Source organism: Alitabrizicola rongguiensis (assembly GCF_021491355.1).
Classification (GTDB): Bacteria; Pseudomonadota; Alphaproteobacteria; order Rhodobacterales; family Rhodobacteraceae; genus Aliitabrizicola; species Aliitabrizicola rongguiensis.
This window is the reverse complement of record NZ_JAKENF010000002.1, coordinates 954,830-1,012,500: the sequence shown is the minus strand read 5'-3', so window position 1 is coordinate 1,012,500 and position 57,671 is coordinate 954,830. Positions and strand designations below refer to the sequence as shown.

At 64.2% G+C, this 57,671-nt stretch carries 48 protein-coding genes (2 of these 48 running past the window's edge); 32 read left to right on the top strand and 16 right to left on the bottom strand.

What is annotated here, in order from left to right:
• Positions 1-147 carry the end of an ABC transporter permease gene (locus L0V05_RS10805; RefSeq protein ID WP_234870300.1) on the top strand. Its footprint begins 705 nt before the window's first position, so 147 of the gene's 852 nt are visible here — the last part of the coding sequence; the start codon falls outside the window, past its left edge; it ends in the stop codon at positions 145-147.
• A gap of 33 nt (positions 148-180) precedes the next feature.
• Here the strand turns inward: L0V05_RS10805 and L0V05_RS10800 are convergent, their stop codons facing one another.
• From L0V05_RS10800 to L0V05_RS10760, 9 genes are all read right to left on the bottom strand, one after another.
• On the bottom strand, positions 181-2,082 hold the full coding sequence (locus L0V05_RS10800; RefSeq protein WP_234870298.1) for a beta-galactosidase: 1,902 nt from the start codon (positions 2,080-2,082) through the stop codon (positions 181-183).
• Positions 2,079-2,921: an SMP-30/gluconolactonase/LRE family protein gene (locus L0V05_RS10795; RefSeq protein ID WP_234870296.1), complete on the bottom strand. Its 843-nt coding sequence runs from the start codon at positions 2,919-2,921 to the stop codon at positions 2,079-2,081. Before L0V05_RS10795 ends, L0V05_RS10800 begins: the two co-directional genes overlap by 4 nt.
• Positions 2,918-3,523, bottom strand: a complete 606-nt coding sequence (locus tag L0V05_RS10790) for a 2-dehydro-3-deoxy-6-phosphogalactonate aldolase (protein ID WP_234870294.1) — start codon at positions 3,521-3,523, stop codon at positions 2,918-2,920. The genes L0V05_RS10795 and L0V05_RS10790 overlap by 4 nt, the downstream gene beginning before the upstream one ends.
• Complete coding sequence (locus L0V05_RS10785) at positions 3,520-4,419, bottom strand: 2-dehydro-3-deoxygalactonokinase (RefSeq protein ID WP_234870292.1); 900 nt, start codon at positions 4,417-4,419, stop codon at positions 3,520-3,522. The genes L0V05_RS10790 and L0V05_RS10785 overlap by 4 nt, the downstream gene beginning before the upstream one ends.
• Positions 4,416-5,192, bottom strand: a complete 777-nt coding sequence (locus L0V05_RS10780) for an SDR family NAD(P)-dependent oxidoreductase (RefSeq protein WP_234870290.1) — start codon at positions 5,190-5,192, stop codon at positions 4,416-4,418. Before L0V05_RS10780 ends, L0V05_RS10785 begins: the two co-directional genes overlap by 4 nt.
• Position 5,193: 1 nt before the next feature.
• Positions 5,194-6,549, bottom strand: coding sequence for an alpha-glucosidase/alpha-galactosidase (locus L0V05_RS10775; protein ID WP_319937792.1), 1,356 nt, complete (start codon positions 6,547-6,549; stop codon positions 5,194-5,196).
• Complete coding sequence (locus tag L0V05_RS10770) at positions 6,546-7,391, bottom strand: carbohydrate ABC transporter permease (RefSeq protein ID WP_234870288.1); 846 nt, start codon at positions 7,389-7,391, stop codon at positions 6,546-6,548. Before L0V05_RS10770 ends, L0V05_RS10775 begins: the two co-directional genes overlap by 4 nt.
• Before the next feature lies 1 nt (position 7,392).
• Positions 7,393-8,280, bottom strand: coding sequence for a carbohydrate ABC transporter permease (locus L0V05_RS10765; protein ID WP_234870286.1), 888 nt, complete (start codon positions 8,278-8,280; stop codon positions 7,393-7,395).
• Between the two features lie 108 nt (positions 8,281-8,388).
• Positions 8,389-9,633, bottom strand: a complete 1,245-nt coding sequence (locus L0V05_RS10760) for an ABC transporter substrate-binding protein (RefSeq protein ID WP_234870285.1) — start codon at positions 9,631-9,633, stop codon at positions 8,389-8,391.
• A 98-nt stretch (positions 9,634-9,731) separates the two neighbouring features.
• On the opposite strand from L0V05_RS10760, the gene L0V05_RS10755 reads away from it, so the two are divergent.
• The 3 genes from L0V05_RS10755 to L0V05_RS10745 all read left to right on the top strand — a co-directional run bounded on the left by L0V05_RS10755 (position 9,732) and on the right by L0V05_RS10745 (position 14,158).
• Entirely contained in the window at positions 9,732-10,517 is a 786-nt protein-coding gene (locus L0V05_RS10755) for an IclR family transcriptional regulator (RefSeq protein ID WP_234870283.1), read from the top strand.
• Positions 10,518-10,532: 15 nt separating this feature from the next.
• Positions 10,533-11,594, top strand: coding sequence for an ABC transporter ATP-binding protein (locus L0V05_RS10750; protein WP_234870281.1), 1,062 nt, complete (start codon positions 10,533-10,535; stop codon positions 11,592-11,594).
• Positions 11,595-11,689: 95 nt separating this feature from the next.
• A complete protein-coding gene (locus L0V05_RS10745) occupies positions 11,690-14,158 on the top strand; it encodes an FAD-dependent oxidoreductase (protein WP_234870279.1) in 2,469 nt (822 codons plus the stop codon).
• A 256-nt stretch (positions 14,159-14,414) separates the two neighbouring features.
• Here L0V05_RS10745 and L0V05_RS20655 read toward each other — a convergent pair whose 3' ends face one another.
• Complete coding sequence (locus L0V05_RS20655) at positions 14,415-15,080, bottom strand: nuclear transport factor 2 family protein (RefSeq protein WP_319937791.1); 666 nt, start codon at positions 15,078-15,080, stop codon at positions 14,415-14,417.
• Between the two features lie 199 nt (positions 15,081-15,279).
• Here L0V05_RS20655 and L0V05_RS10730 point away from each other — a divergent pair, with 199 nt between their 5' ends.
• The 8 genes from L0V05_RS10730 to L0V05_RS10695 all read left to right on the top strand — a co-directional run bounded on the left by L0V05_RS10730 (position 15,280) and on the right by L0V05_RS10695 (position 24,644).
• Complete coding sequence (locus L0V05_RS10730) at positions 15,280-16,566, top strand: flavin-containing monooxygenase (protein ID WP_234870277.1); 1,287 nt, start codon at positions 15,280-15,282, stop codon at positions 16,564-16,566.
• 65 nt (positions 16,567-16,631) lie between these two features.
• A complete protein-coding gene (locus L0V05_RS10725) occupies positions 16,632-17,045 on the top strand; it encodes a RidA family protein (protein ID WP_234870276.1) in 414 nt (137 codons plus the stop codon).
• A 44-nt stretch (positions 17,046-17,089) separates the two neighbouring features.
• Positions 17,090-17,761 carry a DUF1028 domain-containing protein gene (locus L0V05_RS10720; RefSeq protein ID WP_234870274.1) on the top strand — a complete coding sequence of 224 codons (672 nt, stop codon included), beginning with the start codon at positions 17,090-17,092 and terminating at the stop codon, positions 17,759-17,761.
• A gap of 8 nt (positions 17,762-17,769) precedes the next feature.
• Entirely contained in the window at positions 17,770-19,251 is a 1,482-nt protein-coding gene (locus L0V05_RS10715; RefSeq protein ID WP_234870272.1) for an aldehyde dehydrogenase, read from the top strand.
• A 50-nt stretch (positions 19,252-19,301) separates the two neighbouring features.
• Entirely contained in the window at positions 19,302-20,261 is a 960-nt protein-coding gene (locus L0V05_RS10710) for a LysR family transcriptional regulator (protein WP_234870270.1), read from the top strand.
• 130 nt (positions 20,262-20,391) lie between these two features.
• Positions 20,392-22,473 carry an oxidoreductase gene (locus tag L0V05_RS10705; RefSeq protein ID WP_234870268.1) on the top strand — a complete coding sequence of 694 codons (2,082 nt, stop codon included), beginning with the start codon at positions 20,392-20,394 and terminating at the stop codon, positions 22,471-22,473.
• Positions 22,474-22,476: 3 nt separating this feature from the next.
• On the top strand, positions 22,477-24,126 hold the full coding sequence (locus L0V05_RS10700; protein WP_234870266.1) for an amidohydrolase: 1,650 nt from the start codon (positions 22,477-22,479) through the stop codon (positions 24,124-24,126).
• Positions 24,127-24,200: 74 nt separating this feature from the next.
• The gene (locus L0V05_RS10695) at positions 24,201-24,644 is read left to right on the top strand and encodes a hypothetical protein (protein WP_234870264.1); all 444 of its coding nucleotides are present in this window, start codon (positions 24,201-24,203) and stop codon (positions 24,642-24,644) included.
• On the opposite strand, the gene L0V05_RS10690 is transcribed toward L0V05_RS10695, so the two are convergent.
• From L0V05_RS10690 to L0V05_RS10670, 5 genes are read right to left on the bottom strand one after another with little or no spacing between them, the layout of a single operon-like run.
• Complete coding sequence (locus L0V05_RS10690) at positions 24,645-25,670, bottom strand: polyprenyl synthetase family protein (RefSeq protein ID WP_234870263.1); 1,026 nt, start codon at positions 25,668-25,670, stop codon at positions 24,645-24,647.
• Positions 25,671-25,677: 7 nt separating this feature from the next.
• Complete coding sequence (locus tag L0V05_RS10685) at positions 25,678-27,732, bottom strand: hydroxysqualene dehydroxylase (RefSeq protein ID WP_234870261.1); 2,055 nt, start codon at positions 27,730-27,732, stop codon at positions 25,678-25,680.
• Positions 27,733-27,741: 9 nt separating this feature from the next.
• Complete coding sequence (locus L0V05_RS10680; protein ID WP_234870259.1) at positions 27,742-28,620, bottom strand: DUF3237 domain-containing protein; 879 nt, start codon at positions 28,618-28,620, stop codon at positions 27,742-27,744.
• Between the two features lie 10 nt (positions 28,621-28,630).
• Complete coding sequence (locus L0V05_RS10675) at positions 28,631-29,512, bottom strand: encapsulin (RefSeq protein WP_234870257.1); 882 nt, start codon at positions 29,510-29,512, stop codon at positions 28,631-28,633.
• 36 nt (positions 29,513-29,548) lie between these two features.
• Positions 29,549-32,743, bottom strand: coding sequence for an AAA family ATPase (locus tag L0V05_RS10670; RefSeq protein ID WP_234870255.1), 3,195 nt, complete (start codon positions 32,741-32,743; stop codon positions 29,549-29,551).
• A 578-nt stretch (positions 32,744-33,321) separates the two neighbouring features.
• On the opposite strand from L0V05_RS10670, the gene L0V05_RS10665 reads away from it, so the two are divergent.
• Positions 33,322-34,125: a crotonase/enoyl-CoA hydratase family protein gene (locus tag L0V05_RS10665; RefSeq protein ID WP_234870253.1), complete on the top strand. Its 804-nt coding sequence runs from the start codon at positions 33,322-33,324 to the stop codon at positions 34,123-34,125.
• Positions 34,126-34,131: 6 nt separating this feature from the next.
• On the opposite strand, the gene L0V05_RS10660 is transcribed toward L0V05_RS10665, so the two are convergent.
• Positions 34,132-34,989, bottom strand: coding sequence for an urea carboxylase-associated family protein (locus L0V05_RS10660; RefSeq protein ID WP_234870251.1), 858 nt, complete (start codon positions 34,987-34,989; stop codon positions 34,132-34,134).
• Positions 34,990-35,399: 410 nt separating this feature from the next.
• On the opposite strand from L0V05_RS10660, the gene L0V05_RS10655 reads away from it, so the two are divergent.
• The 19 genes from L0V05_RS10655 to L0V05_RS10565 form a co-directional block, all read left to right on the top strand.
• Positions 35,400-36,401 (top strand): Gfo/Idh/MocA family protein, encoded by a 1,002-nt coding sequence (locus L0V05_RS10655; RefSeq protein ID WP_234870249.1) that lies wholly within the window; start codon positions 35,400-35,402, stop codon positions 36,399-36,401.
• The gene (locus L0V05_RS10650; RefSeq protein ID WP_234870247.1) at positions 36,398-37,969 is read left to right on the top strand and encodes an acyl CoA:acetate/3-ketoacid CoA transferase; all 1,572 of its coding nucleotides are present in this window, start codon (positions 36,398-36,400) and stop codon (positions 37,967-37,969) included. Before L0V05_RS10655 ends, L0V05_RS10650 begins: the two co-directional genes overlap by 4 nt.
• Complete coding sequence (locus L0V05_RS10645) at positions 37,966-38,733, top strand: enoyl-CoA hydratase/isomerase family protein (RefSeq protein ID WP_234870245.1); 768 nt, start codon at positions 37,966-37,968, stop codon at positions 38,731-38,733. Before L0V05_RS10650 ends, L0V05_RS10645 begins: the two co-directional genes overlap by 4 nt.
• Before the next feature lie 2 nt (positions 38,734-38,735).
• A complete protein-coding gene (locus L0V05_RS10640; RefSeq protein WP_234870243.1) occupies positions 38,736-40,259 on the top strand; it encodes an aldehyde dehydrogenase family protein in 1,524 nt (507 codons plus the stop codon).
• A 56-nt stretch (positions 40,260-40,315) separates the two neighbouring features.
• Positions 40,316-41,569 carry an ABC transporter substrate-binding protein gene (locus L0V05_RS10635; protein WP_234870241.1) on the top strand — a complete coding sequence of 418 codons (1,254 nt, stop codon included), beginning with the start codon at positions 40,316-40,318 and terminating at the stop codon, positions 41,567-41,569.
• A gap of 107 nt (positions 41,570-41,676) precedes the next feature.
• The gene (locus L0V05_RS10630) at positions 41,677-42,582 is read left to right on the top strand and encodes a carbohydrate ABC transporter permease (RefSeq protein ID WP_234870240.1); all 906 of its coding nucleotides are present in this window, start codon (positions 41,677-41,679) and stop codon (positions 42,580-42,582) included.
• On the top strand, positions 42,582-43,460 hold the full coding sequence (locus L0V05_RS10625; protein ID WP_234870238.1) for a carbohydrate ABC transporter permease: 879 nt from the start codon (positions 42,582-42,584) through the stop codon (positions 43,458-43,460). The genes L0V05_RS10630 and L0V05_RS10625 overlap by 1 nt, the downstream gene beginning before the upstream one ends.
• A 3-nt stretch (positions 43,461-43,463) precedes the next feature.
• Positions 43,464-44,576 (top strand): ABC transporter ATP-binding protein, encoded by a 1,113-nt coding sequence (locus L0V05_RS10620; protein WP_234870236.1) that lies wholly within the window; start codon positions 43,464-43,466, stop codon positions 44,574-44,576.
• Entirely contained in the window at positions 44,576-46,069 is a 1,494-nt protein-coding gene (locus L0V05_RS10615) for an FAD-dependent oxidoreductase (RefSeq protein ID WP_234870234.1), read from the top strand. Before L0V05_RS10620 ends, L0V05_RS10615 begins: the two co-directional genes overlap by 1 nt.
• Positions 46,066-46,824: a 3-ketoacyl-ACP reductase gene (locus tag L0V05_RS10610; RefSeq protein ID WP_234870232.1), complete on the top strand. Its 759-nt coding sequence runs from the start codon at positions 46,066-46,068 to the stop codon at positions 46,822-46,824. Before L0V05_RS10615 ends, L0V05_RS10610 begins: the two co-directional genes overlap by 4 nt.
• Before the next feature lie 16 nt (positions 46,825-46,840).
• Entirely contained in the window at positions 46,841-48,430 is a 1,590-nt protein-coding gene (locus L0V05_RS10605) for a GMC family oxidoreductase (RefSeq protein WP_234870230.1), read from the top strand.
• Positions 48,431-48,434: 4 nt separating this feature from the next.
• The gene (locus tag L0V05_RS10600) at positions 48,435-48,743 is read left to right on the top strand and encodes a Dabb family protein (RefSeq protein ID WP_234870228.1); all 309 of its coding nucleotides are present in this window, start codon (positions 48,435-48,437) and stop codon (positions 48,741-48,743) included.
• Positions 48,744-48,752: 9 nt separating this feature from the next.
• Positions 48,753-49,916 carry a dihydrodipicolinate synthase family protein gene (locus tag L0V05_RS10595; RefSeq protein WP_234870226.1) on the top strand — a complete coding sequence of 388 codons (1,164 nt, stop codon included), beginning with the start codon at positions 48,753-48,755 and terminating at the stop codon, positions 49,914-49,916.
• Between the two features lie 22 nt (positions 49,917-49,938).
• Positions 49,939-50,955, top strand: a complete 1,017-nt coding sequence (locus tag L0V05_RS10590) for a LacI family DNA-binding transcriptional regulator (protein WP_234870224.1) — start codon at positions 49,939-49,941, stop codon at positions 50,953-50,955.
• Positions 50,952-52,208, top strand: coding sequence for a glycerate kinase type-2 family protein (locus L0V05_RS10585; protein ID WP_234870222.1), 1,257 nt, complete (start codon positions 50,952-50,954; stop codon positions 52,206-52,208). The genes L0V05_RS10590 and L0V05_RS10585 overlap by 4 nt, the downstream gene beginning before the upstream one ends.
• A 195-nt stretch (positions 52,209-52,403) precedes the next feature.
• Entirely contained in the window at positions 52,404-53,480 is a 1,077-nt protein-coding gene (locus tag L0V05_RS10580; RefSeq protein WP_234870220.1) for an ABC transporter ATP-binding protein, read from the top strand.
• 107 nt (positions 53,481-53,587) lie between these two features.
• Positions 53,588-54,613 (top strand): Fe(3+) ABC transporter substrate-binding protein, encoded by a 1,026-nt coding sequence (locus L0V05_RS10575; protein ID WP_234870218.1) that lies wholly within the window; start codon positions 53,588-53,590, stop codon positions 54,611-54,613.
• A gap of 152 nt (positions 54,614-54,765) precedes the next feature.
• On the top strand, positions 54,766-56,355 hold the full coding sequence (locus L0V05_RS10570; protein WP_234870216.1) for an ABC transporter permease: 1,590 nt from the start codon (positions 54,766-54,768) through the stop codon (positions 56,353-56,355).
• A 460-nt stretch (positions 56,356-56,815) separates the two neighbouring features.
• Positions 56,816-57,671: the 5' portion of an NAD(P)/FAD-dependent oxidoreductase gene (locus L0V05_RS10565; RefSeq protein WP_234870214.1), read on the top strand. It continues 428 nt past the right edge of the window; 856 of the gene's 1,284 nt are visible here — the first part of the coding sequence; it begins with the start codon at positions 56,816-56,818; the stop codon falls past the right edge of the window.

Below are 57,671 nucleotides of genomic sequence, written 5' to 3'. Positions count from 1 at the left end.
CAGATGTTCACCGGCCTGCGCGAGCAGATCAGCCCGACAATTCTTGCGGCTGCGACTGTGCTCGTCGCGATCTCGATCGCGCTTCTGATTACACTCGAGGTCCTCAGGCGCCGGTCGGAACGTCTGCGCGGCATGTCGCCCACCTGAAAAGCAGACGCGGGCAGCGGCTGATCCCGCCCGTCAGAGCCTTTCCCAATACACACCGGCTGGCGCAATGCGCCGGCCGTGCCACTCGACCTCATCCGGTCCGTAGTTAAAGACGAACCGGTGCGAGGCCGTATCGCGCATACGCAGGCTATCGGGCAGGCGCATCGTCGGCAGTCCAGCCTCCGCGCAGAGCTTTTCGAGCAGATTGATCATCGTCTTGGCTTCCGCCCACCCCGCAAGGTAGTGGAGTCCGCCCGCCCTGATGAGGGCAGGCCAGCCATCGGCGGTGCTCTCCACGATCTCGGCCGCCGTCTCGATCTTCTCGCGCCAGTGCAGGAACTGCCCGCCTTGGCTCAGCGGGACCGGCACGTCGGGTGGCAGGCTTTCGACCCGCGCAATTGTCGCGGCAAGACCCGGAAGGTTCGGCGGAAGGGGAACAGGCGTCGCGAACTCGGTCGTCTTGGCGTTGGTACGCGGGCCGATCAGCGACAGTCCGCGGTACTGGGCAAGCGCACCGAGGAAGGCATCCGTCAGCGTCGCCACCCCCGGGGCCAGAACCAGTTGGTAGGCCGACAGATCGGTCGCATCGGGCGGCAGGATGTCGATGTTCAGCCCCAATCGCCGAAGCGCGCGATAGCTTTCGAAAACCAGCCGGAAGTAGCTGAAATCCCGCCCCTGCGGCTGAACCTCCCAGGCCCAGGCCGACGCATAGTCGAAGACCAGCGCGACCTTCGCAGCAGCGGTCCCCTGATCAGGCATCGCGGCAAGCTCCCGCGCCACCTGTGCTGCCTCGTCATATGCCGGGGCAGGAACGCTATCGGGGCGCAGCAGGCCCGCATGCATCTGCTCCTGCGCGAAGGGGGCCTGCCGCCATCGGAAGTAGCAGACCGCCTCGGCCCCATGGGCGAAGGCCTCCCACGCCCAGAGGCGGGCCATGCCCGGCAGCGGATCGGGGTTCCACGGCGCCCAGTTCACCGGTCCCGGTTGCTGCTCCATGATCCACCAGCGGCCCCGTCCGACGGCCCGGTAAAGGTCATGGTGGAAGGCCTGGAAATCCGGGTCGCCCTGCCGAACGAACCGGCGCTTGTGTTCCGGACTGGCGGCGAGGCGGTCTGACAGGAAGCCAAGCGGATAGGCATCCCAAGAGGCGATATCGAGGTCCGCGCCCACGGCGAAATGGTCGAAATCGGTGATCTGCCCCATATAGTTGTGTGCAATGGGGTAGGAGGAATGCTTGCGGATGATCTCCGTCTGGATGCGGTTGAATTCCACCACCATGTCCGAGGCAAAGCGACGGAAGGCCATCCAGTGTGCCGGGTTCGCCTCGGTCACGGTCAGGTTCGGCAGGCCGATCTCCTCGAACGAGGCATAGTCCATCGACCAGAACACGTTCCCCCAGGCCCGGTTCAGCGCCTCGGGTGACTGGTAGCGGCGGGCAAGCCAATTGCGGAAGGCGCGAAGGGCCGTCGGGGAGTAGCTCAGCACCGTGTCATGGCAGGCATATTCGTTGTCCGTCTGCCAGGCCCCCACATGCGGATTCCGGCCGTAGCGTTCAGCCAGAAGCGTAGTGATCCGGGCCGACTCCCGCCGATAGCCTTCATGTGAAAAATCGTAGTGTCGGCGCGAGCCGAATCCACGTTCCCGTCCGTCTCGATCCACGGCCAGCATGTCGGGGTGACGGTCGAGCATCCAGCGTGGCGGCGTGGCCGTCGGGGTGCCGAGCACAACCTTCAGCCCTGCACTGCCTAGGGTTTCGATCGCCCGGTCGAGCCAGTCGAATTCCAGCCGCCCGGGGACCGGCTCCAGACGCGACCACGCAAACTCGCCGATCCGCACCCAGGTCAAGCCTAGGGTTGCCATGCGGGCGGCATCTTCGGCCCATTGCGCATCCGGCCAGTGTTCAGGGTAGTAGCAGACGCCAAGCGTGCGTTTCACAGGATCACCTGATGTTCCAGCTGGCCCTGTGCGACGCTCTTGGCGATGAAGGTCTTGCCAGCATGTGGTTTGGCAGAGCGAGCCGCATCGTCCATCCCCTGCAGCGCAGAGGTGCAGTAAAGCGTCGTCCCTCCGAACGCCGGGCAAGAGGTATGGGGGGCATCAAAAGGTACGCTGCGCAGATAGCTACCGTCGGGCGCATAGGCCGCGACCCGCGCGGCACCCCATTCCGCCAACCAGGTTACCCCGTCAACATCCATTACGGCGCCGTCCGGTTCGGGGCCATTCGGAGCCAGTTGCAGGAACACCTGTGGCTCACCCACCGGCCATCCCTGCGCATCGAGAGACACGCGCATCACGCGCCTTGTGGGGGAATCTGCGAACTGTGCGGTGCGACCATCGGGCGTGAAACACATGGAATTCGGGATCGAGATCGAGGGAAACAGCTTTCGCAGCTCACCCCGGAAGTAGCGATAGATCGCGCCAGCGCCGGTCTCTGCCTTCTTGCCCATGGTCCCGATCCAGAAACCGCCCTGCGGATCAGCCCGACCATCGTTCGAGCGGGTCTGTGGGTTGTCGGCTTCGAGGGCGGCGAGGGGTTCGGACGTGCCGCTGGTCAGGTCGAACCGAAAAAGGCCGGTCTCGCCGGCGATCAGAAGCACGTCCCTGCTGATCCATCCGGCGGCCGAGACCATCTGCGGGAACTGCCACTGGCGGGGACCGGTCTCGTCGCGGGACAGAAGACTCCGGCCCAGGATGTCGAACCAGAACAGTTGTTCGCGCAGCGGGTGCCAAAGCGGACCCTCGCCCAATTCGCAGCGGCGGTCGTCGAATATCATCGAGTGGCCTCATCATATGCAGCAACCAACGCGCGTGCACGGGTGCCAACGTCAGCGGCCGACAGGCCGGGGGTGTAAAGCGATGTGCCGATTCCGAACCCGTCCGCTCCGGCCTTGAGCCAGTCCTTCAGGTTGGCTGCTCCGGCACCGCCGACGGCATAGACGCGCGTACCTTGCGGCAAGACGGCGCGAATGGCCTTCAGCCCCTCGGGGCCAAGCAAGTTGCCGGGGAACAGCTTCAGCCCCGTGGCCCCGGCCTTGAGCGCAGCGAAGCACTCGGAGGGCGTCATGACGCCCGGCCAGCTTTCAAGGCCGGCGCGGCGCGTTTCCCCGATCACCTCGGCATCCATGTTGGGCGAAACGATGATCCGCCCGCCGGCGTCGGCCACTTCCCGCACCTGCTTGACGGTCAGAACCGTGCCCGCCCCGATCACCGCATCGTCGCCGAAGGCATGCGCCATTGCTGCGATGGAATGCATCGGATGTGGCGAGTTCAACGGCACTTCGATGGTGGTGATGCCGGCGGCAATCAGCGCCTCGGCCACTGGGACGGCATCGTCGGGAGTGATGCCACGGAGGATGGCGATGATCGGGCGGGTCATTCGGCAGCTCTCGTTAGCGCCCCGGCGGCAAGCGCAAGGCCTGCGATCGTGCAGTCGGTGGCAGACAGGGAACGGGTTGACGCACCCTGCATGGCTAGGGCGCGGGCATAAATGGCGGTAAGACGCGACGATCCGATCAGCAGGATGGGAAGCCCTAGCCACCACGCCTTTGCGGCGGCAAGTTCCGCGCCAATCAGGAGGCCCGAGAGGCGCGCGCGTGCGGCGGGCCCTGACAGCCCGGCAATCAGCCCCTCGGCCCGCAGGCGGAAGAGCTGGGCCATGAGCCGTTCGGGATGTGACAGACCCTCTGCCACCCCCTCGTCAAAATAGGCATCCTCCCAGCCCTCGGAGAGGCCATGGCGCAAGACAGAATGCTCGGCCAGAAGCGCATAGAGTTCTCCGGTCAGGAATGTCTGGAAGCTGACGACTTCGCCGGCGCTGACCTGAGCCCATTTGGAATGGGTTCCGGGCAGGCAGATCGCGCCATCGAAGCCCGGGTCAAGCGCGAGGGCCCCGGCGATCTGCGTCTCCTCGCCGCGCATCACGTCGGCAGGTTTGGTCTGCTTGAGGCCCGGGGCGATCTGCACTGAGATCCGTGGGTCCTTTACCGGCACATGCGCCAGCGTCCCTTGCGTGAGTGGCGCGCAGGGGACGGTGCGGTAGGGTGCCTCGAACCATCCCTGACGGCTGCCGACCATGCCGCAGGCGACAACCGGGGTCACGCCGCCACCCAGCCAGGGGTCGATCAGCCGGATCAGCGCCGCCTCGAAGGCGTCGCGGCTCAGCCGGCCCATTCCGTCGTCAGATTCAGCCGAGGCGCGGATGCCCTCCGCGCCCATCGCCCAGGCCCGCAGGTGGGTCGTGCCCCAGTCAACGGCGATCCAGTCCGGTTTCATCCTGTCACCACCACTCCGCCATCGATCACAAGCGCCTGCCCCGTCATGGCCTTCGACACCGAGGAGGCCAGGAAAAGGCAACCACCGACGATGTCGGCGGGCTCCAGCGGATCCTTGAGGCATTGACGGTCCAGATGCGCAGCCAGACCTTCGGGCGTCACCCACAACTCCTTTTGCCGTTCGGTCAGGACCCAGCCGGGGGACAGCGCGTTGACACGGATGCGATCCGGCCCGAATTCGCGGGCAAGGCTGCGAGTCAGACCATTGATGGCGGAATTGGCGGCTGTGTAGACCGGGTAACCGGCATTCCCCATCATGTAGCTGATCGACGAGAAGTTGATGATCGACCCGCCGCCCGCAGCTTGCATCCCCGGGATCACTGCCTTCGCCGCGAAGAAATAGGCCTTCAGGTTGATCGCGATCGACCAATCGAAGAAGGCCTCATCCGTTTCCAGCGTCTTGTGGCGCTGGTCGTTGGCGGCGTTGTTGACCAGGACCGTGATCGGACCATGCGCCTGTGCCGCCTCGGCCAGCACGGTGTTCAACTGCGCCAGGTCGGTGAGATCGCAAGGCAGGAACAGCGGGCGGTTGCCCGTAGCCTTTTCCATCTCGCCACAGAAGGCCGAGGCATCGCTGCGCTGGCAGAACGCCACCTTCGCGCCTTGTCGAAGGAAACCCTCGGTCAGGGCGGCCCCGATGCCGGAACCGCCGCCGGTGATGAACACGGATGCGCCTATGAGGTCAGGAAATCTGGGCAGGGTATCTTTGCTCATCTCACGCGGCCTTCTTTCCGGTGATCCATGCCGGCATCCAATCGCCATGTGCCTCGATCAGGTCATCCACCAGCGCCCGGATCTGGCGCAGGTCCAGTTCGGCCGCGGTGTGCGGGTCGAGCATGGCGGCATGGTAGATGTGTTCTCGGTTCTCCTCGAGAAGAGCCGCCACGGTCAGTTCCTGGACGTTCACGTTCGTCCGCATCAGCGCGATAAGCTGAGGGGGAATGTCGTTCACAGTCGTTGGTTGCAACCCGTTCGCATCGACCAACGTCGGCACCTCGACCGCTGAACCTTGCGGCAATTGCGGAATGAACCCGCGGTTCGGGACGTTGCCATAGATGACAGAAGGCGTACCCGTGACGACCGAATTCATGATCACCGCCGCGTATTCGTTTGACCGTTTCACTTCGATGCGCTCTGCCCGCGCATAGCCCTCGGCCTGCGCCGCCCAAGCTGCGATCTGCTCTTCGCAGCGAACGGGATATTCGTCGAGCGGGATGCCGAAGGCTTCGATCAGGTCCGGTCGGTCGGACTTGATGAACCACGGCACGTATTCGGCGAAGTGCTCGCTGCTCTCGGTGACGAAATAGCCAAGGTGCATCATCGCTTCGTAGCGCACCTTGTTGGGGCAGCGGGCGTTCCAGTGGCTGGGCTTCGGGATGCGTCCTGCCTGATAGCCCGCCCGCAGGGCCGGGTAGAGGTCGCGCCAAGAGCCGTCCGCCTGCCGCGCCTCGAAGTTCAGGTAGAAGGCCATGTGGTTGATGCCCGCCGCACGATAGCGGATGTCGCCAAGCGGAATCTCGAGATCGCGGGAAAGCTCATAGGCCGTGCCCTGCACCGAGTGACACAGGCCCACCTGCTTCACATCCGGATAGCGCGCACCGATGGCCCAGGTGTTGATGGCCATCGGGTTGACGTATTGCAGCATGATCGCACCGGGGCAGACCGCACGCATGTCCTCGGCCAGCTTCCACAGATGGGGAACCGTGCGTAGGCCGCGCATGATGCCGCCGATCCCAAGGGTGTCGGCGATGGTCTGCCGGAGGCCGTAGCGCTTCGGTATCTCGAAGTCGGTCACCGTGCAGGGCTTGTAGCCCCCGATCTGGAAGGCAACGATGACGAAGTCCGCCCCTTCGATCGCGCTGCGCTGGTGTGTGTGCGTCTCGATGCTTGCCGGCACGCCGAGCGAGGCAACCAGCTTGCGCACCACCAATTCGCTTTCGGCCAGCCGCTTCCGGTCGATATCCATCAGCGAGATTGTGGCATCCGATAGCGCTGGCATCTGCAGCGCGTCACCGATCAGGTTCTTCATGAAGACGGTCGATCCCGCCCCGATGAAGGCAATCTTTGTCACTTTACGGCTCCAAGGGTGAGGCCCGCGATGAAGTGCTTCTGCATCAGGAAGAACATCAGCACGGGCGGAAGGGCGGCAATGATCGATCCGGCGGACACAAGCTGCCATTGGGCGATCCACTGACCGTTCAATGACGACAGGCCCGCCGTGATCGGCTGGGTCTCGGCGCTGGTGGTCAGCACCGTCGCCCAGAAGAAGTCGTTCCAAATGAATGTGAAGACCAGAACGGCAAGGGCGGCAATCGCGGGACGCATCAGCGGCATTACGACGTGCCAGAAGATGCGGATCTCGCTGACCCCCTCGACGCGAGCCGCCTCGATAAGCTCGAAGGGCAGGCTCTTGATGAAGTTGCGCATGAACAACGTGCAGAACCCGGTTTGGAAGGCGATGTGGAACAGCGCCAGCCCATACCAGGTGTTGTACATGCCCAGACTCAGGGTCAGGTCACGAACCGGCACCATCAGGATCTGAAAGGGCACGAAATTGCCCGCGACGAACAGGAAGAACACCAGAAGGTTCGAGCGGAAGCGATAGACGGCCAGGGCGAAGCCAGTCATGCAAGACAGGGCCACGGCGCCGATGACCGTGGGAATCGTGACCCAAAGCGAATTAAGCATGTAGCGTGGGATCGCGCTGTCGAAGGCAAGCTGGCGGTAATTCTCGAAGGCGATGTAGCTCGGCATTCCGAAGTAGTTGCCCTGGGCAAGATCCGAGGCTGGGCGAAGCGAGGTAATGGCCACCCCGATCAGCGGCAAGAGCCAGAGGATCAGCGCCGCGGGCAGGGCGACCTTGTAGAGCGTCTGCGTGGTGGGGGATGTCTGTTCGATGGGGCGAGGAAACATCTCAGCGCTCCGTCTCGTCGCGCCACATCTTCCAGATGAAGCCCGATATGAAGACCATCATGATTGCGAAGAGGACGACCGCGATCGCCGCGCCATAACCCATGCGATAGCCGTATTCCGACAGAGCCTGTTCGTACATGAAGAAGGACAGGACCCGGGACGAGCCGTAGGGGCCGCCATCGGTCATGATCGAGACCAGGTCGAACGAGCGCAGCGCGCCGATGACCGTGACGACCACGGCGATGAAGGTCGCGGGCTTCAGCTGCGGAAGGATGACGTACCAGAGCATCCGCCAGCCGCGTGCACCGTCCAGCCGTGCAGCCTCGACCTGGTCCGGCGCGACGTTGTTCAGCCCCGTGAGGTAAAGGATCATCACATAGGCGATCTGCGGCCACAGACCGGCGGCGATGATGCCGTAGGTCACGAACCGCTCGTCGGCAAGCACGGCGATGCCGGTGCCGGTGGCCCATTCGATCAGTCGGTAGAACAGGCCGAAGTCGGGGGCATAAAACCAGGAGAACATAAGGCCGACGACGACCTGGCTGATGACGAAAGGAAAGAAGAACAGTGACTTGTAGGCCCGGATGCCGCGGACATTCTGATTGAGAAAGATGGCGATCATCAGCCCGACCGGCAGCGCCAGCATGTAGAGCACCAGCCAGATCACGTTGTTCTTGAGCGAGGTGTAGAAGGCATCGTCATCGACGAGTTCCACATAGTTCGCGGTGCCGATCCATGTCGCCTCGCCCATGCCGTCCCAATCATAGAACGAGATCCAGATCGACTGCGCGATCGGGATCAGCACGTAGATCAGGAACATCAGGGCGCCGGGGGCAAGGAATAGCCAGGGCGCAAGGCGTCGCTGGTTCGCTTTCCAGTATGCGGACATCGGGACCTCGGGGGCGCGCAAATGGGGCCTTTGGCGAAATAAAGGGGGCAGCAACGCCCCCCGGGCAGAAGGAAGACCCGGGCAGAAAGTCTGCCCGGGTCTTGTGCCTTACTTGTAGACCTTCTGACGGGTCTTCTCGAGACGCTCGAGGATCGCATCGAGGTTCTCGGGCTTCACAAGGAATTCCTGGAAGCCTTCCATGCCGGCCTTGGCCATCTCGGCGGGCGCGTCACGGTCGAAGAACTGCGCCAGGGCATAGGCGGTCGAGAGCGACTCGAAACCGGCCACGAGGAACGGATCGTTCGGGTCGACGGTCGAGTTCTTGTTGGTCGGCAACTGGCCCACTGCCGCGTTCCACTTGGTCTGCGCTTCGGGCGAAGCGACGAAGGCCAGGAACTTCTTGGCGTCTTCGACGTTCTGGGCGCCGGCCGGGATGTGGATCGTGTCGGTCGGTGCTTCCTCGGCGCGCGGAATGCCGGGGGTGATTTCCGGGAACACCATGAAGCCGAGGGTCTCGTTCGTCATACCGCCTTCCTTGAAGACGCCGACGGCAAAGTTGCCCATAACGTAGTTTGCGGCCTTGCCCTGAACGAGAAGCGCTGCCGCATCTTGCCAGTCGATCGCTGCGTGGTTGGCGGTGGTGTAGGGCTGGATCTTGGCCCACTGGGCGAAGACGTCCTTAACCTTCTGGTCGGTCCACGGAACCTTCCCGGCGGTCAGGTCCATGTGCCACTCGTAGCCGTTTGTGCGCAGCGACAGGTAGTCGAAGATACCCGCAACCGGCCACAGCGCCTTCGAGCCGGTCGTCACGCAGTCGATACCGGCGGCCTTGAACTTTTCGCAGTTGGCAACGAACTGGTCCCAGCTCACGCCATTCTCGCCCGGCAGATCCACGCCCGCTGCCTTGTAGGCGTCGCGGTTATAGTAGATGCCCCACTGGTAGTAGGTGTAGGGAACGCCCCACTGCTTGCCGTCGATGGTCATCGAGGCCTTCGCGGAAGCCAGCGCTTCGCCCAGGCCGTTCGCCTCCCACACGTCGGACACGTCCAGGAACTGTCCCGAGGTGACAAAGGGCGCCATCCGGTTGCCGGCATACCAGTTCGCCAGATCGGGCGAGTCGGCCGTCAGGAAGTTCCGGATCGCGGTCTTGTAGCCCTCGTGGTCGAAGTTCGTCAGCTGAACGTCGATGTCGGGGTTCGCTGCCTCGAAGTCCGCGATCAGCGCCTCCATCGCTGCCAGCGGAATCGGGTCGTAGTCGGCGTTGTATTTCAGGACCCGCTGTTCGGCCATCGCCGAGCCGGTCATGAGGAGCGCTGCCGTGAAGGCAAGCACCCCCGTCTTTGCATGGACCATAGTCTCCCTCCCTGTGGTTCCATTATGTGAAACTTAGTCTTGAATATTGAAAACTATGCGCGGTACGGTTACAGCTGTCAACAGGGAGGAACGGGGCGATGGCTTCGGACACTGGGGCGGATGGGACGGTCGGCAAGGCGCTCGATGTGCTCGACATGGTCGCGGCACGCGGACGACCCGTGCGCTTTTCCGATCTCCAGGTCGGATCTTCATACCCCAAGGCGACGCTCTACCGCCTGCTGCAGACGCTGACGCATCAAGGAATGCTGGCCTACGACGAAGATCGGGGCACCTATACTCTGGGCCTTCGGCTGGTCCGGCTGGCCCATGCTGCATGGTCGACCTCTTCGCTCGCGCCGCTGGCTCGCCCCTATCTTGATGAACTGGCGGCAGAAACCGGAGAGACGATCCACCTCGCGCAGCTCGATCAAGGGCAGGTGCTGTATGTCGACAAGCGCAATGCCACCAAGCCGGTCGAGATGTTCTCGAGCGCGGGAAAAGTCGGCCCAGCCTATTGCACCGGGGTGGGCAAGGCGATGCTGGCCTATCTCGACGATGGCGCACTCGAGGCAGCGATCGCCCGGCAGAGCTTTCACCAATTCACCCCCGAAACACTCGATACCCCGGAAAAGCTCAAGGCCGAGCTCATCGCGATTCGCGATCGCGGCTACGCTTTCGACCGGGAAGAGCACGAGCCGGGAATCATCTGCTGCGCGGTGCCAATCCTGACCCGGACGGGCAGGGCGATTGGGGCGGTCTCGGTGACTTCGACCACCGCCCGGACGGATCTTGCTGCACTCGAGGCGCAGGCGGGGCGGATCAAGGACAGCGCAGCGCGCATCGCGGCCGTGGCCGAAGATTGGCGCTTTCCGGAACAGGGATAAGGGGAGAGGTCGCGGATGGCAGGTGTGACACTGGACGGCGTGATCAAGCGCTACGGCGAGGTTCAGGTGATCCATGGGGTCGACCTGACGATCGAGGAAGGGGAGTTCTGTGTCTTCGTCGGCCCCTCCGGGTGCGGCAAGTCCACCCTTCTGCGGATGATCGCCGGGCTGGAGGAGACAAGCGACGGCACGATCCGCATCGGAACGCGGGACGTGACCCGCATGGATCCGTCGGAACGCGGCGTGGCGATGGTGTTCCAGACCTACGCGCTGTACCCCCACATGACAGTGGCAGAGAACATGGGCTTCGGTCTGAAGATGACCGGCCATCCACGCGCCGAAATCGACCGCAAGGTGGCCGAGGCTGCCCGAATCCTGAAGCTCGACCAGCTCTTGCAGCGCAAGCCCAAGGCGCTGTCGGGCGGGCAGCGTCAGCGCGTCGCCATTGGCCGCGCTATCGTCCGCGGGCCCGAGGTGTTCCTGTTCGACGAACCGCTGTCGAACCTTGATGCTGAGCTGCGGGTGGAAATGCGCGTCGAGATCGCTCGACTGCACCGCGAGATCGGCGCGACGATGGTCTACGTGACCCATGATCAGGTCGAGGCGATGACGCTGGCCGACAAGATCGTCGTGCTGCGCGCCGGCCGGGTCGAGCAGGTGGGCCGTCCGCTCGACCTCTACCGAGATCCCGACAACCGCTTCGTCGCGGGCTTTATCGGCAGTCCCGCCATGAACTTCTGCGCAGCCGAGGTGACCGGGAAGGGCCTGTGCAACGTACCGGGTCTTGCCGGAACTCTGACGACCTCCGTTGCCTTGCCTGCGCCTGGCGCGCGGGTTGTCGTCGGGCTGCGGCCACAGGCGCTGCAACTGGTTCCGGGCGACAGCCACCGCATCGAGATCGTCGAAGCGCTTGGCGGCGTGACTTATGCCCACCTCTCTGCGCCATCTGGCGAAAAGCTCGTGGTGGAAACGGGTGGCACTGCGGATCTGAAGACCGGATCGGCGACGGGGCTGAGCTTCAATCCCGCCGATGCGCTTGTCTTCGAAGCCGGGGAAAAAGGCCACAGGCTTCGCTGACCTCTGCGGCCGTTGGGGCGGCGCAGGTTTCTTGCCTTCCCCCTTTCCCGGGGCGTAGCGTCCGGTCATTGATCGCAGGCCCCTCAGGATTCCCCATGTCCCTCTCGCTACCCACTCATGCCCAGGCCATCGTCATCGGTGGCGGGGTCATCGGCACCTCCACCGCCTACCACCTTGCGGCACAGGGCTGGACGGATGTTCTCGTGCTGGAGCGGGACAAGCTTACCTCGGGCACGACGTGGCACGCTGCCGGCCTGATCGCTTCGGCAGGAATGTTCAGCGAGACGCTGAGCTGGGCTTTCCGGCATTCGCGCGACCTCTATACCCGGCTCGAGGCCGAGACCGGCGTCTCGACCGGCTTCCGCGCCTGCGGCCACCTGCATGTCGCGACCACCCCGACCCGCCGCGAGGTGCAGCGGCGCGAAATCGCCTTCATGCGGCTGATGGGGCATGAGAAGCACGAGGTCTCGCCCGCCGAGGTGAAGGCGATGTTCCCGCTGATCGAGACGGACGGGGTGCTTTCGGCGGTCTGGTCGCCCACCGATGGACGCGCCAACCCGGTCGACGTGACCATGGCCCTTGTGGCGGGCGCGCGGAAGCGCGGCGTGCAGATCGTCGAGGGTTGCCCGGTGACCGACATTCTCGTCGAGCGCGGGCGGGTGCGCGGCGTTGTCACGCCTCAGGGCACCATGCGTTCCGATGTGGTGGTTCTGGCCGCCGGCATGTGGTCGCGTCAGATCGGGGCGAGGATCGGCGTCTCGGTGCCGTTGCAGGCGATGGAGCATTACTACCTGCTGACCGAGCCGATGGACGGCGTCCACCGCGACCTGCCTGTGGTCGAGGATCCGGAAAGCTATGCCTATGTGCGCGAGGAAGGCGGCGGCCTGCTGTTCGGCCTGTTCGAGCCGGACGCAGCACCCTGGATGCCGAAGGCCATCCCGGACGATGCGAGCTTTTCGACCCTTCAGCCCGACTGGGAGCGGATGGCCCCGCATCTTGAGCACGCCTTCCGCCGCTTCCCGGCGATGGAGAGGGCGGGGATCAAGACCTTTTTCTGCGGCCCTGAAAGCTTCACGCCCGACGGCAAGTTCCTTGTTGGCGAGACGCCCGAGGTACAGGGGCTCTACTTGGCTACCGGCCTGAACTCGCTTGGCATCCTCATGGGGGGCGGGGTGGGCGCGCTTCTGGCGGAAGAGATCGTTCATGGAAATGCCGGCCAGGACATCACCGCGCTTCTGCCGTCGCGGATGGCCGCGCACGAAGGTGTCCGGCACTACCTCCTCGACCGCTTGTCCGATGCCTTGTCCTACGGCTTCACCACCTCCACCCTGCCGAACTTCAAGCACAAGCGGGCGCGCGGGGCTCGGCGTCTGCCATTGCACGACCGATACGCCGCCAAGGGAGCCTACTTCGTCTCGCTGTCGGGTTGGGAAATGCCTTACTGGTTCGCCCCTGCAGTCGCGGACGGCGCGCCGATGCCGAAAGTGGCCTACGAGTTCGGCCGGCAGGACTGGTTCCACCTCTCCGCCGCCGAGCATCGCGCAACGCGCGAGAGCCTCGGGCTGTTCGACAAGACCTTCATGGGCAAGTTCATCGTGCAGGGCCGCGATGCCGAGACGGTGTTGAACCGGGTCAGTGCCAACAACGTGTCGGTTCCGGTCGGGACGAACGTCTATACTCAATGGCTGAACCCGCAGGGCGGAATCCTGTCGGACCTCACCATCACCCGGACGGGCGAAGAGGAGTTCCTGCTTGTCACCGGCGATGTGCTGCAGCGCATCACCCCGTCCTGGTTGGGCCGACATACCCGCCCAGATGAGTTCTGTGCGGTCACGGACGTCACCTCGGCCTATACGATCCTGTCGCTTCAGGGACCGCGGTCGCGCGAGGTTTTGGCGGCGATCACAGGCGCGAATCTGTCGACCGAGGCACTGCCTTTCCGCGGCTCGACAATGGTCGAGATCGGCTATGCCCGGCTGCGGATCGTCCGTGTGACCTATATGGGCGAGCTGGGCTACGAGCTTTACATCCCGACCGAGCAGAGCCTGAACGTCTACGACGCGCTGGTCGCGGGGATCGAGGCGCAGGGCGTGGACTGCGTCCATTGCGGGCTGATGGCGCTGGACAGCCTGCGGCTGGAGAAGGGCTATCGCGACTACGGTGTGGATATCGACAACACCGACACGCCGCTCGAGATGGGGTTGGGCTTCGTCGTCGATCTGTCGAAGGAATTCATCGGACGTGAGCGTCTGGCCGCGCAGAAGGCGGCAGGCGCGCTTACCAAGCGTCTTGTCGCGGTGAAACTTCACGATCCCGAGCCGCTGCTGCGGGGCCTGGAGCCGCTATTCGCAGATGGTCGACCTGTCGGTTATGTCCGCGCCGGCGCTTACGGCCACACGCTCGGCGCTTCGGTCGGTCTTGCCGTCGTCGAGCGGGATGAAGGTGTGACGGCCGACTATCTAGGATCCGCGGCTTTCGAGGTCGAGATCGGGGACCGACGTTTCGCCGCCACCGTATCACTGTCACCCTTCTACGATCCGGGAAGCGAAAGGGTGCGTGCCTGACGGGCTGAGCGGTCAGTGCAAGCCGCTCTGGTTTCCTTGGCCTTGTCCAAACGTCAGTCTCGCGCGGGTTTTTCGGGCAGCAAACAGGCAGGCTTCCTGAACATCGAGGCCAATGTCGGCAAGCCGGTCGTCGTCGACGAGTATACGATCTCCAACCCTATCCCTGTTGTTGACCCAACCGAGTTTCGGGCTGACCAAGCGATCCGGCCGTCCCGTATCTTTGGGCGCGGCTAGATCTTCTAGCAAAGCAGGCCGCTCAGACGCGCGCCTTGCGGTAGCTGTCCTTCAGTGCGATGAGATCTCCGTCGAAGTGGAAGATGTCGCAGCCGCGAACATCGACCGTGTGGCCTTCGCGTGTCTTTCCTACAAACCGCCAGTTCGATAGCCCTGTCTCGCCGGCGACCACGTTCTTGCCCTCGGACCAGGCGGCTTCCACGAAAGTTTCGAAGATGGCGATGTAAGCGGCGCGTACCGCGGCGCGGCCCCGGTGGATTGCGCCCTCCACCTCTTTTCCGGCCGAGGCGTGAAAGGCGCAGTCTTCGGCCATGCAGGTCATGAGCCCGTCCACATCCCGTGAATTGAAGGCATTCATCAGCCGCTCCATCGTGGCGAGGCGACGGTGCGCGACTTCGTCATCCACGACCTCGACCTCGAGGAAAGCGAGCGGCGCAGTGGTCGAAGCGTTGATGACGTTGTGCTCGACCCCTTCGCGACGCGAGTAGGGGACGCCCTGAGTGAGGCTGGCCTGCGCTTTCTGCCCCTCCGGAAGGTCGAGCGCCAAGGAGCCATCGGTCAGCGGCACGATCACATAGTCATGGCCATGCCGGTGCCACCCTGTCTCGGCCCCGGGGGCAAAGCGCCATTCCGTGACGCGGAAACGGTCGTCGTCGATATGAACATGTGGCTCGGCCTGTGCGCGCATCTCTGGTCAACCCTTTTTTGCTGTCTGACATTCTCAGACAAACTGGCATGGGGCAACGCGGGTGTGCGCCTGTCCGCTTCCGAATGAGTAGGCGCAGACTAATCATCAATGAGCGAAACGCTGCTTTATGGCTGCGGACCCTGCTGCCAGACAGGTCGCTACCCAAGGCAGGACTGAGATCCGGAGGAAGGACCCCGACATGCCGGTTGAGACGCCCTTTGAAGTGATAGACACGCTTGTCGTCGGTGGAGGGCAGGCAGGTCTGGCGATGAGCTCGCACCTGACCCAGAAGGGGGTTCCGCATCTCGTGCTGGAACGCTCTCGCATTGCCGAACGCTGGCGTTCGGAACGGTGGGACTCGCTCGTGGCGAACGGTCCGGCCTGGCACGACCGCTTTCCCGATTTCGATTTCACGGGCGCTCCAGCGGACGCCTTCGCTCCCAAGGAGACGATCGCGGACTATTTTGCTGCCTACGCCGAAAAGACCGGTACGCCGATCCGCTGCGGGGTCGAGGTGACATCGGTGAAGCGCAATGCCGGCCGCCCGGGCTTCCGCGTCGAAACCTCGAAAGGCCCGATCGAGGCCCGCCGCGTCGTCGCTGCGACCGGCCCATTCCAGAAGCCGATCATCCCCCCGATCGTGCCGGAAGCGGCACGGGTGATGCAGATCCATTCGAATGCCTATCGCAACCCCGGCCAACTTCCTGAAGGAGCGGTGCTGGTGGTGGGCGCGGGGTCCTCGGGCGCGCAGATCGCGGACGAACTCCTCCAGTCGGGCCGCAAGGTCTTTCTCTCGGTCGGTCCGCATGATCGTCCGCCGCGGGCCTATCGCGGTCGCGACTTCGTCTGGTGGCTGGGGGTGCTTGGCAAGTGGGATGCCGCCGCGCCGTCGCCAGGAACCGAGCATGTCACCATCGCTGTCAGTGGGGCCGAGGGTGGCAAGACCATTGATTTCCGCCGCCTCGCCCATCAGGGGATGACGCTGGTCGGCCGGACGGAGTCCTACAAGAACGGCGTCATAAGCTTTGCGTCCGACCTTGCTGCCAACATTGCCGGGGGCGACGCCAACTATCTGTCGGTGCTGGACGAGGCCGACGCCTTCATCGCCCGCAACGGCCTCGACCTGCCGGAAGAGCCGGAGGCGCGCCGGATGGATCCCGACCCCGACTGCGTGACCAAGCCGATCCTGTCGCTCGATCTGGCGAAGGCCGGTGTGACCTCGATCATCTGGGCCACGGGCTATGCCTTCGACTTCGGCTGGCTGAAGGTCGATGCCTTCGATGAGCGCGGCCGGCCGCGCCACCAGCGCGGCGTCTCGGTAGAGCCCGGGGTGTACTTCGTTGGCCTGCCTTGGCTCTCGCGTCGTGGCTCCGCCTTCATCTGGGGCGTCTGGCATGACGCAAAGTTCCTCGCCGACCAGATCGCGATCCAGCGCGCCTATCAGGCCTACACCCCCTCGGGCGTGGACCCAGCCGCCGGCCTGTGATCCACTGACCCCAGCCGCCGCCCCGCCCTCAGGGCAAAACCCGACTGACACGAACGGAGATCGACGTGGCCCATCATCGGCACCGCAGGTTCAACACCAAGGATACCTATCCCGAGCAGAAGCTCGACAACGACCTGTGCCAGGCGGTCGTCGCGCGCGGCACCATGATCTTCCTGCGCGGCCAGTGCCCCCAGGATCTGGACACTGCGAAGAACATCGACAGCCATGATCCGGTCGAGCAGACCCACAAGGTCATGCAGAACATCAAGCAGTTGATCGAGGAATGCGGTGGTCGGATGGAGCACCTGTGCAAGGTCGTGGTCTACCTGACCGATGTGCGCCACCGCGAGGCGGTCTATCGCACCATGGGCGAATACATCCGCGGCGTGCACCCTGTCTCGACCGGGGTGGTCATCACCGCGCTTGCGCGGCCAGACTGGCTGGTAGAGATCGACGCGACAGCCGTCATCCCCGACTGAACGGAAGCGGCAGGCAGATACCGGTCGGAGGAGAGGCAGAAGAAATGACGTTTTCGCTGGTTGCGCGCTGCGCCGAAACGGGGATGTTCGGGATGGTGATCTCGTCCTCATCCCCCGCAGTCGCGGCGCGCTGTGCGCATGTCCGGGCGGGCGTCGGCGCGGTTGCCTCGCAGAACATCACCGACCCGACGCTTGGACCCCTCGTGCTTGACCGCCTGGAAGCTGGGAGGGATGCCGCGGAGGCACTTGCGGATGTGACCGAAGGCCGGGCGCATATCGCCTACCGCCAGCTTCTGGTCGTCGACCGGAGCGGCGCGGCTGCCATCCATTCCGGGTCGAACGTCCTCGGTACCTGGGGCGAGGCGCGGGGGCGCGACTGCGCGGCAGGGGGCAATCTTCTGGCGAATGACGGCATCCCGTCAGCGATGATCGCCGCCTTTGAGTCGGCTCGCGGCCATCTGGGCGACAGGCTGATGGCGGCCCTGCGCGCCGGGCTGGACGCCGGGGGCGAGGCCGGCCCCGTCCATTCAGCGGGGCTGAAGGTGGCCGACCGCCTTTCCTGGCCGCTGGTCGATCTGCGCATCGACTGGTCGGACGACCCGATCGGCGACCTTGAAACCGCCTGGTTGGTCTACCGCCCGCAGATGGCCGCCTATGTCAGCCGCGCCGAGGACCCGACGCGGGCGCCGAGCTATGGCGTGCCCGGAGACGAGTGAGGACACCGATGTTCACCCATGCCGAATGGAAGACCCGCGCAGCCGGTCTGCGCTTTCGCAACCAGTGCTTCATCGACGGGCGCTTCGTGCCCTCGGCCTCAGGGGCGCGCTTCGAGACGGTGAACCCCGCCACGGCCGAGGTCCTGACCGATGTCGCGCGCGGCGGAGCCGAGGATATCGACCGCGCCGTTGCCGCCGCCCGCCGCGCCTTTGCCGACGGCCGCTGGTCCGGCAAGGCCCCGGCCGAGCGCAAGGAGGTGCTCTTGCGCCTTGCCGCGCTGATCCGGGAAAATGTGCCCGAACTCGCGCTGCTCGACAGCCTCGATATGGGCAAGCTGGTCAAGGACGCCGCGGCGATCGACGCGCCTGGCTCGGCGCATTTCTTCCAGTGGCATGCCGAGGCCATCGACAAGCTCTATGACGAGATCGCCCCGACGGGCGGGCGCAACCTTGCGATGGTCCGCCGCGTGCCGCTTGGTGTCGTGGGGGCGGTGGTGCCGTGGAACTTCCCGCTCGACATGGCGACGTGGAAGCTGGCCCCGGCCTTGGCCACCGGCAATTCGGTGGTGTTGAAGCCGGCCGAGCAATCGCCGCTCTCTGCGCTCAGGCTCGCTGAACTCGCCGCCGAGGCTGGCATCCCGGATGGTGTTCTGAACGTCGTCCCCGGCTTTGGCGAGGACGCGGGGCAGGCGCTTGGCCGTCACCCGGATGTCGATTGCCTCGTCTTCACCGGCTCGACCGCGGTCGGCAAGCTGTTCATGCGCTATGCCGGCGAGTCCAACATGAAGCAGGTCTGGCTGGAGACCGGCGGCAAGAGCCCGAACCTGATCTTCCCCGATGCCGACCTTGACCGCGCCGCCGACATGGCGGCCTTCGGCATATTCTTCAATCAGGGTGAGGTCTGCTCGGCCAACAGCAGAATGCTGGTTCACGAAAGCATCGCTGACGAGATGATCGACCGGATGGCCACCCGCGCCGCGCAGGCCAGGCCCGGCGATCCGCTCGACCCATCCTCAGCCATGGGTTCGATGGTGGACCGGTCCCATGCCGACACTGTGATGCGGTTCATCGCACAGGGACGGAACGAGGCGCGGCTGGTCTGTGGCGGCGAGCGGATCAGCCTGAACGGATCGGATGCCTTCATCCAGCCGACCGTTTTCGCTGGCGCCGGGCCTGACGCGCGCATAGTGCGTGATGAAATCTTCGGCCCGGTCCTGTCAATCCAAACCTTCCGTACCGAGGAAGAGGCAGTGGCGATGGCCAACGATACGGTCTATGGCCTGGCCGCCTCGCTCTGGACGCGCGACCTGTCGCGGGCGCTCGACCTGTCGGCGCGGCTTCATGCTGGGACAGTCTCGGTCAACACCGTCGATGCCCTCAGCGCCATGACGCCCTTCGGCGGCATGAAACAGTCCGGCTTCGGGCGGGACCTGTCGCTGCACAGCTTTGACAAGTACAGCGCGCTCAAGACCACCTGGATCAGCTATTGATCGACCGGGCGCCGCCCCTATTCTGGCTGCGGTCACCCGGAGGATCGCGAATGCCGCTGCGCTTTACCCTGCGCCAGCTTGAATATCTGGTCGCGGTCGGCGAATGCGGTTCGATCTCGCAGGCGGCGGAGAAGCTCAGCGTTTCGCCGCCGTCGATCTCGACCTCGATCGCGCAGCTCGAGGCCGAGTTCGGTTTTCCCTTTTTCGTCCGCAAGCATGCGCAAGGCATGTCCTTGACCCGGGATGGCCGGGTGTTTCTGGCCGAGGCTCAGGCCGTCCTGCGCGACGCCGACCGTCTGAACGACCTTGCCAATGACATCACTGGGCGGGTGCGGGGCCCCTTCAAGGTGGGGTGTCTGCAGACCTTCGCGCAGATCGTGCTGCCCCAGCTTCGCAGGACCTTCGTCGATCGCTACACCGAAATCGAGTTCCAGCAGACCGAAGCGCATCAGATGGCGCTGATCGAGATGCTGCGGACCGCCGAAATCGACATCGCTCTCACCTACGACCTGAGCATTCCCGCCGATCTGGTCTTCGTCGAACTCGCCACGCTGCCCCCATATCTCGTCTTGCCCGAGGCACATCCTCTTGCAGGACGGGAAAGCGTCGCGCTGGCCGAGGTCGCGCATTATCCGATGGTGCTGCTCGATCTGCCGCTCAGTTCGGATTATTTTCTGGCGCTTTTCGCAGCTGCGGGCGTGCGGGCGAGCATCGTCGAACGAACGCGCGACTTGCCGATCGCGCTGTCGCTTGTCGCCAACGGCTTTGGCTATACTATCGCCAATATTCCACCGGTGACCGATCAGTCTCCGGACGGGCACAAGTTGCGCTTCGCCGCCTTGGCCGGTCCGGTCCGGCCGCTGCGCATGGGGCTTGTCCATGCCGGGGGCGGCGCGAGTTTCAGCAAGGCGCGCGCCTTTGTCGCCCATTGCCGCGAAAACCTGTCGACCTCGGCCATCGGCGCGGCCGGGTTCCTGCCCGGCGCAAAGGCGAAACGAGATGGGGGCTGAAAACAGCTTAGAGCTGGCCTAAGCAATACTTACGAAACCCGTAATTTACTTCGGCCGCGCGCCAAGGCCAGCGTGCGTTCTGGTTCCCCGGCCCGTTCGGGGAGACCGCTCAATTGCTTTGGGGATACCGGTGCGCGATCCGAGATACGACATCCTGTTCGAACCGATGGCCATCGGCCCGCTCACGGCGAAGAACCGCTTTTATCAGGTGCCGCACTGCAACGGTGGCGGCTATCGCGACCCGTCGGCCGCGGCTGCCATGCGCGGGGTCAAGGCCGAGGGTGGCTGGGGTGTGATCTTCACCGAACAGACAGAGATGCACCCGACCTCGGAAATCACCCCCTTCATTGAGCTGCGCCTTTGGGAGGACAAGGACATCCCAATGCTGCGCAAGATGGCACGGGCGATGAAGATCCATGGCGCGCTGGCCGGAATCCAGCTGGCCTATTCGGGCATCAACGGCCCGAACATGTACACCAAGGAGGTGCCGCTGGCGCCCACGGCCCTGCCGATCCGCACCTTCACCAACGACCCGGTGCAGGCCCGCGCGATGGACAAGAACGACATCCGCAACCTGCGCCGCTGGTTCGTGACGGCAGCGAAGCGCTGCAAGGCTGCCGAGTTCGACCTGATCTGCCTTTATGGCGCGCATGGCTTCGGCATCTTCCAGCACTTCCTGAGCCGGGCGACCAACCAGCGTTCCGACGAATATGGCGGCAGTCTGGAAAACCGCTCGCGTTTCGCCCGTGAGGTGATTTCCGACATGCGCGATGCGGTGGGCGACACGATGGCGCTGACCCTGCGCGTCAGTCTCGACGAAACGATCGGCGACCTTGGGTTCTCCAACGCCGAGGTGCGCGACTTCATCGAGATGAACCGCGACCTGCCCGACCTTTGGGACCTTGCACAGGGCACATGGGAGGATTGCTCCGGCCCCTCGCGCTTCAAGGAAGAGGCGGCGCAGGAGCAGTTGGTGCGCGGTATCCGCGAGTTGACGGAAAAGCCGGTTGTCGGCGTCGGACGCTTCACCTCGCCCGATGTTATGGTGCGGATGATCCGCTCGGGCACATTGGATTTCATCGGCTGCGCCCGGCCTTCGATCGCCGATCCCTTCCTGCCGAAGAAGGTTGAGGAAGGTCGGATCGAGGACATCCGCGAATGCATCGGCTGCAACATCTGCATCACCGGTGACATGACCCAAGGGATGGGCCGCTGCACGCAGAACCCGACCTGGATGGAAGAATGGCGGCGCGGCTGGCATCCGGAAAAGATCGCGGCACGCGGCGAAAGCGAGAATGTGCTGGTGATCGGCTCGGGGCCGGCGGGGCTGGAAGCGGCGCGCGCCCTGTCGATGCGCGGCTATGACGTAGCCGTGGCCGAGGCGCGCGAGGCTTTTGGCGGCCGGGTGGCGCGCGAGCGGCATCTGCCGGGCCTGTCGGCCTGGGGGCGGGTGGTCGATTATCGCCTGTATCAACTGGGCCAGCGGCCGAACGTGCAGATGTATCAAGGCTCGGAACTCGGGCCGGACGAGGTGCTCGACTTAGGCTTCCAGAATGTCTGTATCGCGACCGGCTCGCGCTGGCGGGCCGATGGCGTGGCGCGCCAGCATGTGATGCCGATCCCGACGGCGGGTCGCCTTCCGGTCTTCACGCCGGATGACATCATGGAGGGGCGCCTGCCCTCGGGGCGTGTCGTGGTCTTCGACGATGACCACTACTACATGGGCGGTGTCATGGCCGAGCTTCTGGCGCAGAAGGGCTGCCAGGTTACGCTGGCCACGCCATCGGCCTATGTCTCGGACTGGACGATCAACACGCTTGAACAAGGCGCGATCCACCGGCGACTTGCGGCGGCGGGGGTCAAGATCGTGTTGAATACCGGCATCGCCGCGATCGGCGAGGACGGGATCGAGACCTGCTGCAGCTATACCGATGCCCGGTCTGCGCTTCCCTGCGACGCGCTGGTAATGGTCGCATCGCGGCAATCCAATGACATCCTTTTCCATGCGCTCAAGGCGCGCGCTGCTGACTGGGCTGATGCGGGTATCCGCTCGGTGCAGCTCATCGGCGATGCCGCCGCACCCGGTCCCATCGCCTGGGCGACATTCGCAGGTCACCGCTATGCCCGCGAACTCGATACGGGCGTCTGGCAGGAGGACTGGGGCGATCAGCCGTCTTTCCGGCGCGAGATCACCGATCTGGCGGTGGACTGACCGATGCTGGCCGATATCCTTATCCGCAATGCGCGGGGCCTGGACAGAAGCGGGCCGGTTGCCGTCGGTGTGGCCGGCGCGCAGATCGTCTGGGTCGGGGCGGATGAAGACGCTGCCACCCTTGTCGGCAACGAGACGCGGGTGATCGATGCCGAGGGGGCATGGGTGCTGCCGGGCTTCTGCGACAGCCACATCCATCTATTCGCCGGCGGTGCATCGCTGGCGCAGTTGAACCTCGGGGCAATCCACTCCTCCGACGCGCTTGCGCAGGCCCTCGCTCCCCATGCGCGGGGAGAGGGGCTGCTGTGCTGTTACGCCGCCAATTACGACCTGCTTGGTCCCGGCACGCGACCGGACCGCGCGGCGCTCGACCAGATTGTGCCGGACCGTCCGCTTTACATCGCGGCGACCGACTATCACTGCGCCTGGGCCAATACCGCCGCGCTGGCGGCAGCCGGCATCCTGCACGGCGCCGATGCCGGGCCGGGGGCCGAGGTCGTGATGGGGCGCGACGGTCTGGCGACCGGAGAGTTGCGCGAATTCGCGGCGATGGCGCTGGTCAAGCGGCTATCCGCGACGGGCGGGCGCGAGGATCTGGGGATCGCCGGGGCAGAGCCCTCGGTTGTCTCTGTGGAAGAGCGGACGCGCGACAAGACGGCAATCGCGGCGGCGCTGGCGGAATGCGCCCGCAACGGGATAACCGCCGTCGCCAACATGGACGGCAACCTTTATCAGGCCGATCTGCTGGAGGAGATGGCCGAGGCGGGCGAACTGCCGATCCGTGTCAGCCTGGCGATGACGCTGACCGCCGCGCAGTCTGACGATGAACGGCGGGCCCTGATGAACCGTGCGATGCATCCTGCGCGAGGACATCTGCGGTTCGGTCGGGTCAAGATGTTCATGGACGGAGTCTTCGACACATGGACGGCGTTCCGGACGGATGACTATCCGGGCAGGCCAGGCTTCCGTGGCGAGCCGCTGTTCCCGCCCGACCTCTTCGCCGCGATCTGCGTCGAGGCCGACCGGCGCGGCCTGCAGATCGCCACCCATGCGGTGGGGGATGGCGCGGTGCGGGCGGTGCTCGATGGCTATGCTGCCGCCCGCGCAGCGAATGGCCCCCGCGACTCCCGTCACCGGATCGAGCATATCGACATGCTGCATTCCGACGACCTGCCACGGATCGCGGCGCTTGGGGTTGTCGCTTCGATGCAGCCCGTCCATCCACCGGGGTCGAGCGGCCTGCCGCTTGAGCCGACCATCAGCATCATGGGTCCCGAACGCTGGCGCGATACCTTTCCGTGGCGGGCAATCGCGGACAGCGGGGCAACGCTGGCCTTTGGCACGGACTGGCCGGTTTCACCCTTGTCACCCGTGAACGCAATCAACAGCGCGATGATCCGGCGTGCCTGGGCGGCGGGGGTTCCCGACCAGCGGCTTACATTGGCCGAGGTTCTGACTGCCTATGCGTTCGGTGGCGCGCACGCGGGATTCGAGGAGAACCTGCGCGGCCGGCTTTCGCCCGGTTGTGCGGCAGATCTCGTGCTGATGAAGGGGGAACTGCAAACCCTGTCTGGCCCTGTGCCTGACCTGACAGTCAGCTTGACGATCTGTGATGGAAGGGTGCTGTTCGACGTCGCAGTCTCGCAGACCTGAGCGGGCACCAGAGCAGACTTGATTGATGCGCAGGGCCCGATACTGTCGGGACAGGTCCCTTATGCGAGCGTCCGATGCCCTATTTCACCCGACGCCCCTACGCCGAGATGCAGCCCGCCTCCCCTGCCGCCCAGGGTGCCTCTGCAGTCGATATCCTCGCCCTTGCGGATGAGGTCCTGGCAGCTGAGACAAAGAGTGCGTCCGACGGTCCCTTCCGTATGCGATCGCCGGTCGCGCCGGGTGCAGCGGGTCGGATCGTTCTTGATGTGGCCATCGATCCAGGGCCACCGGTTCCGCCGCTTCGGCTGATCACAAGCGATCTTGTCGGGTCGGCGGGTCGGATCGCTGCCGACCGGGTCGGGGTCGATCCAGCCACGCTCGTCGCCGGACAGGATCGGGAGTTGCTGATCATCGTATCCGTGCCGTCGGGCGCGGCGGCCGGAACCTATTCTGGCACGGTCACGGCGCCGGGACCGGACGGCTTCGTCATCCCAATCGAAGTGCAGGTCATCGGCTGATCACGCCTCGCGCTCGATCATGAAGTCCAGGCAGTAGCCGATGAACTCCCGATCCTCGCCCGACGCCTCGGCAAAGGCCGTCTGGAATGCCGCACGCGCCCCTTCGACCAGCTTGCGCGATGCATCGCGGGCGAAGCCGATCGTGCCATGGCGCTGCATCGCCTCATAGACCCATTTGACCTCGGTCGTGTCGCGCTGCGGGCGGGGCAGGGCAAGGAACCGCGACAGCCGGTCCAGCTCGCTCGCGTCGGCAAGTGCCGCCAGACGCGACAGCATGAGCGTGCGCTTGCCTTCATAGATGTCGCCGTGGATTTCCTTGCCGTACTTCTCGATTGAACCGATCAGGTTCAGCACGTCATCCTGAATCTGGAAGGCCGCCCCCAGATAGAAGCCGAAGGCATTGAACCGATCGAGATCGGTCCTGCCGGGTTGCGCGATAAGAGCCCCGATCCTGACGGGATGAATGAAGCTGTACCAGCAGGTCTTTTTCAGCGTCATGCGCAGATAGTCCGACGTGCCGACCGTCAGGTCGTTGTCGAGGATCCAGCCAAGCTCCATCGCCTGCCCTTCAAGAGACTCGGCGATAAGGTGGTCGAACTCGTCAAGAATCCGGTCGGCCCGCGCCGGGCCCAACTGGGCGATGTTGCTGCGCAGCATCCGCAAGGCATGGGCCAGCATCGCATCGCCCGCGTTGATGGCAAGTGGCACGCCCATGCGCTCGTGCAGGCAGGGGCGGCCGCGGCGAAATTCGCTCAAGTCCTGGATGTCGTCGTGGATGAGAAAGGCGTTGTGCAGGAGTTCAACGACGGCGGCAGAGGTGAGCGCCTCGTCCATACGCCCGCCGAATGCCCTGCAGCTGGCGATCAGAAGTGCCGGCCGCAGACCCTTGCCGGAATGGGCGACGTAGTCGCGCATGGGGTCATAGAGGTAGGCGCGCGGTTCCCCCTGCGGCAACCGTTCGATGAGGGCCGCGCGGGCGAGGTCCCCGTACTCCGTCAGCTTTGCGAGAAACCCTGCGCGGTCCAAGACGAGCTCAGGCCTTCTGTGTGAAGCGAAACCGGCGGCGCTGTCTGTTCGCCGTCGGCATGGGCAGACCCTGATCGCCGACGCCGAGCGCCACGAGCGCATCGGCTGCGTTCGAGACTACCTCTGCTCCCGGAACTGCCGACCCGAGGCCGGGCAGGCTGCGGCCGAAGTTCTCGAATACCCCAGAGGGCAGGCCAATTGCCGACAACGCCTGTGCGACGCCGGGATCGGCCAGCGGTCCATCTGGGCGGGACATTGCGTCGAGGAAAGGCTCGGACAGAGCAAGCGGACCATCGCCACCGCGTGCTATTCCGGATGCCTTGTGTGCCAACGTCATCGCCGCTTCCAGCATCACCGGATAGCGGTCATCCCATGGTAGCCCGGCCTTGTAACGCGCCCGGTCGTATTCCCGGAACGGGACCAGCGCGTCAGGTTCGTGCAGGTTCCAGATCTTGCACTTCTTCGCCGTCGATCCGCTGCGTTCAAGGATCGCGTTTACCGCCCGCCGCGCCGCTTCATTCGCGCCCTCCATCGTCGCAAGATCGGTGTAGGTGCGCACGTAGTCCGAGGCCAGCGCCAGGTTGGCAATGGCGGTTCCCGCCTCTGGGCGCAGCCGCCAGGTATCTGCGTTGTTCACCAGAAGAGGCTCGACATTCGACAGGCGGTCGGGGTGGTTGGGGTCGTTGACGATGTCGGGGTCGAGGAACCAGTAATGCAGATCCTCGTCGCGCAGCACCTCCTGCCCGTCCACGTTGAGGCTGCGCTTCAGCTGCGCCCAGACCTCGGTCATGATTTCGGTTCGCGTGCAGCGGGAGGCTGGCTTGCCGCAGAAGCCCTTGTGGTCCCACTGCGAGATATCGACGGACAGGATGCCCCTCGTCGTGCCATCTCCCCACTGGCCGAAATCGACCCCGGTCCAGAACTGCCGCTGCGAGACGGCGGTCAGCGCCCAGGGACTGTCGATGAAGATGATGTGGCCATGGGTGATCGGAATGTCGCGCTTGAGGTAGAACTGGATGCCGTTCATCCACTGTACGTTCCGCGCCAGAACCGGAAGCGTCGCGAGAGACGGGTCCACTGCCGTGATGGCAGGTGAAACGAGCGGCGCCATGCGCTCGATCGGCAGCGCGCTGATGAACCAGTCGCCGCTGACGGTGATCGGCCGGCCGTCCTGCGTCGCGGTCACCGAGGAAATCCTGCCACCCGAGACCTTCAGTTCGGTCACTTCCGTCCCGTATCGGTAGGTCATTCCCCGGCCGGTCAGGTAGGCGAGCCAGGGCTTGATCCAGACATCGCTCGTCGGGCCATTCAGCAGCCTGTCCGGCGCGGTGCCGGGGGCGATGATCCCGAAGACGAGTTGCAGGAAGATGTCGCCGATCGTCTTGACGCTGGCCTCGCGCGCCTTTGCCGCCACCAGCGAGCGGGTCAGCCCGATGGCGAGCAGCTTCTGGTAGGCCTCCGAACGGTCCTCGGCACCGACGAAATCCCACCAGCGCAGTTTCTCGTAGTCATTGAGCCGGCGCTCTTCACAAGAGGTCAGGATGCGCCAGATGCAGCCGGCAAAATGCTCGACCTCCTCGTAGGGTATGTCGTTGCGCGGAGAGATCGCCCACAGAAAGGATCGCAGCGCATTGGCAAGGTCGAAGGCATTCTCGGGAAAGCGCGACGGCAGCTCGATCCCCGGCTTGTCGTAGGAGGCGATCAGAACCTGTGTCGTGTCGACAAGGCAGTCGGCCACCGTTCCGGTCTCAGTCGGGATGCGGGCCAGGGTATCGGTGATGTGGCGATAGAAATTCGGAAAGAAGCGAAACCCGTGCTCGCCCGGCAGCCAAGGTCTGCGCCGACCAAGCGGATCTGCGGCGACCGCTGCGCGCACCGCGTCGGCATGGGAATCCTTACTGCCGTGATCGCCGATGCCTTCCAGTACTGGGATGCTTCGCGCCTTCCCGCCGGCGAGTGTCAGCTTTTCAAGAACCTCGACCTCGTAGCCGCGCTCGATCAACTCATGCGCGGCACTCAACCCCGCGACCCCACCACCCAGAATGACGACCTTGTTCGACATGGCGCGTTCCTATCCGGGAGTTCGATCGATTGGCCCGAAAGCGTAGAGGTCGTATTCGACGATGTGTCGCTCCAGATCGACCTCTCCGACACTGAAGCACTGCAGGCGGTTGATCCATTTCAGTTCGGGAACAGCTGTCAGATAGCGCGGGGCAAATCGGAGCGGCGCGCGGCGCGGGCTGCCGCCGCGGGCCAGTTGCGCGTAGCCGTCCGGGCCGAAATCTACCAGACCGTTGTATTCCGTCTGGACGATCCCTCGGTCCGGAATGCGGATCAGGGCGTCGATCGCGCAGACGCCTACTCCGTCGGGTCTGACCCGCATCCAGTCACCGCCCTTGTGCAGGATGTCCCCGTTAAGGCCCGGACCGCGCACGGTGCCGCCATCCCTCAGAGCGAAAAGCAGGCGTAGTCCGTCCGGCGTTTCCCCGACCGGATCATCGTCCGGATAGACCGGGGCAGTGACGCGGAACAGGAATACTGGCTCCAGTGGAAACCGTGCCGGATGAGATGGAGTGACCGGAGAAGTTGGGGCATCCGATGAGGGCGGACTAGCGCTGGCGACCCGCTCAGGCGCGATGCCTTTTTGCTTTGGGTCAATCGACCGGCCCGACCGCATGAGGACCGGACGCCAAACCAATTCTGCCCCGGGCGGCGGGTCGGGCAAAGCCAGCGTGAAGATTTGCGCGCCGCTGGCAGGGTCAATGCCAAGTGGGCTCCCACGGACTTCACGATCCGGGCCGTCGGCAATACTGTAGATCGCCTTCACCGCGTTGGCTGGGTGAGCAGGGAACACCCGGATCAAAGTACCCAGGGATTGCCCCCGGCGAGCCGCCTCGGCAACGGCCGGCGTCCAGGAGAACCCGACGCCGCTATCCCAGCATTCAGCCACCGGGCGTCTCTCAGGCCTTGCCGCGCTTCAGCAAGGCGATGGCCCGCCCATCCTTGACCCGCAGAAGGAAGCGTTGCGAGACGCGGAAGACATGGCTGCCTTCCAGAGTGGCCTGGAGATAGCGTACCGAAATGTCGCTTGGCACCACGATTTCCACCGGATCGCCTTGCAGGGAGATCACAAGGCCGGTCCCCTCTGGAAGGCTGCTTGACCGGACCAGCGGGCCCTCGATGATCGGAGGAATGCCGTCACGGGGCAGGACCATCGACTTAGGGATGGGTTCATGGATGTCGCGGAACAGGTCATGGGCCAGGACCACGGCAAAGGGGCGGTGGTATCCTGACGTCTCCAGATCCAGAACTGCCTTCACGACGGCCCGGAACACGTTTGGCCCGTGTTCATCCTTCGATCCGCCGACAACCTCGACCTGATGCTCTCGTTTGGTCGAGAGACCCTCGTACTCGCTTGATCCGCCGATGTGGTAGACCTTTTCGATACCATCCGTGCCCAGCAGGTCGCCGTCGCCCTTCTTGCCGTTGAACAGGACCGCGTCCTCGACCCGTGCGACGATCCCCGCCGCGCGGCGGAAAAGCGCAGTTGCCGCCAGCAGTTCCGGGTCGGCAAGCATGTGGTTTTTCAGGTGGACATTGACCGAAACCGAAGCAAAGGGCTTCGTCGTTTGATCATCTACCTCGAGCATCCCCAGGGCGCCGGGCCGCTCGGGGGCGCGGACTTCCAAACGGTTCATGGGCGCTGTTTCGGCTCCACCCTGCAGCGGGCCGTAAAGTGGCAGGAACGATGCTGCCACGCGCACACGCATCGCCTCGTCATGCACGATCTGCCGCACGCGGGACCATTCGGCATCGCCCCAGGGGATCTGGCCGTCACTCATTTCCTATTCCTTTCCGGCAGGATGGCTTTCATGGCGTCAATTCATCTGGCTTGGGTCGAGTTCGTGACGGGAGAGAGTTGCCCGAGCGCGCTCGATCAGGGGAACGGCATGCTGCTCCTGCGCCAGACGCAGGGCAGCGGCGAAGTCCTCCAACGCAGCTTGGCGATTGCCAAGGACCAGCCGTGCCTCGCCGCGCATGCGCAGCGCTTCGGGCATGTAGCAACGCTCCGCCCTGGCATCAGCGCTGGCGATGCTGCGCGTCAGTCGCTCTTCCGCCAGCGCCGCTTCGCCATTTGCCAGAAGGACCTTGGCATAGACAGGCTCGAACTGACTTAGAGTCAGGTTGTATCCTAGCCCCGAGAAGACATCGATGAAGCCGCCGACAGCAGCGCCCACGGTCGCCACGTCGCGCTGCTCCGCCAGAACGAGGTAAGAGCGCGCCATCGGTGTCCAGAAGGCAAAGCCTTCCGCCTCGGAGATACGCAGCGCCCGTTCTGCGATCGGCTGGAGACGGTCCCAGTCCTCGCGGAACAGAAGATTGAACGAGGATACGCACAGCGTATGGACAAGCGCGCCGACATGATCGAGTTCTTCCGCCCTGGAATGCGCGGCGGCCAGTGCGTTGTCGGCGGCCGTGTCGTTGCCAAGGAACCAGTGGGCGTTGGACGAGATCGTCAACATGGCCGCGCTCGGCGAAAGCTGGAACAGACGCAGGCCAAGGACATCATCCTCGCGGGCATAGCGGCTCAGCCCGGCCTCGACCTCGGTCAGGGTCTCGCGGAATTCGCCGCGCGAATAGTGAGAATAGGACATCGCATGCCCGGCCTCGAGCGCCGACAAGCGCGCTCCATCCGCTGCAGCAAGTTTCGCCACCTTTCGCGCCACGGTCAGACCGGCATTCAGATCGCCGCGCAGATAGCTGTTGGTCCAGAGCCCCCAGACCGCCCCCATCTCTGCCGCCCGGTCGCCCACGGCGACCGCCAGGTCGAGCGCGCGGCTGCAGGCGCGTTCGACCTCGGGGTCGGCCCACCCGCGCAACGACATGATCGCCGGGGCAAGAGCCATCTGCACGTCCAGCTCAAGGCGGTCCTTGAGTTCTCCTTCGGGCAGGCCTTGCAGGTCGTGAAGAGCATTCGTCAGATGTGCCAGCGCGGGCTGGTAGGCGGCCTTGTTGAGCGCGTTGTGGCCGGCTAGGTGCCAGTGCCGAACCGCGGCTTCATCCAGTTCTCCGATCGAGCAATGGCGGGCGACAGTCTCGGGTTCGGCTCCAGCAAAGGCGCTTGCCCCGGCAAGCATCGCCTGCGCGATCGATCGATGGATCTCGCGGCGGCGTTTCTTGAGCAGCGTTTCATAGGCCGCGTCCTGCACCAGGGCATGGTTGAAGACGATCGCGCTGGATCCGAAACCGGGCTGCTCGTAAGCCAATCCAGACCTGCAGAGCCTGTCGAGTCCGCCTTCGATGTCCGGGTGGTCGGGCACGATCATCCGCAGCATATCGGCGTTGAATTCCCGGCCGATCACACTCCCCAACTGCGCCAACTCCTTGGCGCTTTCAAGCCGATCGAGCCGCTCCATCAGTGAATCCTGAAGCGTGGCAGGGATGGAGATGCTCTTCGCTGCCTCCTGACTGAGTTCCCGGTTTCCGACGGAATCGAGCAGGTTGCGCGTCAGTTCCTCGGCGAACAGGGGAATGCCGCCAGCCTTGGCGACGATTGACTGCGCAAGGCCGGCGGGCAAGTCGCGACCTTGCGCGACCTGAGCAATGAGTTTTGCAACCGCATCGTCGCCAATGGCGCCCAGTACGATCCCGTTGATGCTGTCTTCAGGCCATGGCGGGACGAATTCGGGTCGATGCGTTACCAGCAAAAGAACGGGCAGATTCTCGATTTGCGGGATCAGTTGGCCAATCAGATCGATTGTCGCGCTGTCTGCCCAATGGGCGTCCTCAAGAAGGATGAGAACGGGCTTCTCGGAGGCGAGTTGGCGGACGCGACTAACGAGCGTTTCGAAAAGCAGCCGCGCACGCACTTGCGGGTCGCCTGACTGCGGCGCGCCGCGGTCGAGATCAAGCAGATCTGAAAGAACAACCTCGCCCTGTTCCCCGAAGCCCCGCGTCTTCTGAAGGTAGGCACGTAGAGCAGACCGGCGGCCATCCTGAGACTGGCCTTTCTGCAGGCCGATCGCCGTCTCGATCTCGCGTACGATCGGGTGGAGGGGGCGGTTGACCAGATGCGCCGAGCATTGCCATTGCAGATGCGGGTCGCCACTATCGCGCGCCATTGCAAGCACGGCCTGAGAAAGCCGCGACTTGCCGATTCCAGCCTCGCCGCAGATTATGGCGGCCGTGCCCCGGCCTGATCGGGCACTGTCCCACAGCGCAGCGAGGCGCTGCACCTCGGCTTCCCTGCCAACGATCGGGCGGAAGTTTCCGCGGGTCTGCGCTTCGAAGCGCGAGGCGGAGGAGTTTTCGCCCAAGACCCGGTAATAGGCGACGGGGGCACTGAATCCCTTCAGTTCGGCTGTTCCGCGGCTTTCACTTTCGAAAGTCGCACCGCAAAGATGCCTGGTGGTTTCACTGATAAGCACTTCACCTGGCGCCGCGAGTTGCTGCAGCCTCGCGGCAAGGTTAGGCGTTTCCCCCACAACGATGGAGCCTGCCGAGGCGATTTCCTCTGCCTCCCCCACGACCACGACGCCGGTTGCTATCCCGATCCGCACTCGCAGATGTACGTCGCGCACGGTCTTGAGCGCCGAGACCTCGAAAGCCAGCTCGAGCCCGGCACGCACTGCGCGAACGGGGTCGTCCTCTCGCGCAGACGGGAACCCGAAATAGGCCATGATGCCATCGCCCTGGGCATAGGCGACATGCCCGCCATGCTCGGTAATGATCCGCGAGCAGAGACGCTGATACCCCCGGATCACGTCGCGCAGATCTTCGGGGTCGATCGAGTTCGCGAGCTGCGTCGAGCCAACGATGTCAGAAAACAGGGTCGTCAGTTGGCGGCGTTCCGCGGTCGGGGCGCTGTGCGACGGCCGCGTGGGCTTAGCCGCTGCCGAGGATTGAAGGACCCTCTGAAGCCGGTTGCGCTGGTCGGGGGATAGACCGATCCTTTCCAGGTCCGGATCGGTCAATGCCGCAATCTCTCCGGCCGGCAGTCCGCTCGTGGCAAGCGCCTGGGCAACATCCGTCATGCCGAGTTGGTCAAGGACTTCGAAGATGTTGCCGGTCATGGGCGTTCATCCCATGCAGATCGCAGGACGGGTGCGCGATCCGAAAAAACAAAAGCACCAGCAAGCATCAGGGCTAACGAAAGAAATCTGTAGAAGCCGCTCCGCGCCAACGTTCCCTCCCAGATCGTGGAAGAACGCTAATTGAGAATCTTTTGTCGGTCTATCCTGTTATTCAGGCATGTGAAGGCGTGGTCTTCAGATCATTTTTTCGATCGGTCGGAGGCCGAAACGGATCCCGGCAAGGCGAAGCTGAGGACCAAATTGGCCCTCCTCTAGGATTGTCTTGCGGCGCCCCCTCAGCCGGTTGCTTCCAGGCTTGGTCCTACACAGGCACACGAGGCAGCGTCCTGGCAGTCTGGCGAAGGCGAGACTGCAGGATGGCGCGGCCGGTTGCAGCGCGGGATGATTGAACATTTGGCTCGGCACTGGCCTGCCAGCCGGAACGAATTGGCCCCCTTTTCGACTGCCGTCCTGTCGCGGCTCGAACTTTGCTGGTCTGGAAACCGGGTATCGAATAGACCAGATGGCATTCGCGGTTGTGAACCGCCCTGACAGCAACCTGATCGCCGGAATTGCCTATGGCCTCCATCACCGATTTCTCCCTGAAGAACATTCGTCTGGAAGATGATGGCGGCGGAGTCTGGATCGTGACGCTGAACCGGCCCGAAAAACGCAATGCGCTGAACGCCGAAACGATAGAAGAGCTGATTGTCCTGTTCTCCGGTGCGATGGCGGCCGGAGCGCGGGCCATCGTTCTGACAGCGGCGGGTGACCATTTCTGCGCGGGGCTCGACCTTGTCGAGCATCATCGCGCCGACCGCAGCCCGGCAGAGTTCTGGCAGCTTTGCCTGCGCTGGCACGAGGCTTTCAACAAGATGGAATATGGCGGCGTCCCGATCATCGCGGCGCTGAAAGGCGCGGTTGTCGGTGGCGGGCTGGAATTCGCATCGGCGGCCCATATCCGAGTGGCTGACCGGACCACCTATTTTGCCCTGCCCGAGGGCCAGCGGGGTCTGTTTACCGGCGGCGGGGCGACGATCCGCGTGGGCAACCTGATCGGCAAGGCCCGGTTGATCGACATGATGCTGACGGGGCGGATCTACCAGGGGCAGGAGGCGGTGGACCTTGGCCTTGCGCAATATCTGGTCGAGGGCTCGAGCGTCGACCATGCCCTTGCTCTGGCCCGACGCTGCGCCGAAAACCTGCCTTTGACCAATTTCGCCATCTGCTCCGCCATCAGCCATATCCAGAACATGTCGGCGCTTGATGCCGCCTATGCAGAAGCCTGTGTGGCTGGCGTGGTCAACACCCAGAGCGCCGCACGGGAACGGCTGGCCGCCTTCGCCGACAAGACCGCCGCACGGGTGCGACCCAAGGAATAGACCGCCTCAGCGCCCGTGGCTGCGGTTGTAGCCGTTGACGGCAGGTGGTTGCCAGCCGGCCAGCGCTCCGTCAGCCGGCTTCAGGATTTCGATCCGCAGCGGATGGCAGGCAGCGCTGTCCGATGAATGCTCCGACGAGCAGTCTCCCCCGGGACAGGCTGAAAGTGCGCCCACGAGGTCGATCTCGGCGAAGAACTCCAGGTAGTCACCCGGGCGCACCGGGCTTGCCTTCATGAAATATTGGCCGGTGTCGCGGGTGAAGCCCGTGCACATGAAGACGTTCAGTACGTCATGGACATGCGGCTCGGCCTCGCGCAGTGAAAGTCCCGTCGCATCTGCAAGCGAGCGGGTCAGGTTGGAATGGCAACAGTGATGATACTGGCCTCCATGGCTCAGCAGATTGTGGGTGTAGGGATCGCAGCGCGTGCCGATCACGTCATGGACCGAGCCGCCGAAGGCATCGAAGCCATACCAGTCGAGCGTGTCATGGGTAATGGTCGCCATCGGCCGCAGGAAAGGCAGGCAGGACCACATCCTGTCGCCGGTCGACAGATGCGTTCCATGCAGCGCGCGGGTCTTGCCCGAGTAGAACCGCTCGGACAGGTCATTGGCATTCCACAGGTTGAGGTCCCCCACCTGCGGCCCCTCGACCGAGTGGATGCGGAAGAAATGACCGGCCGGAACGCGGAAATGTGCTGCGTCGCGCGGGGCAGCTGTCACCTCGGCGATGGGGCTGAGGGTCTTGCGCGCACGTGCGTAGATCTCCATCGGCGCCGGGGGCAACGTGTCGACGGGATAGCAGATGACCGGGACAACCGAGCGGCGAGCCTCCCCATCATTGGGGAGGATGTTTTCGGGATGCATGGGCTTCACGGATGGGGCCTTTTGCAGGATAGACCCGAAGCGGATAGCCACCGCGCATGGCGCTGTCGCGCGGTTCAGCGACCCCACCTGTCGCTGGTCGACCAGGCGATTGCCGGCCGCTTGATTTCGTTGAACCAGAAGGTCGCCTTGAGCGCGGCATCTCTCCCTGATCCGCTGGAGGCGAGGCGTTGCACTTCGTTTGTCGCGAACAGACGGGGGCTTGGTGACAGCCCGAGATCGATTCAGTACCCTGAGCAGCCTGTCGTGCTGATCCACTGCTCGGCACAGTTTTTTCTCCTTCCCGGCCAATGGCATCCCCGAGGTCAATGTTCGACCGCCCGCGAATCCCTTGACAGGATTTGGATCGTTCCATAAACAGATTTGGAACGATCCAAATATAGGGTGGGGGAATGCGCTGGGCGCTGGTTGGGGCAAGCACGATCGCCGAGCAATTCATGATCGACGCACTCCGGGCGACCGGGCAGGATGTGGCGATTGTGGTCAGCACCTCGGCCGCACGCGCCAAGGACTTTGCTTCCGCCCAGGGGATTGCTGCGGCGACAACGGATCTGAAGGCCGCACTCGCGGACCCCGCGATAGAGGCAGTCTATATCTCGTCGACGAACGAAAAGCACTTCGCGCAGGCCATGGCGGCCATCGGCGCGGGAAAGCATGTGCTGTGCGAAAAACCTCTCGGCATGACGCTGGACGAGGCAACTCGAATGGTGCGCGCGGCCGAGGCAGCCAATCTGGTCTTCGCCACTAACCATCACCTGCGCTGCTCCGGCAGCCACCGTGCGGTGCGCGATCTGATCCTTGCGGGCCGGGTCGGAAGGGTGCTCTCGCTGCGGCTGTTCCATGCCGTTCATCTGCCCGAGAACCTGCGTGGCTGGCGGATCAACGATGCTGGCGCGGGCGGTGGTGTCATCCCCGACATCGCCGTGCACGACGCCGATGTCGTCCGCTTCCTGCTGGACGAGGACCCCGTTACGGTCGTCGCCCAATCGACCTCTTCGGGAATGGGAGAAGGGGTCGAGGACTCGGCAATGTCGGTGTGGTCCATGCCCTCGGGCACCATGGTCTTTTCGCATGAAAGCTTCACCCATCCGTTCGCCGGTTCCGGGTTGGAGGTGCATGGCACCGAAGGCTCGATCTTCGCCCGGGGCGTGATGACGCAGCAACCGGTAGGCGAGATCGAGTTGGTGACCAAGGCGGGTCGCGAGGCCGTGCCCTATTCGCCGCATAACCTCTACGTGCAGGCCGTCCGGCAATTCGCCGACGCAGTGGCCGGCAAGGGCCAGGTCGCCGCCAGCGGCCGGGACGGCATCAAGTCCCTCGCTGTCGCTCTCGCAGTCAGGGACGCCGCCAGAACGGGATCGCGCCTGCACGTAACCTATGGAGACCTCGCGTGACCAAGGTCGTCAGCCCGTCCGAAGCTGTCTCCCGTATCCGCGACGGTTCCGTGGTTACGGTGTCCTCCTCATCGGCCCTCGGATGCCCGGATCTCGTGCTCAAGGCGCTCGGGCAGCATTTCGACGAGACGGGCCACCCGCGCAACCTCACGACGCTCCATCCGATCGCGGCGGGCGACATGTATGGAGTCAAGGGTATCGACCATATTGCGAAAGACGGGCTGCTCGCGCGCGTTCTGGCGGGGTCCTATCCGTCGGGATCGTCGAACCTGCCGATGCCCGAGATCTGGAAGATGATCGTCGAGGACCGGATCGAGGCCTACAATGTGCCGTCAGGGATCATGTTTGACATGCACCGGGAAACCGCCGCCCGCCGACCGGGAGTGCTGACCAAGGTCGGGCTCGACACCTTTGTCGACCCGGCCCGCGAAGGCTGCGCGATGAATGCCAAAGGGGCGGCCGCGCCGATCGTCTCACGCGTGGAATTTCTCGGCGAGACCTGGCTGCATTTCCCCAACATCGTGCCCAATGTCTGTATCCTGCGAGCGACGACCGCAGACGAGCATGGCAACCTGACCTACGAACACGAGGGCGCCTATCTGGGTGGGCTGGAACAGGCGATCTGCACGCGCAACCATGGCGGCCTTGTCATCGCGCAGGTGAAGCGGGTGACGGCGTCGGGCTCGCTCCGCCCGCATGACGTACGGGTGCCTGGGCATCTTGTGGACTTGATCGTGATCGACACCGACCAGCGCCAGACAACCGAGACCCCCTACGACCCTGCGATCTCGGGTGAGATCATGCGGCCCTGGTCAAGTTTCCATCTGGCCGAACATGGCGTCGAAAAGGTGATCGCCCGCCGCGCGGCGATGGAGCTGAAGGGCGGCATGACCGCCAACCTCGGCTTCGGGATCAGCGCCATGGTGCCGCGCATCCTGCTTGAGGAGGGCCACCCCGAGGCGGTGACCTGGGCCATCGAACAGGGTGCCGTGGGTGGCATGCCCCTGACCGGCTTTGCCTTCGGCTGCGCCTCGAATGCGGACGCCTTCGTGCCCTCGCCGCAGCAGTTCATCTACTTCCAGGGCGCCGGTTTCGACATGAGCTTCCTGTCCTTCCTCGAGGTGGATGTGGAGGGCAACGTCAATGTCTCGAAGCTGGGCAAGAAGCCCTATCTGACGGCAGGCTGCGGCGGCTTCGTGGATATCACCGCGCACGCGAAGAAGATCGTCTTTTCGGGCTGGTTCGAAGCGGGGGCAGAGATCGGCCTGTCGGCGGATGGCATCCGGGTCGAAAAGCCGGGCAAGTTCACCAAGATGGTCGACAAGGTCGAACACGTGACCTTTTCGGGTCGGCGTGCACGGGAGCAGGGGCAGGAGGTGCTCTATGTCACCGAGCGCTGCGTGATCCGGCTGGCGGACGATGGCCTTGTCGCGACCGAGATCATGCCGGGGATCGAGCCCGCCCGCGATATCGTCGCCGCTTCTCACGGGCGGGTGCGCGTCGCCGAGAATGCCCGGGTGATGCCTCTGTCGCTGGTCGGCGAGGCGCCGATGGGGTGGCTGCCATGAGCGGGGTCCGGCTGGAACTACGGGGGCGGGTGGCCGAGCTTCGGCTGGACAATCCGGCAAAGCTGAACGCCTTCACCATCGGGATGCTGGGCGAATTTGCGAGCCATCTCGAAACCGTCGAACGCAATCCTGACATCGCCTGCCTTTTGGTCACCTCCTCGCCCGCGCGCGCCTTCTGCTCGGGCGCCGACATCAATTCCTGGGGCGACCTTGGCCCGGCGGAATTCGCCCGACACTGGGTGCGCGGCGGCCATCGGATCTTCGACCGGCTGGCGCGACTGGCGCGGCCCACGATTGCGGTCGTCCATGCCCATGCCTTCGGCGGCGGGCTGGAACTCGCGGCGGCCTGCGACCTTCGGGTCATGGCGCCCAAGGCGACGCTTGCGCTGCCCGAAGCGGGGATTGGCATTGTTCCGGGCTGGTCCGGGACGCAACGGCTGGTCCGCCTGCTGGGCGAACCCGTGGTGAAGGAAATGGCGTTGTTCGGGCGCCGCATAAGTGCTGATCGGGCCTTAGCCCTGGGCTTCGCCGCCGAGATCGCCGAGGATCCGCTGGCCGCCGCCGAAGCTATCGCGGCCAAGGTCTGCGACCTGTCGCCCCGCGCCGTCGAGATCAACAAGACCATGATCCACGCCGCCTGCGACGAGGATCGCGCCGCGATGATCGAGGCGCTCGGCAGCGCCGCGATTTCAGCTTCGGATGACCGCGCCGAGGGCGTTGCGGCCTTCCGAGACAAGCGCAAGCCCAGCTTTACCGGACTTTGACAATGACCCAGATGACCCTCATTGCCGCCACGGCGACCGACCTTCCCGAGCCTGCGCAGAACCGCCACCTGATCGGCGGGCGCTGGCAGGACAGCGCAGACGGCACGGTATTCGAGCGGGTTTCGCCCTCGCATGGCGTGGTGGTCAGCCGATCCGCCAAGGGGAGCGAAGCCGAGACGGAGGCCGCCATCGCCGCTGCCCGTGCCGCCTTCGACGATGGCCGCTGGAGCCGCATCTCGGGCAAGGCCCGTGCCGCAGTCCTGCTGAAGGTTGCCGACCTGATCGAGGCCAATGTCGAACGTTTTGCGCTGATCGAGACGCTGGAATCGGGCAAGCCGATCACCCAGGCGCGGGGCGAGGTCGGAGGGGCTGCCGACCTCTGGCGATATGCTGCCGCACTTGCCCGCACCACGCATGGCGACAGCCACAACACGTTGGGCGATGACATCCTTGGCGTCGTGGTGAAAGAGCCGATCGGGGTGGTTTCGGTCATCACGCCGTGGAACTTCCCCTTCTGGATCCTCAGCCAGAAGCTCCCCTTCGCGCTGGCCGCGGGATGCACCTGTGTCGTCAAACCGTCCGAGATGACGCCTTCGACGACTGCCATGCTGGGCGAGTTGCTGATCAAGGCTGGCCTGCCGGATGGCGTGGTGAACATCGTGCTGGGCTATGGCAATCCGGTCGGATCGCTGATGTCGAGCCACCCCGATGTGGACATGGTCACCTTCACCGGATCGACCGCCGTCGGGAAACTCATTTCACGAACCGCCTCGGAGACGCTGAAGAAGGTGGCACTGGAACTTGGCGGCAAGAACCCGCAGGTGATCTTCCCCGACGCCGATCTGGAACAGGCGGCGGATGCGGTGACCTTCGGCATCTATTTCAACGTCGGTCAGTGCTGCAATTCCGGCAGCCGCATCATCGTGCACGACGACATCGCGGATGCCTTCGTGGCCCGCGTGGTGGAGCTGTCGCGGCAGGTCGCCTTTGGCGATCCGCTCAACCCCGCGACGCAGGTCGGGGCAATCGTCACGCGCGAGCACAATGCCAAGATCGACGGCTACGTCCGCGCCGCGGTCGCCGCCGGGGCCGAGGTTGTGCTTGGAGGCGGTACTCTCGAGGTGCCGGGCCTGGGGCACCAGTTCTACCAGCCAACGGTCGTGCGCGGCGTGACCCCCGATATGGCAATCGCCCGGGAAGAGGTCTTCGGGCCCGTCCTCTCGGTTCTCACCTTTCGGACACTGGACGAAGCGATCGCGCTGACCAATGATGCAAGCTATGGTCTGTCGGCGGGAATCTGGAGCGAAAATGTCCATACATGCCTTGGCTTTGCGCGGCGGGCGCAGGCAGGGACTGTCTGGACCAATACCTGGATGGACGGCTTCCCAGAGGTGGCCTTTGGCGGAATGAAGCAGTCCGGTCAGGGAAGGGAGATCGGACGCTACGGCTTTGACGAATTCCTCGAGGTGAAATCGGTCGTGATGCGGATCGGTCGCACGCGCGCGCCTTGGGTGAAGTCCCCTTGACCGGATCGGTCGCAGGGGAAGAAGACGAAAGACAACGCATGACAGGGAGGTCAAGGATGCGTGGCTTTGTTGGACGGAAACTGACGATCGTCGCGGCGCTCATGGCGACGACGGGTCTAGCTCAGGCTGAGGATGTCGAGGTTCTGCACTGGTGGACCTCGGGCGGAGAGGCTGCGGCGCTGAATGTGCTGAAGGACAACCTGAAGTCCCAGGGCATCGGCTGGGTCGACATGCCCGTGGCCGGTGGCGGCGGCGAGGCGGCGATGACGGCGCTGGCCGCGCGTGTCACGGCAGGCGATCCGCCCACCGCTGTGCAGATGCTCGGATTCGACATCACTGACTGGGCCAGCCAGGGCGCGCTTGGCAACCTGAACGCGGTTGCCACCGAGGGCGGCTGGGATGCCGTGGTGCCGACGGCGCTGCAGAAGTTCTCGAAGTATGACGGCAACTGGATCGCTGCTCCGGTCAACGTCCACTCGACCAACTGGGTGTGGATCAACAAGGCTGCCCTCGACGCCGCCGGCGGCAAGGCTCCCCAGAACTGGGACGAGCTGATCGCCGTGCTCGACAAGATGAAGGCCAACGGCATCACCCCGCTCGCGCATGGCGGCCAGCCCTGGCAGGATGCGACCATCTTCGACGGGATCGTGCTGTCGGAAGGCAACGACTTCTACAAGGCCGCCTTCATCGATCTCGATCCGGCGGCGCTTGGCGGCGACCAGATGGCTGACGCCTTCAACAAGCTCATCACGCTCCGTGGTTATGTCGACGACAACTTCTCGGGCCGCGACTGGAACCTTGCCTCGGCGATGGTGATCAACGGCGAAGGCGGCATGCAGATGATGGGCGACTGGGCCAAGGGCGAGTTCCTGAAGGCCGGCAAGGTGCCGGGCGTCGACTTCGTCTGCATCCGTTTCCCGGGCACGCAGGGGTCGGTCACTTTCAACTCCGACCAGTTCGCGATGTTCAACGTGCAGGGCGAAGGCAAGCAGGCCGCACAGGCCGCGATGGCGAAAGACATCATGGACCCGGCCTTCCAGTCGGCGTTCAACGTGGTGAAGGGCTCGGTTCCGGCGCGGACCGACGTTCCGAACGACGCCTTCGACGATTGCGGCAAGAAGGGCATGGTGGATCTCGCCGAAGCCAATACCGCTGGCTCGCTGTTCGGATCGATGGCCCATGGCCATGCAGCCCCGGCAGCGGTCAAGAATGCGGTCTATGACGTTGTGACTGGCGCCTTCAACGGCACCTATCCTGACGGCGCCACCGCCGCCGCCGCTCTGGCCGAAGCCGTGGCTGCCGCCCAATAACGGCACAAGGTCCGGGCGGCGATGTGCCGCCCGGCTACCCCGCCGGGCGACCCGGCACAATCCGGACAGGAACAACCGCGCCGACAGGGCGTAAGGGGGAGGGGGTCATGACCACCACTGCTGGTCGACATGCGGAAACGGATTTCCGAACGAGGCTTCAGGACTGGTTGCCGAAGATCGTGCTCGCGCCGTCGGTGGCGTCGGTGATGATCTTTGTCTACGGCTTCATCCTCTACACGTTGTATCTGAGCTTCACGAACTCGAAGATGCTGCCCAGTTACGACTGGGTCGGGCTGGAGAACTACATCAAGCTCTGGAACCTGCCGGTCTGGTACACAGCGCTTGCCAACCTTGCGATCTTCGCTTCGCTCTACATCGTAATCTGCACGGTGATCGGGCTTCTACTTGCGGTCTTCCTCGACCAGAAGATCCGGGGCGAAGGCTTGCTGCGGCCGATCTACCTCTATCCGATGGCCCTCAGCTTCATCGTCACCGGCACGGCGTGGAAGTGGTTCCTCGATCCCGGCATCGGGCTTGAGAAGACCATGCGTCTCTGGGGGTGGGAGAGCTTCTCGTTCACTTGGATCAAGGACAACGACATGGCGATCTATACGATCGTCATCGCTGCGGTCTGGCAGACCTCGGGCTTCGTCATGGCGATGTTCCTCGCGGGGCTGCGCGGCATCGACAACGACATCCTCAAGGCCGCACAGATCGACGGGGCCTCGAACTGGCAGCTGTACCGGCGGATCGTCATTCCGCTCTTGCGGCCCGCTTTCCTGTCGGCCTTCGTGATCCTCAGCCACCTCGCGATCAAGTCCTATGACCTTGTCATCGCGTTGACCGGCGGCGGGCCAGGCACATCTACCCAACTCCCGGCGACCTTCATGTATTCCTACACGTTCACCCGCAAGAGCATGGGCATCGGCGCCGCCTCGGCGGTCATCATGCTGATGACGATCGCAGCGATCATGATCCCCTATCTCTATGCAGAGCTGAAGGAGAAGAAGTGATGTCGGCCGTCACCCAGGACACGGCCGTCCGCACAGGCCGCATCACCCGCACCTTCATCTATGTCGTGCTCCTTGTCTTCGCGCTGTTCTACCTGCTGCCGTTCTTCGTGATGGTGGTGAACTCGGTCAAACCGTTGTCCGAGATCACTGGTGGCAACATGATGGCGTTGCCGCAAGTCTGGACGCTGGAACCATGGCGGCAGGCCTGGTCCACCGCGCAGGTCGGCGTCGAACCGACCGGCCTTCGCCCCTACTTCATGAACTCGGTCATGATGGTTGTGCCTGCCGTCGCGATCTCGACCGTGGTCGGTGCGCTGAACGGCTACGTGCTGACCAAGTGGCGCTTTCGGGGCGACTCGATCCTCTTTGGGCTGATGCTGTTTTCCTGCTTCATCCCGTTCCAGATCGTGCTGATCCCGATGGCGCGGCTTCTCGGCCTGATGGGGCTGGCGGGCTCGGTGCCCGGCCTGATCCTTGTCCATGTCGTCTACGGGATCGGCTTCACCACGCTTTACTTCCGCAACTACTACGCGGCCTTCCCGACCGAGCTCGTGCGCGCCGCGATGATCGACGGGGCCGGCTTCTTCCAAATCTTCTGGCGGATCATGCTGCCGGTCTCTGGGCCGATCATCGTGGTGTCGGTGATCTGGCAGTTCACCAACATCTGGAACGACTTCCTGTTCGGGGTGTCCTTCGGCGGCACCAGCCAGCCGATGACAGCCGCGCTGAACAACCTCGTCAACTCTTCGACCGGGGTGAAGGAATACAACGTCCACTTCGCCGGCGCGATCCTCGCCGCCCTGCCGACGCTGATCGTCTACATCGTCGCCGGCCGCTACTTCGTCCGCGGCCTCATGGCCGGCTCCGTGAAAGGATAGACCATGGGTTTTCTAGATATCCGCAACGTGACCAAATCCTATGGTGCCGTCGAGGTCCTCCACCGGGTCGACATCGCGGTGGAAGAAGGGGAATTCCTGGTCCTCGTCGGCCCGTCGGGCTGCGGCAAGTCCACGCTGCTGAACATGATCGCGGGGCTCGAGGGGATCACCAGCGGCGACATCGCCATCAAAGGGCGGGTCATCAACAACGTCCATCCCTCCAAGCGCAACATCGCGATGGTGTTCCAGAGCTACGCGCTTTACCCCAACATGACCGTCGGGCAGAACATGACCTTCGGCCTCGAGATGCATGGCGTCCCGAAGCTCGAGCGTGAAAAGGCGCTGGCGGAAGTGTCGAAGCTTCTGCAGATCGACCACCTGCTCGATCGCAAGCCGGGGCAGCTGTCGGGCGGCCAGCGCCAGCGGGTCGCGATGGGGCGAGCGCTGGTGCGCGACCCGGACGTCTTCCTGTTCGACGAGCCGCTGTCGAACCTCGACGCCAAGCTGCGCGTCGACATGCGGACCGAGATCAAGAAGCTGCATCAGAAGCTCAAGACCACGATCGTCTACGTCACCCATGACCAGATCGAGGCGATGACGCTGTCCACCCGGATCGCGGTGATGAACAAGGGCTATGTCCAGCAGCTTGGCACCCCGAAGGAGATTTACGACACGCCGTCGAACCTGTTTGTCGCGACCTTCATGGGCTCGCCCGCGATGAACATCATCCCCGCCAAGGTGGCGATGGTGAACGGTGTGCCGCATGCCGAGGTCATGGACGCCGATGGCAAGCCGTGCCACCTGCGCTTCGACCAGGCGAACCTGGCCGACTGGGCGGGCAAGGAGATCCTGCTTGGCATCCGCCCCGAGGTCATCACCGACCCCGAAGGCGCCGACCGCGCGTCGCGCAACATCCAGTCGCTGCGGAACCGCGTGACCGTGACCGAACCTGCGGGCTCGGACACCTTCGTGACCATGACCCTCTCAGGGAAAGATGCCATCGCCCGGATGCGCGCCGACGCGACCGTGGCTCCGGGACAGGTCTTCGACTTTGCCGTGAACATGGAAAAGGCCGTGGCCTTCGATCCAAAGACAGAAGAGCGGATCCGCCCCTGATGGATGCCGACGTCTTGATCATTGGCTCCGGCATGGGGGGCGCGTCGCTTGCTGCCGCACTTGCCCCCTCGGGTCGGCGCATCTTGATCCTTGAGCGTGGAGAGCGGCTGCAGGACAGCCCCGAGGCGCGGGATCCGGCGGCGATCTTCGGCCGTGGGCATTTCAAGCCCAAGGAGACATGGCGCGACATCTCCGGTGAGCCGCTGAACCCCGGCAACTATGCCTTCGTAGGGGGCAACACCAAGTTCTACGGCGCGGTCCTGTTGCGGTACCGCGCCGAAGATTTCCGGTCGCTGCGCCATCTGGAGGGCACGACCCCCGGATGGCCGATTTCCTACGATGATCTCGAGCCCTGGTATGGCCGCGCCGAGGCGCTCTACCGTGTGCGGGGCGACGCCAAGGCGGACCCGTTCGAACCACATCACTCGACCTCCTACCCGTTTCCACCGGTTCCCGACGAACCCGACATCGCTTCCCTGCGCGCCGCGTTTGCTGCACAGGGCCTGCACCCGGCGCCACTCCCGCTTGGCGTCGATCTCGACCGCTGGCTGGCCCGGGCACCCACGACATGGGACGCATTCCCGGACACGACTGGGGCGAAGTCGGATGCTGAATCCTGCGGGCTGGCGGAAGCTCTGAAGTATCCCAACGTCACATTGCTGACAGGGGCGAGGGGCACTCGAATCCTGGCCGAAGGGCGCCGCGTGACCGGCGTCGAAGTTGAAGACCGGACCGGACGCCAGACGCTCACGGCGGCAGTCGTCTGCCTCTGCGCCGGGGCAATCCTGTCGTCGGCCTTGCTGCTGGCCTCGGCCGGCGCGGACCATCCGAACGGGCTGGCGAACCGCTCCGACCACGTCGGGCGAAACTTCATGAACCACAATCTGACCGGGATGGTCGCCTACAATCCGCTGCGCCGGAACCGGTCGGTCTATGAGAAGACCATTCAGGTCAACGATTTCTACCTGACCGGCGGTCCGAACGGGGAACCGCTTGGAAACATCCAGATGCTCGGTCGCATCACCGGGCCGATCCTGGCGGGCGAGGCAGGGCTGCCGCTTTGGCTCGCGACCCATGTCGCCGATCGCTCGATCCATATCATGGCGATGTCGGAGGACCTGCCCGACCCGGAGTCCCGCGTCCTATGGAAGAACGGCGAGGTCGTGCTAGACTGGCGGCGCACCAACACCAAGGCGCATGACCTGCTGGTGAAGCGCCTCTCGCAGGCGATGCGCCGCGCCGGATGGCCGATCGTCCTGTCGCGCGGTTTCCCCAAGTCGAAGCCTTCGCATCAATGCGGCACAGCGCGGATGGGGGGCGATCCTTCGGCTTCGGTCGTGGACGCGAACCTCAAGGCCCATGACCTCGACAACCTCTATATCGCCGACGCCTCGGTTCTTCCCACCTCGGCAGCGGTTAACCCATCGTTGACAGTTGCCGCGCTCGCGCTGCGCGCCGGTGACCATATCCTGAAGACGGAATTCGCGGTATGACCCCGCTCGCAGTCGTCACCGGCGGACAGCAGGGCATCGGCCTTGGTATCGCAAGGGCGCTGGCAGCGCAGGGTTTCCGCCTTGCCATCGTCTCGTTGCCCGAACTGGGTCACCCGACGGTACAGGCGGCGCTGGAGGAGTTGGGGCCAGAAACGCGCTACTACCGCCACGACCTGTCGGAAATCGGCGCACTCCCCGCTCTGGTCGGCCGGATCGAAGCCGAGCAGGGGCCGATCACGGCGCTGGTCCAGAACGCGGGTGTCGCGGCGAAGGTGCGCGGCGACATGCTCGAGATCACGCCAGAGAACTTCGATTTCGTCATGGACATCAATCTGCGGGGTGCCTTCTTCCTCGCGCAGGCGGTGGCCAAGCGGATGCTGTCGCAAGCCGCGGACCATTACCGCTCGATCATGTTCGTCACCTCGGTTTCGGCCAACATGGCCTCCGTCGAGCGGGCGGACTACTGCATCTCCAAGGCCGGCGCAGCAATGGCGGCGCAGGCTCTGGCGCTGCGTCTCGCGCCCCACGGGATCGGAGTCTTTGAACTGCGTCCCGGCATCATCGCCACCGAGATGACGGCCGGAGTGGCTGACAAATACACCGCGCGGATCGAGGGCGGACTGGTGCCTGCCGCAAGATGGGGACAGCCCGCCGATATCGGGTCGGTCGCGGCCAGCATCGCTCACGGCGATCTGGCCTTTGCGACCGGTGCGGTGATCCCGGTCGATGGCGGCCTGTCGATCGCGCGGCTTTGAAGGAATGGACGGAGAGATGGCACAGGGCTACGACTTCATCATCATCGGCGGCGGCTCAGCGGGCTGCGTTCTGGCTGCGCGCCTGTCCGAGAACCCGGCTGCGCGCGTGCTGCTGCTGGAGGCCGGCGGGCGCGACCGCCATCCCTTCTACCACCTGCCGGCGGGCTTTGCGAAGATGACCAAGGGCATCGGCTCCTGGGGGTGGCACACGGTTCCCCAGAAACACATGAACGGGATGGTGATCCGCTATACCCAGGCCAAGGTGATCGGCGGCGGGTCGTCGATCAATGCGCAGATCTACACGCGAGGCAATGCGCTCGACTACGACGAATGGCGGCAGAGGGGCTGCGCCGGCTGGGGCTACGAAGATGTGCTGCCCTATTTCCGCAAGGCAGAAGACAACGACAGCTACGACAACCGCTATCACGGCAAGGGCGGGCCGCTTGGTGTGTCGAAACCCGCGGCGCCCTTGCCGATCTGCGAGGCGTACTTCACCGCAGCCGGGCAGCTTGGCATCCCGTTCAATCAGGACATGGCCGGCGAGGTGCAGGACGGCGTGGGCTACTACCAGCTGACACAGCGCCATGTTCGCCGCTCCTCGGCCTCGATCGCCTACCTGGACCCGATCCGGGGCAAGCGCCCGAACCTGACCATCCGCACCGGCGCGCAGGTGCTGCGGATTGTGATGGAGAATGGCCGGGCCGTCGGCGTGGACCTGGCCGGCGAGGGGATCGTCCGGGCCGAGACCGAAGTGATCCTGTCGTCCGGCGCGATCGGTTCGCCGCGCCTTCTGCAACTCTCGGGGATCGGTCCGGCGGATGAATTGCGCGCCCTCGGGTTGCCGGTGGTGCTCGACCGCCCTGAAGTCGGCTCTGACTTGCAGGACCATCTCGATCTGTTCGTGATCGCCGAATGCACTGGGCCCCACACCTATGACCGTTACGCCAAGCCGCACTGGTCGGCAGTCGCGGGCCTGCAATACCTTCTGACAAAGACTGGCCCTGTTGCCTCGTCGCTCTTCGAGACGGGTGGCTTCTGGTATGCCGACCCGAATGCCCGCAGCCCGGACATCCAGTTCCATCTCGGCCTCGGCTCGGGGATCGAGGCGGGCGTCGCGGCGATGCCGCAAGGTGGCGTTACGCTGAACTCGGCCTACCTTCGCCCGCGGTCCCGGGGGACCGTGCGCCTTGCCTCCGTCGATCCTCTGGCCGCGCCGCTGATCGACCCGAATTACTGGGCGGATCCCTACGACCGTGAGATGTCGATCCGTGGACTCAAGCTTGCCCAAGAGATCATGCGACAGGACGCGTTGAAGCCCTTCGTCAAGGCCGAGCGTCTGCCGGGGCCCGATGTGCGGACGGACGAAGATTACTTCAACTACGCCTGCAACCATTCCAAGACCGACCACCATCCGGCAGGCACCTGCCGCATGGGCATCGACGCAGGCGCGGTCGTGGACCCCGAGCTGCGCTTCAACGGGATCGAGCGGCTGAGAGTGATCGACAACTCGATCATGCCGACGCTCGTTTCCTCGAACACCAATGCCACCGCGATCATGATCGGCGAAAAAGGCGCCGATCTGGTGCGCGCGTCCTACCGGATGTAGTTCCATGATCCGCCACATCGTCCTGATCCGTTTCCGTCCCGATCTCAGCGAAGGCGCCATTGCGACGCTCTTCATGGCTTTGCCCAAGCTTGCCGCGCGGCTGCCGGGAGTGCGCGGCTTTGCGGCCGGGAGAAGCGAAAGCCCCGAGCAGATCGAGCGTGGCTACCTGCACGGCTTCACCATCGACTTCGACGACTGGCAGGCGCTTGCCACCTACCAGGCCGATCCCGAGCACAAGGCTTTCGGTGCCGCGCTTGTCGCCCATGCGGCGGGCGGACTCGACGGCATCCTTGTCTTTGACCTCCCGTTCTAAGGGCCCGACATGATTACGCTTCCTACTCAAGACGGCCGACTTGAACCCTATCGCCTGAGCGGAACACCATTGACCCCTCGGGCGCCGCGGGTGCCCCTGACCCGAACCGCCTTCGCCGCGGCCCATGTCATCAGCGACCCGCTCCGCGAGCGGAACCCCTGGGACACGCGACCTGCGGTCGACTGGGATGCGACGCTAGGCTTCCGGCAAGGCCTTTGGGATCAGGGCCTGGGCTTGGCCGAGGCGATGGACACCGCGCAGCGCGGCATGGGCGTTGACTGGCTGACCGCAAAGGAATTGATCGAGCGGACAATGCGTGCGGCCAAGGCGCATCCGATGAAACCCCGCGTCGCCTGCGGGGCGGGAACGGACCATGTCGCGCTGTCCGAACTCACCAGCGCCGATGCCATCGCGGCCGCCTACGAGACGCAGGCCGCCGCGATCGAGGCCGCGGGCGGGCAACTGATCCTGATGGCGAGCCGCGCATTTCCCGCCATCGGGGCTGGTCCTGACACCTATCGCCGCGTTTATCGCCGCCTGATCGACGGGGCAAAGGACCCGGTCATCCTGCACTGGTTGGGCGACATGTTCGATCCGGTCCTGACCGGCTACTGGGGCACCACGGATGTGGCGGCGGCAAGCGATTTCGTTCTGAACCTCATCGCCGAGAACCCGGCCAAGGTTGACGGTATCAAGATTTCCCTGCTGGACGAAGCGCATGAGGTCGCCTTCCGGGCCAGGTTGCCGAATGGCGTTCGGCTCTACACCGGCGACGACTTCAACTATGCACCCCTGATCGACGGCGACGGGACGCATTACTCTCATGCGCTCCTTGGCATCTTCGCCGCGATTGCGCCCGCCGCCTCGCAAGCGCTCGAGGCGCTGGCCCTAGGCGATCGCGTCGTGTTCCATCAGCTTCTTGCGCCCACGGTGCCCCTGTCGCGCGAGATCTTCCGGGCGCCGACGCGGTTCTACAAAGCCGGGATCGCCTTTCTCAGCTGGCTGAACGGATCGCAGCGGCACTTCATCATGCCCGCCGGGTTCCAGTCGAGTCGGGACATTGTGCATTACGCGCAGGTTTTCCGACTTGCAGACGAAGCAGGCTTGCTGTCCAAGCCGGACTTGGCTGTCTCGCGGATGAAGGTTCTCCTGGCGCTTCACGGAATCGACTGACACTGCCGCAGGTGGGGTGGGCATGGATCGAAGACCGACAATCATCGATGTCGCCCGCAAGGCGGGGGTCTCGAAATCGACTGTCAGCCTCGTCCTGCAGAACAGCACGCTGGTGAAGGAGGAAACCCGTGCCGAAATCCGAAAGGTCATGGCCGAGATCGGTTATGTCTATAACCGCGTCGCGGCCAACATGCGTTCGTCCAATGCGGGACTCATCGGTCTGGTGATCAACGACCTGCGCAACCCGTTCTTCACCGAATTCGCGACATCGGTGCAGATGACGCTCTCGGCGCGGGGCTATGCCACGGTGCTGGCCAACACCAACGAGGATCCGGATCTCCAGGCACAGGTAGTCTCCGCGATGATCGAGCATGGCGTGACGGCGTTGATGATCTCGCCGACCTACGGCAACGAGGCCGCCAGCTTCGATCCGATCGCCCGGGCCGGCATCCCCACTTTGCAGGTCCTCCGCAAAGTGGTTTCGGACGGGCGGCAGTTTCCCTTCGCCGCCCCGGATTACGAAGAGGGCGGCCGTCTTGCCGCCGAGCATCTGCTTTCGCTCGGTGCGCATCAGATTGCCTTCATCGGCGGCTTCCAGGGCCGCGACGTCACGAAGAAGCGGATGAAGGGTTACCTGTCGGTATTAGGGCATGCCGGCATCGAGCCCCTCATCCTTCCGGGACGGCCGACGCGCGCCTTCGGACGCGAGATCGCCCGAAGCCTTGCGCAGGATTACCCGGATGTGGGCGCGGTCATCTGCTTCAGCGACCTTGTCGCGCTTGGCGTACTGTCCGGCTGCGCCGAGATCGGGCGGCGTCTCGGGATAGAACTCAAGGTCGTCGGATTTGACGACATCGAGGATTGTGCGCAGGTCTGGCCCAGCCTGACGTCGGTACGGTGCGACATTGCCGGATTTGGCCGGCGGATGGCCGAGATCCTGCTCGAATGGGTGGAACTCGGGCGGGCACCACCCGAAGAAACGACGACGCCGGTCGAACTGATCGTCCGGGCATCCACAAGTCCCAAGGCGATTGCATGAAGAAAGAACCGTTGACCCTGCTGCGCACCCTGTTTGACCGGGCTGTCGAAGTGGCCGACCCGATGCGCTCGATCGGGGCCTTCCTGCCGGAAAAGCCCGAGGGGCGTGTCATCGTGGTCGGCGCAGGAAAGGCAAGTGCGCGAATGGCCGAGGCGGTCGAGGCCGCCTGGGGCCCTTGCGAAGGGCTGGTCATTACGAGGTATGGGTATGGACGCCCATGCAAGGGCATCGAGATCATTGAGGCCGCACATCCCGTACCCGATGCTGCCGGCGTGGCTGCAACCGGCCGGATGATGACGCTTCTCTCCGGACTGCAACCAGAAGACTTCGTTCTGGCGCTCATCTCCGGAGGGGCGTCGGCCTTGCTCTGTACGCCAGCCGAGGGCGTTACGCTGGCCGAAAAGCAGGCGGTGAACGCGGCTCTTCTGGCCTCGGGTGCCCCGATCGACAAGATGAACACGGTCCGAAAGCACCTCAGCCGGGTGAAGGGAGGACAGCTTGGCGCTTTTTCCGCGCCTGCAAGGATGCTGGCGCTGATGATCTCGGACGTGCCGGGCGACGACATGGCGTTCATCGGGTCTGGTCCGACGGTCGGCGATGCTTCAACCGTGGAAGACGCGCGCACCATCCTTAGCGAGTGGCGGATCGATGTTCCCGACTCGGTCAGAATGGCCCTCAGCCGGCCCTCGGGGGTGGTTCCACCGGGGGATCCGCGTCTATCCCAAGTGGTGAACCGCATCTTTGCGGCGCCGCGCCAGTCGCTTGAGGCGGCGGCGGACCTGGGGCGCAGCCAGGGCTGCGAGGTCCGTATGCTTGGCGACGATCTGGAGGGCGAGGCGCGAGATGTCGCCGCCGCTCAGGCGGCACTTGCCCTTGCAGAGCAGGTGAAGCGTGGGGCTGGAGCGCCCCCTTTGCTGCTTCTTTCCGGCGGAGAACTGACCGTGACCCGCCGGGGCGACGGGATCGGTGGCCCCAATGCAGAGTTCTGTCTGGCGCTCGCGCTGGCGCTCGACGGTGCGGCAGGTATTCACGCGATCGCCTGTGACACCGATGGTGTCGACGGCGCAGCCGAAGTCGCGGGGGCGGTCGTCCATCCCGGCACGTTGGGAGCGGCGAAACAGGCTGGCGTTGATCCAGCGCAGGCGCTGGCCCGGAACGATGCGCATCGGTTCTTTGCCGCGATCGGCGATCAGGTCGTCACCGGTCCGACCCTGACCAATGTGAATGACTTCCGTGCGATCCTGATCGGCTGACTGAGCAGCGGCGAACACGCCGATACGTGTGTAGATCTCTGGCTCCGTCGGGCCGGCGGCCGCTGTCTCTTCCTGCGTTTCGGACGGACCGCCCGCAGGGACCACGGTCAGCACCATGATGCAGGTGGCTGGCGCTGGTGCGATTCATTCAATAAATGACATAAAGAGTCAGCAATTGATGGCAGGCCGAACGCCATGTCCCGAAACGAAACACCGGACGCCCAACCTCTTTCGCTGCTTGGCGTCAGTCGATCCTACGGGCCAGTCGCCGCCCTCGACGGCATTTCGCTTCAGGTCGGGATGGGAGAGGTCGTTTGCCTGCTCGGGCCATCGGGCTGCGGAAAGTCGACATTGCTGCGGGTGATCGGCGGTGTCGAACGTGCGGATGGCGGCACGATGGAATTGGGCGGTCGACCGATCTTCGGACCGCATCTGTTTGTGGAGCCGGAAGACCGCAGCATCGGCTTCATGTTTCAAGACTATGCACTTTTTCCGCATCTGACCGTCGCACAGAACGTGGCCTTTGGACTTCGGGGCAGCGGAAAGGCTGCGATTGCATCGCGGTCGACCGAAGTGCTGGAGGTGGCCGGAGTTGCACATCTGTCCGAGCGTTATCCCCACATGCTGTCCGGCGGAGAGCAACAGCGCGTCGCCTTGGCGCGGGCTCTGGCGCCGCGTCCTGCGATCCTGCTGATGGATGAACCCTTCTCCAATCTCGATCAGGGTCTGCGGGACACGGTTCGAGCCGAAACGCTCCGGCTGCTGCGCAGCCTTGGCACGACGACAATCATCGTCACTCATGACCCACAGGAGGCACTTGCAGCCGGTGACCGCCTGGTATTGTTGCGCGACGGTCGTGTTGTCGCGGACGGACCGCCGCGACACCTCTACCAAAATCCACCGCATCTTTATGCCGCCAGGTTCTTGGGCCCGGGCAACGAACTGAGCGGAAGGGTCTTGGCGGGGGCTGTCGAAACGCCGCTTGGCCGGTTCGCGGCACCGACCCTTGGCGAGGGCAAAGGCGCCAGGGCCTTCTTTCGTCCGCAGGCGCTGAGCATCTGTTCGGTCGAAAGCGGAGCTGAAGCGCAGGTCGTCGATCGCGCATTCCAGGGTGAGTCGGAACGGCTGTCCCTGAGGCTGATCGGCTGTCCGGACCTCATGACCGTGGATGTAGCACCGGACGCGGCACCAAACGTTGGAAGTCATGTCGGCCTTCGCGTCGATCCCAGTTCTGTTCGCGTCTTCGCAGATGATGATCCAACTAAATTCTGACTCTTTTGATTGGCATTAACTTGACAAAAACTGTCAGGCATGGCTTCTGCCCTCAGACCTCTCGGATTTCTCTCGAGAGCGAACGAGACAAAGAACAGGAGCCCGCCATGATCGAAGACCGACTGATGTTGTCAGCCTGCCTCGGGGGGGCGATGCTTCTTGCCAGTGCGACAGTGTCGCTGGCCGCGGAACTCAACATCTATACCTCCCGCGAGCCGGGGCTGGTGCAACCGCTGCTCGACGCCTTCTCGGCGCAAAGTGGCGTGAAGGTGAACACGGTTTTCCTGAAGGACGGCTTGGCAGAGCGCGTCGCGGCTGAGGGTGCAAGTTCGCCCGCCGACATTCTCATGGCAGTGGATGCCGGTAACCTGGCGGATCTTGCCGAGCGTGGCTTGACGCAACCGATCGAGTCCGAGGCGGTTCTTGCCGCAGTTCCGGTCGAGCTTCGCGATCCCGCGAACCAGTGGGTAGCCCTGTCGATGCGCGCGCGCGTTGTCTATGCGGCCAAGGATCTGGATCTGAGCGCGATCACCTACGAGGAGCTGGCCGATCCGAAATGGCAGGGCAAGATCTGCATCCGCCCCGGCCAGCACCCCTATAACACCGGGCTGTTTGCAGCCTACCTCGCGCATCATGGAACCGAGGCCACCGAGGCCTGGCTCTCTGGCCTGAAGGGCAATCTGGCACGCAAGCCAGGTGGCGGCGACCGCGATGGCGCAAAGGATATTCTGGGCGGGATCTGCGACCTAGCCGTGGCCAACTCATATTACGTCGGCCTGATGCAGACCAACGAGAAAGAGCCCGAGCAAAAGCAATGGGCGGAAGCGATCAAGGTGCTGCTGCCGACGTTTGAGGGAGGTGGCACCCACGTGAACATCTCTGGCGCGGCCATTGCGAAGAACGCGCCGAACAAGACCGAAGCGCTGCAACTGCTGGAGTTCCTGGTTTCAGACGAGGCGCAGCGCATCTACGCGGAGGCGAACTTCGAGTACCCGGTGAAGCCCGGCATAGCACCCGCACCGGCAATTGCCTCCTTCGGCACGCTCAAGGTCGATCCCTTGCCCCTGACCGAGGTGGTGAAGGACCGGAAGGAAGCGAGCCTGCTCGCCGAGAAGGTCGGTTTCGACAACTGAAGTAGGAAAGGCAGGGGGCGCCCGACGCCCTCTGTGCAGCACCGCGAATGGCAATCGTTGAATTGAGCAGTGCCGTCCCCGGCGCCCGGAGGTTCGCTCCTCTGGCGGCCGGACCCGGCTTGCTTTGGGCTGCGCTTGCAATCTCTGCTCTGGTGCTCGCGCCGATTGTCGCCCTGGTCTGGGAGGCCTCGCACGGATCGGAAGGGCTCTGGGGTCATCTGGCGACTTATGTGCTTTTGCCGGCATTCGGGCAGACGGTCATTCTGCTTGCGGGTGTCGGGGCAATGGTGACCGTTCTTGGTACCACGATGGCCTGGCTTGTGGCGGCCTATGAATTCCCGGGACGCCGGTTTCTGGAATGGGCGCTTCTGCTGCCACTGGCCATGCCAACCTACATCATCGCCTACAGCTACCTTGACCTTCTCCACCCGCTCGGCCCGGTACAGGAGGTGCTTCGGTCGGTGCTTGGCTTCGATGGCCCGCGGGATTTCCGTCTGCCAGATATCAGATCGATGACCGGCGCGGTCCTGCTGCTCGGTTTCGTGCTTTATCCCTATGTCTATCTTCCCGTGCGGGCGATGTTCCTCATGCAGGCAGCGAACCTGATCGAGGCAGGACGGATGCTGGGCTGTTCGCATCGGTCCGTCTTTCTCCGGCTTGCCTTGCCGCTTGCCCGCCCCGGCATTGCGGCCGGCGTTTCGCTCGCCCTAATGGAGGCGCTGAACGACATCGGGGCGTCAGAGTTCCTCGGGGTGCGCACGCTGACCGTCTCGGTCTACACGACCTGGGTTACCAGATCGGACCTGTCCGGGGCCGCCCAGATCGCGCTTGCGATGCTTCTTCTGGTCGTGCTTCTCGTGGCCATCGAGCGTTGGGCGCGCCGAGGCCAGAGGTTCGCTGGCAACGCGCAGCGCGCCAGCAGCTTCGTGCCCGTGCGGCTTTCAAGGGGATGGGCATTTGCGGCGCTGGTGATCGGCCTTGTCCCTGTCGTCATCGGCTTTGGTGCTCCGGCGGCCTACCTTTTCTCGGAGGCCTTGCAGCGCTGGCAAGCGGCCGGAATACCGGCCCAACTTGTCGTCGAAATCCGCAACACCGTGATGATGGCTGGATCTGCGACGATCCTTGTCCTGATCTGCGGTGCAGTCATTGCCTATGCCGGGCGGGTGTTTCCTGGTCCGGCAACGGGCGTGACCGGACGGGTTGCGGCTCTTGGCTACGCCATGCCCGGTACGGTCATCGCCATTGGCGTTCTGATTCCCGTGGCGGGACTGGATCGTATTCTCGACTCGGGTTCCCGTATGGCTTTCGGCGTTCCTGTCGGCCTGGTCCTGATCGGTTCGGGAGTGGCGCTTGCCTATGCCTATATGGTGCGGTTCCTGGCGATCGGCGTCGGATCGGTCGAAGCAGGCTTTGCCCGGATTCCCCGTTCGCTTGATCATGCCGCTCGCAGTCTCGGCCATGGCGTCGGGTCGAGCTTCATGAAGCTGCATCTACCGCTGAGCGGCGCACCCTTTGCAGCCGCGGCCCTTCTCGTCTTTGTCGATGCGATGAAGGAACTGCCAGCCACGCTGCTTCTTCGTCCGCTCAACTTCGAAACGCTTGCGACACGGCTCTACGGAGAGGCGGCGCGCGGGACCCATGAAGATGGGGCAATGGCAGCGCTTGCAATCGTTCTGGCCGGAATTGCACCGGTAATCCTGCTTGCGCGGATTGGCAGGCGGAAGCCGGTCGGAACGCCCTGATCCGCGCAGATCCGGGCTGAAAGAACTCTGCGGAACCGCAAGGGCGCGATCGCCAACTGTTTGCCTCGACTGCAACGTCCGGGCAAAGACGACAAGGCGAAGACTTGCTGTGGACTGAGCGAGTCTCGTAGGTCGGGAAGGAGTCATGCCTTTTGACCATGCTTCCGGGTCGTTCCGGCCCTGCTGGGGCAGGACTTGGCTAGCCCGCAGATCACACGGCTTCTCCGGTCCCCATCATCCGTTCGTCCCGAGCTATCGCAACGGACTCGCGCAAGAGGAGTTCGTCGTCGGGATTTGCCCGACAACAAGCAGGCACCCATCACCGGGAATCTGCGTCGGCATAAACATTCCGGAAATTTCATATTGCATTTTTCGAATGTAATACATATTCTCCGATTTGAATAATTTGGGGCGCAGCAGGACTGCGGCGTCTTCGGGCTTCTGGAGGGAGGATACGGAAATGGCGCATGTCGTGGTACTGGGCGCGGGACTTGGCGGGGTCATCATGGCCTACGAGATGAAGGACCAACTTGGTCGGGACGACAAGCTGACCGTAATCAACAAGGGATCGACCTACAGCTTCGTACCGTCCAATCCCTGGGTCGCCGTCGGCTGGCGCAAGAAGGACGAGATCGAGGTCGACCTGACCGAGGTCATGGCGCGTCGCGACATCACGCTGAAGTCGCAGGGCGCTGCGCGCGTGCACCCCGCCGAAAACCGTGTCGAGCTTACCGACGGGCAATCGGTCAGCTACGACTACCTCGTCATCGCGACTGGTCCCGACCTTGCGTTTGACGAGATCGAGGGCTTCGGCCCCGAAGCAAACACCCAGTCGGTCTGTCATATCGACCATGCCCTGAAGGCCGAACAGGCGTTCCATGCATTGGTGAAGAAGCCCGGCCCGGTCGTCATCGGCGCCGTTCAGGGCGCGAGTTGTTTCGGCCCGGCCTACGAGTTCCTGTTCATCCTCGAAACCGCGCTGCGTCGCGCCAAGGTGCGCGATCAGGTTCCGATGACCTTCGTCACCTCGGAACCCTATATCGGCCATCTCGGTCTTGACGGGGTCGGCGACACCAAGGGCTTGCTCGAAAGCCAGATGCGCGCCCATCACATCAAGTGGATCACCAATGCCAAGGTGAAATCGTTTGAGCCCGGCACTGTCCATGTTGAAGAAGTAAATGAGGACGGCAGCACCAAAAAGCTGCACGATCTGCCCTTCGCCTTCTCGATGATGTTGCCGGCCTTCCGCGGTGTCGCGGCGGTGCGCGGGATCGAGGGTCTGACCAATCCCCGCGGTTTCATCCTGGTGGACAAGT

Bases quoted from the DNA above. Each gene is read 5' to 3' on its own strand.
- L0V05_RS10795 (WP_234870296.1), bottom strand. From the start codon at position 2,921: ATGATATTCGACGACCGCCGCTGCGAATTGGGCGAGGGTCCGCTTTGG.
- L0V05_RS10790 (WP_234870294.1), bottom strand. From the start codon at position 3,523: ATGACCCGCCCGATCATCGCCATCCTCCGTGGCATCACTCCCGACGAT.
- L0V05_RS10785 (WP_234870292.1), bottom strand. From the start codon at position 4,419: ATGAAACCGGACTGGATCGCCGTTGACTGGGGCACGACCCACCTGCGG.
- L0V05_RS10780 (WP_234870290.1), bottom strand. From the start codon at position 5,192: ATGAGCAAAGATACCCTGCCCAGATTTCCTGACCTCATAGGCGCATCC.
- L0V05_RS10770 (WP_234870288.1), bottom strand. From the start codon at position 7,391: ATGTTTCCTCGCCCCATCGAACAGACATCCCCCACCACGCAGACGCTC.
- L0V05_RS10765 (WP_234870286.1), bottom strand. From the start codon at position 8,280: ATGTCCGCATACTGGAAAGCGAACCAGCGACGCCTTGCGCCCTGGCTA.
- L0V05_RS10760 (WP_234870285.1), bottom strand. From the start codon at position 9,633: ATGGTCCATGCAAAGACGGGGGTGCTTGCCTTCACGGCAGCGCTCCTC.
- L0V05_RS10755 (WP_234870283.1), top strand. From the start codon at position 9,732: ATGGCTTCGGACACTGGGGCGGATGGGACGGTCGGCAAGGCGCTCGAT.
- L0V05_RS10750 (WP_234870281.1), top strand. From the start codon at position 10,533: ATGGCAGGTGTGACACTGGACGGCGTGATCAAGCGCTACGGCGAGGTT.
- L0V05_RS10745 (WP_234870279.1), top strand. From the start codon at position 11,690: ATGTCCCTCTCGCTACCCACTCATGCCCAGGCCATCGTCATCGGTGGC.
- L0V05_RS20655 (WP_319937791.1), bottom strand. From the start codon at position 15,080: ATGCGCGCACAGGCCGAGCCACATGTTCATATCGACGACGACCGTTTC.
- L0V05_RS10730 (WP_234870277.1), top strand. From the start codon at position 15,280: ATGCCGGTTGAGACGCCCTTTGAAGTGATAGACACGCTTGTCGTCGGT.
- L0V05_RS10720 (WP_234870274.1), top strand. From the start codon at position 17,090: ATGACGTTTTCGCTGGTTGCGCGCTGCGCCGAAACGGGGATGTTCGGG.
- L0V05_RS10715 (WP_234870272.1), top strand. From the start codon at position 17,770: ATGTTCACCCATGCCGAATGGAAGACCCGCGCAGCCGGTCTGCGCTTT.
- L0V05_RS10710 (WP_234870270.1), top strand. From the start codon at position 19,302: ATGCCGCTGCGCTTTACCCTGCGCCAGCTTGAATATCTGGTCGCGGTC.
- L0V05_RS10700 (WP_234870266.1), top strand. From the start codon at position 22,477: ATGCTGGCCGATATCCTTATCCGCAATGCGCGGGGCCTGGACAGAAGC.
- L0V05_RS10695 (WP_234870264.1), top strand. From the start codon at position 24,201: ATGCCCTATTTCACCCGACGCCCCTACGCCGAGATGCAGCCCGCCTCC.
- L0V05_RS10685 (WP_234870261.1), bottom strand. From the start codon at position 27,732: ATGTCGAACAAGGTCGTCATTCTGGGTGGTGGGGTCGCGGGGTTGAGT.
- L0V05_RS10675 (WP_234870257.1), bottom strand. From the start codon at position 29,512: ATGAGTGACGGCCAGATCCCCTGGGGCGATGCCGAATGGTCCCGCGTG.
- L0V05_RS10670 (WP_234870255.1), bottom strand. From the start codon at position 32,743: ATGACCGGCAACATCTTCGAAGTCCTTGACCAACTCGGCATGACGGAT.
- L0V05_RS10665 (WP_234870253.1), top strand. From the start codon at position 33,322: ATGGCCTCCATCACCGATTTCTCCCTGAAGAACATTCGTCTGGAAGAT.
- L0V05_RS10660 (WP_234870251.1), bottom strand. From the start codon at position 34,989: ATGCATCCCGAAAACATCCTCCCCAATGATGGGGAGGCTCGCCGCTCG.
- L0V05_RS10655 (WP_234870249.1), top strand. From the start codon at position 35,400: ATGCGCTGGGCGCTGGTTGGGGCAAGCACGATCGCCGAGCAATTCATG.
- L0V05_RS10645 (WP_234870245.1), top strand. From the start codon at position 37,966: ATGAGCGGGGTCCGGCTGGAACTACGGGGGCGGGTGGCCGAGCTTCGG.
- L0V05_RS10640 (WP_234870243.1), top strand. From the start codon at position 38,736: ATGACCCAGATGACCCTCATTGCCGCCACGGCGACCGACCTTCCCGAG.
- L0V05_RS10635 (WP_234870241.1), top strand. From the start codon at position 40,316: ATGCGTGGCTTTGTTGGACGGAAACTGACGATCGTCGCGGCGCTCATG.
- L0V05_RS10630 (WP_234870240.1), top strand. From the start codon at position 41,677: ATGACCACCACTGCTGGTCGACATGCGGAAACGGATTTCCGAACGAGG.
- L0V05_RS10625 (WP_234870238.1), top strand. From the start codon at position 42,582: ATGTCGGCCGTCACCCAGGACACGGCCGTCCGCACAGGCCGCATCACC.
- L0V05_RS10620 (WP_234870236.1), top strand. From the start codon at position 43,464: ATGGGTTTTCTAGATATCCGCAACGTGACCAAATCCTATGGTGCCGTC.
- L0V05_RS10615 (WP_234870234.1), top strand. From the start codon at position 44,576: ATGGATGCCGACGTCTTGATCATTGGCTCCGGCATGGGGGGCGCGTCG.
- L0V05_RS10610 (WP_234870232.1), top strand. From the start codon at position 46,066: ATGACCCCGCTCGCAGTCGTCACCGGCGGACAGCAGGGCATCGGCCTT.
- L0V05_RS10605 (WP_234870230.1), top strand. From the start codon at position 46,841: ATGGCACAGGGCTACGACTTCATCATCATCGGCGGCGGCTCAGCGGGC.
- L0V05_RS10600 (WP_234870228.1), top strand. From the start codon at position 48,435: ATGATCCGCCACATCGTCCTGATCCGTTTCCGTCCCGATCTCAGCGAA.
- L0V05_RS10595 (WP_234870226.1), top strand. From the start codon at position 48,753: ATGATTACGCTTCCTACTCAAGACGGCCGACTTGAACCCTATCGCCTG.
- L0V05_RS10590 (WP_234870224.1), top strand. From the start codon at position 49,939: ATGGATCGAAGACCGACAATCATCGATGTCGCCCGCAAGGCGGGGGTC.
- L0V05_RS10585 (WP_234870222.1), top strand. From the start codon at position 50,952: ATGAAGAAAGAACCGTTGACCCTGCTGCGCACCCTGTTTGACCGGGCT.
- L0V05_RS10580 (WP_234870220.1), top strand. From the start codon at position 52,404: ATGTCCCGAAACGAAACACCGGACGCCCAACCTCTTTCGCTGCTTGGC.
- L0V05_RS10575 (WP_234870218.1), top strand. From the start codon at position 53,588: ATGATCGAAGACCGACTGATGTTGTCAGCCTGCCTCGGGGGGGCGATG.